The sequence below is a fragment of the Hydrogenoanaerobacterium sp. genome (genome assembly GCF_032017025.1).
In the GTDB taxonomy this organism is placed as follows: domain Bacteria; phylum Bacillota; class Clostridia; order Oscillospirales; family Ruminococcaceae; genus Hydrogenoanaerobacterium.
In genome coordinates this window covers 57,459-102,212 of the sequence record NZ_DALZQO010000009.1, presented here as the reverse complement: position 1 = coordinate 102,212, position 44,754 = coordinate 57,459, and the positions used below count along the sequence as shown (strand labels likewise).

Here is a 44,754-nt window from a genome sequence, read left to right as displayed (position 1 = left end):
AGAAAGTGCCGCATCAGAGCCCGGGCGGAAATAAATATATTCGCTGTCAAGCCCGTTGTACTTTACCTTTTTGTTCATGATATCGTCGATTTCCCAACCCGGAATCGCACCATAAATGCGCCCCTTGCCCGGGTTTTCATCATCCGGAAAAAGGTGCGGATATTTTTTAAGATCCTGCACGGTTTTGAGGTCGGGCGCTACCGGCTCAATACCGCGTTCGGGGTCGCCCTCTATTACATAACGCGGCACATAAAAGCCCTGCTTGTTATCGCCAAAGTTTGTGCCTAGCTCCTGAAATAGCCCTGCATCGAGGTCTGCGCCATAGGTGGAGATATTATCCGTCCACTCCTCCATATGCACATCTACCTCACCCTTTTTCACCGCCTCATGCATAATAGGCGTAGAGCCTGGCACCTCTCTCCAGGTGTAGCCAAATGCCGACTCAGCTACAAGCCCCGCAACCGCATTGTGGAACTTGATGCTGTCCCAGCCCACATCGGCAAAAACAATCTCGCGTGACTGTTTACCGCAACCCACAAAGCCCACACACAGCGAAACTGCGAGTACCAGTATAAGAACAATCGATAGTATTCGTTTCATACAATCCCTCCCATGGAAAATTGAAGTTTTGTCTACCGGAAAATTTATGACAACCCAATCATAACATATGGGTTGTCACTAGGTCAACCATAGATATTCTAAAAAATGCTTCCCTTTTTTCATAATTTTTTTATAATTTTTCTAAATTTTGCAGAATAACTTATAAAAATTATGCTAAAAAGCATGATTTCGGTCAGATTTTTTCTATGCATTTTAAACGCTGTTAAAATTTGGAATCGTTATTCTACAAGATTCCTGTTGGTTTCCCTCATGGCAGGGTGTATAATATAAGATAATACTTTATTCTATTATGACCAAATTTTACTCAATTTTTTCAACTTTACAGGAGTTTTAATTATGATTCGTGCAATTTTTGAAACCGTATTTGACGCAGCTTACTTTATAACAATTCTAACCCTCGGTATATCCATGCTCAGTGGTTGCCGCGGCGTGCGCCAGTACAAGCTGTTTGGTTGGATGGCAATTTTACTGGGCTTAGGTGATGCGTTTCACCTTGTGCCGCGTGCCTATGCACTGCTAACCACAGGGCTGGAAGCCAACGCTGTCGCGCTGGGTATTGGTAAACTGATTACGTCGGTTACAATGACAATATTTTACGTAATGCTATACCACATTTGGCGTACGCGTTACCGCATAAAGGGTCAAAACGCGCTTACTCCAATCATCTATATACTTGCAGCAGTGCGCATCGCACTTTGTCTGTTGCCGCAGAACCAATGGACAAGCATGAATGCACCGGTGATGTGGGGAATTATCCGCAACGTACCATTTGCGCTGATGGGGTTGATTTTGATTGTTTTGTTTTACCGGCAGGCGCACAAGCACAGCGATTGGTCGTTTCGCTGGCTGTGGCTCGCAATTACCCTCTCGTTTGCTTTCTATATCCCCGTTGTACTTTGGGCCGATACGATTCCTCTCGTTGGCATGCTGATGATTCCCAAAACGCTCGCTTATGTCTGGGTGGTTTGGATGGGTTACAGCGATATGAAAAAAGAATTCCGTTAGCTTAGGCTTTGTTGCTTTCTAAACACAAAAACACCTCCTTAAAAAGGAGGTGTTTTTGTGTTTAGGGTTATTGTTTTGTATGAGAACCAACTTTCGTCGGCTTACTCCAGATTAAGCTTCTTTGTTAGAATAAAGTGTGTGATAAAATAGAATGCAGCACCAAAGATAAGATTGAGGATTGTACCGCCAATTAAAAAGAGATTCATCATATATCCCGGGCTAACCGTATTCATCCATGTAGGATTTATCATCATAGATAAAACCATAAAGACGCTTGCAACGGTTTGGCTTACAATATTGATACCGAGGTATGCACCGAAGGAAGCAAGCAGCTTATGGCTGTTGCAAAGCTGACCGAGCGCGATGGCCGCATAAACCTGCAAAATATTAACGAATAGGCCTACAAAGATGGTGATTGCCATTTCGGTAAGGAATAAGCCGGCATTGACACCAAGCTCTGTGTTCAACGCACGAACCGTCATTACAATTGCTTCGGGAATTGCTCTGATTAAATCGCCGTTTACCATTAAAATAAAGATGGAAATTAGCGTAATAACGCTGCTGAGTATTACCCACATAACCGATACCACTAGCTTATTGACAATGTTCATCCACGGCTTTACCGGTAGAGTAAACATTAAGTAGCCTTCATCGCCCAGCAAGTTTTTATAAAAGCGTTGAAACATTACGATTACAGTAATAATGAAGATTGCAATGATGATAAAGATGTACGCGGTAAGCGCAAGTGTTTTCGGAATGTCGCTGAAACGGCTCAACAGTGCATGATCTATACTGTTAAAGATACCAAACGAAAAAAACACTTTATTGATCAGTGCAAGAACAATCAAAGCCCCATACAAGGGAAGAAACATTCTCGAAGTTGCTTTAATTTCATATTTCATCAGTTTGCCTAGCATCTGAACACCTCCCTGAACAGTGAATCAACCGATTTGCCCTGTACCTCACGAATATCATCTACCGATTCAGTGAGTGCAATGTGGCCCTGATTGATAAACACCACATCGTCCAGCACCCGCTCAATATCAGCGATAAGGTGAGTAGAGATGATAACTGTTGCATTTTCGCTGTAGTTGCTGATGATTGTGTTTAAAATATAGTCACGCGCAGCCGGGTCGACACCGCCAATGGGTTCATCCAGCAGATACAGGTCGGCCTCGCGGCTCATTACCAGAATCAGCTGCACCTTCTCTTTGGTTCCCTTCGACATGGTCTTGAGCCTGTCATTCGCACTGATATTGAGTCTTCTCAGCATCTCCATAGCCTTGCCTGTGTTAAAATCCTCATAAAAGTCTGCGAAAAATTTCAGCATATCGCTTACCTTCATCCAATCTGCAAGGTAAGTACGCTCGGGCAGATAACTGACATGCTTTTTTGTTTCTACCCCCGGTGCAACCCCATTGATGAGAATCTCTCCGTCTGTAGGGGTAAGCAAACCGCTTGCAAGCTTGATCATTGTGGTTTTTCCGCTGCCATTTGGCCCAAGCAAACCTACAATTCTGCCGCGATGAATTGTGAGATCGACACCCGCAAGCGCGTTTTTGCCGCCATAGCGCTTAACAAGCGATTTACATTCTAAAATTGGTGTCATTGGGCATTTCCCTCCATTACATGTTCAATTAACCGCAGGGTCTCCTGTTTGGTAAACCCTAAGCTGCTCATCTTTTCCAAAAACTCATTGATCTGCATTTGCGCCAATAAATCTTTTAGATTGCTGATCATCTGCTCATCCTCCGTAATATATCTGCCGCTGGTTCGCTGTGTGTAAACAAGCCCTTTGCGCTCCAACTCAGCCAATGCTTTTTGCATGGTGTTTGGGTTTACCTCTGCCTGCGCTGCCAAATCGCGCACTGCGGGAAGCCGTTCGCCCGCTTGATATTGCCCCGATACAATTCGAAGCTCAATCTGCTCCACCAGTTGTGCATAGATGGGGCGGTCCGATTTTAAGTCCCAGTTCATATTTTCGCCTCCCTGTACCGTTGTACTAATCTGTTAATACAATAATACATTCATACAACTTCTTTGTCAATAGTTTTTTAATATTTTTCTTAACATCGGCGTAGGCGCTTAGTTTTATACACAAAAAGAAAACCATCCTTCAACACAGAAGGACGGCTCTTATCCAAACTCATATTACCGTTGACTCTTTTTTAAATTCTCTAATCAATGCCTGCAAAATTTCCTGCTGATGGTCAGTCAATCCGTCTATTTGAAGCATCTTTCGGTTTTCAAAGCCTAACAGGTAGTCTGTTGGCACCTCAAATAAAACAGCAAGATGTTTGAGTACCTCAAGTGAAGGAGTCTTAATATTATTTTCGTAACCACTGATTGCAGCTTTTGAAATACCCAGACGATTTGCAACCTGTATTTGCGTCATACGTTTCTGCTCACGCAACTCCCGCAGCCGATAACCAAAATCAAATACCACGTTTTTGCCTCCTTACTATAATAGTTTAATATATTGTAGTATCTTTTAAGCGTACTTAATTTATACTATAGTCCACTATATGTTGACTATGCACAATTGAAATGTTATAATTTTATCATTGTGCTAAAAACCATTATAGTTGAGAGGAGGGAACGAAATGAAAGGTATTATATTAGAGATGGTTTCTAAAGAAAACAATCTCTTCATCTCGGACCTTAGAGGTGCCGGTGTCGAACCCAGCGTGCTCAAATCTCTTCAAAATATTGAGTGGAGGCTATTCGATATAAGCGGGTGCAATTACACCCTCTCTTATATTTTTAACCAGCAGTTATCCTTTACAGATTACGATAAAGTGTACGATTTTATAAATAGTTTTCACTAAAAAAAGAGCTGATTCGCGAATCAGCTCTTTTTGTCTTTTTATAAAATATTCTTGTTAAACCATCAGCTCGCAAATTTGGTTCGAGAATGCAACGGGATCTTCAACAGGCATTCCCTCAATGAGCAGTGCCTGTGTATACAGTAGCTCGGCGTAGGTTTTCACCTTTTCCTTATCGCTCTCAAACAGCTTGGTAAGCGTGCTGAACACGGCATGATTGGCATTGATTTCAAGCACGCGTTCTGCTTTTACCTTTTGGTCACTTGGCATTGCATTGAGAACCTTCTCCATCTCAAGCGACAGAGCACCCTCACTGGCAAGGCAGACAGGGTGGGTTTTCAGGCGCTGCGACAGGCAAACCGCCTTTACCTTGTCGCCCAGTGCCTCCTGCATCAGAGCAAGCAGGTCTTTGTTCTCTTCCGTCTGCTTTTTCGCAGCCTCTTTTTCTTCCTCGCTTTCAAGGTTAAGGTCACTGCTTGCCGCCGATTTAAACTCTTTACCATCGTATTCGCGCATCATAGTCAGTGCAAATTCGTCAACGTCATCGGTGAGGTACAATACCTCGTAGCCCTTATCCTTGAGCAGCTCAATTTGGGGCAGGTGATCGATGCGCTCAACGCTTTCGCCCGACGCATAGTAAATGTTCTTCTGCTCTTCTTTCATCCTGCCAATGTATTCGGCGATGGTGACCATCTTCTTTTCACTGGAGGAATAGAACAGCAGCAAATCCTTAAGCAGGTCTTTTTTTGCACCGTATTCGCTATATACACCGTATTTTAGCTGCAAGCCAAAATTCTTAAAAAATGCTTCGTATTTTTCACGCTCGCCACTGAGCATAGCAAGCAGCTCGCTCTTAATCTTCTTTTCCAGCCTGCCCTCAATAATTTTAAGCTGTCTGTCATGCTGCAGCATCTCACGCGAAATATTGAGGCTTAAATCCTGCGAGTCAACCAAGCCGCGTACAAAACTGAAGCAGTCGGGTAGCAAGTCGGCACACTTGTCCATAATCAGCACACCGCTGGCGTACAGCTGCAAGCCCTTTTCATAATCACGGGTGTAGTAGTTGTAGGGTGCGCGAGCCGGAATGAACATCAGGGCGTTGTAGGTGGCGCTGCCCTCGGTGCTGCTATGAATCACCTTAGCAGGGTCTTCAAAATCAAAAAATTTTTCTTTGTAAAAGTTGTTGTACTCCTCAGCAGTAATTTCGCTCTTGGTTTTCTTCCACAGCGGAACCATGCTGTTGAGGGTATCCACCTCGGTGTAGGTTTCAAATTCGTGTTCCTCTCCGCCCTCCTTGGGACGGCGTTTTTCCACTTCCATTTTAATGGGGTAGCGGATATAGTCGGAGTATTTGCGTACAATCTGCTGCAAGCGGTAAGGCTCGAGGAATTCGTCATAGTTCTCTTCCTCGGTGTTTGCTTTTACCGTCAAGATAATATCGGTTCCATGCCCCTCTTTTTTACAAGGCTCAATAGTGTAGCCCTCAACACCGTGCGATTCCCAGCAATAGGCTTCGTCGCTGCCGAACACCTTGCTGATGACCTTGACGCAGTCTGCCACCATAAAAGCGGAGTAAAAGCCTACACCAAATTGGCCGATGATGTCGATATCCTCTTTGTTTTCTTTCTCGGCGTTCTCCTTTTTAAATGCAAGCGAGCCGCTCTTGGCAATGGTGCCAAGGTTCTGCTCTAGCTCCTCACGGGCCATACCGCAGCCGTTATCGGTAAGTGTGATGGTGCGCGTGTCCTTGTCTACCGCAAGGTTGATGGCAAAATCATCGCGCGAAAGGCCGGTGCTGCCGTCGCTAAGCGATTTGTAATAGAGCTTGTCGATCGCATCGCTTGCATTGGAGATAAGCTCACGCAGAAAAATTTCGCGGTGGGTGTAAATCGAGTTAATCATCAAATCGAGCAGACGTTTTGACTCTGCTTTAAACTGTTTTGTAGCCATTTTTATTCCACCTTTGTTGTATTTTCTGGCACTCAATATGCCAGAGTGCTAATAATAATATAGTACAAACCCTTCCAAAAAGCAAGAGAGAATGATTCAATTTACAGTTTCTTTAAAATTGAACGTAAAATATTTAAAAAAGCAAGGGCAGAATTAGTCTGCCCTTGCTGCTGCTCATGCTGGTTACAGCATTTTATTGGTTCACTTTCTCAAGCCATTTAAGCTATCCTTCAATCAGTTTGCTCAACTCACCGGTGTGGTAAAGATATAGGCGGTGCAGAGGGCGGGTGCTCGCAACGTAAAGCAGCTTCCGGTCATCCTCTGTCTCATAGCTGTCGCGGTCTACACCATAAACAAATGCTGCGTCAAACTCTAGCCCTTTCGCCATATAAATGGGCAGGATATAGGTACCTGCACCGATTTCGCCCGTGTTTTCACCCACCAGACGAACATCGGTTTGAGAGGAAATACGGTGGTACAGCTCGCGCGCTTGCGTGAAGCTTTTGCAGAGAACTGCCATAGAGCCAAAGCCCTGCTCTGTGCATGCAGCAAGGTCGGTGAGCAGCTGCGCGTCCATTTCGTTTACAGCCTGTGCCGAGCGAATCTCCGGCTCCTGCTCGTGGCGATCAAAACTTACCTGCTGCGTGTCGCTGTCGATAAAGCGGCGGCTGAACGCGTTGATTTCGGTGGAGCAGCGGAAGCTTTTGTTCATGGTAGCGAGCGTGTTTTTGCGTTTGCAGAGGATATGCTGAATCTCCTCGTAGAGTGTAAGGTTCGCCTGTTTGGCTATGGTCTGGTTAACATCGCCCAATATGGTATAACGTGCATTGGGCAGCATCAGGCACAGCATCTGGTAATGGATGGGATAATAGTCCTGCGCTTCATCAATCACTACCTGCTTGATGTTACTGCTGGGTTTTGCTCCCGCCATCTTCAGCTGCAGGTAAAGCAGCGCCATTCCATCGGCATAGCTCACCGTCGGAGCGCATAGGCTTTTACCCATAAAATCGAGTATCTCATCTATATTTTGGGGCAGCGAAAGTTCACCTGCAATACGGTAAAACAGCGCCTTATCTGAAAGAAGTGCTTTGTAGACAGCCATAACATTTACGCGGGTAAAGGCGCGAATCTTGTGTGCCAACACCGTAGTTTCTTTAATCGAGAGGAGTCTTGCCCGCGCTTTTACTTCAAACTGGTGTTCCGGGTGTTCCAGAACAAATTTTTCAAGCTGCGCAAGGCGGGGCTTTTTTGCTTTGTGCAGCTGTTCAAACAGCTTCTCTTCTATTCTGCGCAGCCGCTTCGCAACCGGCATATTCACCCTGCCCTGCAGCAGCTCTTCACGCAGGGCCTGCCGCGTGGCTAAGCATTTTCCGCCATAGTGGATGTCGGGAATTTCAAGCAAGGTACGTTCGTAGTAGGTAATAAAGCGGTCGAGAATTTCACAGAATACAGCCGAAAGCTGAAACTCCATTGCCTCCTTACGCAAAGCCTGCTGTGTTTTATCGGTGTCTGTCATCAGCTGCTCCAGCGTGCTATTACGGCTGGTGAGTGTAATGTGTGCGCCAAAATAGTCCTCAAAGATATCCTCAAAGGTTTTGGTGGCGATGTTCTCCTCCCCGAGCTCCGGCAGCACCCCCGAGATGTATTTTCCAAACAGCGCATTCGGTGAAAGAATGATGATATTATTGGCAGATAAACCACCTGTCAGCCCCTGATACATCAGAAATGCGACACGATGCAGCGCAACCGAGGTTTTACCGCTGCCCGCTACACCCTGCACCATCAGTAGGTCGCTGTCCAGATCTCGGATGATGACATCCTGTTCACGCTGAATGGTCTCCACAATCGTTTTCATTTTGGGCGATGCATTTTTAGAAAGTACGCTGCGCAGCACGTCGTCCATTACATTAACGCTGGAATCAAAATAATAGTCCAGCTTGCCCTTTTTAATCTCATACTGGCGCTTGAGGTTCAGCTCACCCTTGATTTCGCCCAAAGGGGCACGGTAGCTCACCCTGCCCGGCTCACAGCGATAAAACAGGCTTGCAACCGGCGCGCGCCAGTCGTAAACATAGGCATCCAGGCCGTCGTCATCGGCAAGGCTGCCAATGCCGATATAGATTGGCTCGCGGTCATAGCCGTCCTCGGTAAAATCGATGCGTGCAAAGTACGGTGAATCGATCATATGCTCGTACATATGCAGGCGTTTCATCAGCATACGGTAGCTAATGGTTCGGGTTTCGATATTACCAAGCTCTTGATTCGCCTCGGTAAGCTTGTCAAAATCGTGCGAAAAATGCACGGTATTCTCATACATGTGCCGGTTTAATTCCACCAGCTTTTTCTTTTCGGTGATCGCTTCTTCCTGCTGTGCCACAAGGCGGGCCCGTGCAAGACCGGTCACCTTTTGCAGGTAAGCGCTCTCTATTTCAAATTCCTTGTCATAGGTTTGCAAGAAATCTTCCCCCTTTATGCGTATATCTTAATTTCTTATTATACCACATTTTCATCCGCATGCGGTAGTGCAAAGAAAAAAGCCCGCGCCCCGTAGGGCGCGAGCCGTTTGAACAGCCTCGTTATTTTTCGGCGACCGGTGCGGTGTAACGGCGAATCTCCATCGCGGTTGACTGCGGCGGAATGCTGAAGGTGGCAATGCCGTTGTAATAGATGTTGAGCTTGTCACCTGCTTTCAGTTCATCAAGGTTTAAATAGACCTGTGTTTCATCCGAGATGTGAAACACCGTCTCCATTCCCTCGCCCAGCGGCTTTAACAGCAGCGAGACTTTGTCGCTGCCTTCTTGGCGCATAACTTCAACCAGCTCGCCATTGAACACCGAGCGCTCTGCCGGCACCAGTAGGTTAACGGCAATCGCCTTTGCATACTGCTGCTTTTCGGTGGGCTCGCCACCATAGTAAACTTCGAGATATGCATTTTTCTCCAGCTTTTCACGCTCAAAGCTCAGCTTGGTATCTACTGTAATCGCCACAGGCAACGTGGATGGCGTAAAGCCAGTACCATCCACGCTTTTTAGTGTAAGCAATAAAATCTCAGAGCCTGACTCGGTCATGGCATCGATGGAAACTACCGTACCGCGGTACATTGCCGCATCGGCAACTATGAGCTTAGCGGTTTCTTCCTCAATGCTCTCGCTGGATGCTTCACTGCTCGCAGCCATACTTAAGTTATCGGGCTGCGACGATGCCGCTGACTCCTCAGCCTGTGATTGAGAGGGTGTGGTGGTACCACAGGCGGTAAAGGTGAGTGCCATCGCCACACAAAGCGCCACCGTACCGATTGCCAGAATAATTATTCGAAAAAACGTTGCGTTGTATTGATTCATTGAAATTCCCCTTTTCTGTTTTACCGTACAATATCCAACACCATAATAGTAACCCGAAAACAGGAAATTAATGCATTTGCCTGTAAATAATTATTTTTGCAAAGCGGTCATAAAAATTATGTCTTTATGCTCTAAACTTTTCGTTTCCCTTTATCAGCTCCATCATTTTTCATCCAATCTCGGTGCGAATAAAAATTTGTTGTGCGCACAACAAAAAATATGATATGATAAACCAAACTATGAACAAGGAGCCTTTTATTAAATGAACATGATTTGCAAACAACTCGACTATACCGCCTTCCCCATGCTAAAGCCCCTGTGGACAAAGCTGGTGGAAAACAACAGCAAAAACTCCACCTATTTTTCTGACCTGTATAAAATCTTTACCTTTGAGGTGCGCCAATCTTTTCTCGAAGAAAAAATAGCATCGGGCTGTGAGGTTGTGTTTTTTGTGCTGCTGCCCGAGGAGGGCGGAGAGCCTGCCGGATTTTGCGCGGTCAACTGCAACCGTGCACAAAGCGAAGGCGAGATTGAAATGCTGTATGTAGACGAAAGCCTGCGCGGCGGAGGTTACGGCAAGCTGCTGATGAACAAAGCGCTCGGTTTTTTGGATGAAAGCGGCATTGCCAACCAGAAACTATGCGTGGCATTCGGCAACAATAAGGCAGTCGGATTTTATCAAAAATTCGGGTTCTACCAGTTCACCACCGATATGCTTCGCAAATAAGCGCAATTACCAAACGAGGGCATCCACTGTAAGCGGATGCCCTCGTTTGCTTGTAAGCCTTATCACCGATCTACTCGGTTGCCGTTTTCTCTTTTTCCTCTGTTTTCTGTTGTTTCACAGCATCTAAAAAGCGTTTTGCCAACACACTGTAAAGGTTGTTTTTCATTACATAGTCGCGCCCGCGCTCACCCATAGCAGCACGCTCCGGCTCAGACATCTGTTTCATTGTTCCAATTGCCTTGGCAATCTGTTCACCGGTATTTTCCGGCACAATGATGCCGCAACGCGCAGCCTCCACCGGGTTTTCGGGTACATTCATAGCGCAGACAATGGGGCGCCCTGAATACATATAATCGTAAAGCTTGTTCATGCCCACGCCATAGCGGTATACCTCAAGCGGCAGCGCACCAATGTAAAGACAATCGGCAAGTGCCAGAATGCTCTGTACCTGGTTTTTTTCTACAGCGTCAAGGTACATAATGTTGCTGAGGTTATTCTGCTTGGCATAGCGTTTTAGCGGCGCCTTGTGCAGCCCGTTGCCAACCAGCATATACATGACGTCGCGGTCTGCATCTTTTGCCGATTCCACCAGCTCATCAAGCGCATTGGCGGGGGCAAATCCGCCGAGGTACATCACAATAAAATAGCCCTTATCGCGGTACCGAGCAATTAGGTCAATATGCCGCTGCGGCTGCTTTTTAGGGGCTTCCTGCTCCACAATGCCGTTGGGAATGTAGGTGAAATTACCGGTTTCAAAGCCCAGTTCTTTCATGTGCAAATCAACCTTCGGCAAAATAGAAATGACACAATCGGCGGTACGGTAGGCAAATTTCACTGCACGCCTGAGCGCCAGCATAATAGGGTGATAAGAGCTATAACCGTAAATTTCTATAAAGCTGTCGGGGTGCACATCGTGTACCTCGTATACCAGCTTAGCCTTCGTTATTGCGGCAATTTTACGGGCGGGGTAAATATCAAACGGATAGGTGGACGACGCAATTACAATATCGGGCTTATATTTTTCCGCCAGTAGCTGTACGTTGCGGTTTAAAGCCTGTACAAAACGATATACGTTTTTATAACGCTTGCGGTCATTTTCGGTATAGACGGGAGTTTTGATGAGCACAAAGCGCACCTGCTCAATCACTTTTTCATGAACAGACTCATGAATGGATGGATTTTTGCTGCGCAGATGCGAATAATCGGCTGCAACAATCGTAACATTGTGCCCCAGCTTGTTCCACTCCCGTGCAAGGTAATACGGGCGATACTCCATCCCCATTTCGGGGCTGCCCGCGTAATGATTGATTAACAGAATATTCAAACGCTTTCACCTGCCAGCTTTGCCAGATTTTTCATTGATAAGCGACGCGTAACCCTGCAGCAGCTTTTTACGCTCTTGTTCCCAGCAGTAGCGGGTTTCCACACCGCGCCTGCCGTTTTGACCCAGCTCCGTCGCCCGCTCGGGGGCATTGGTAAGGCTGAGCATTGCCTGCGCAATTTCATGGGTATCAGCGGGGTTTACAAATACCGCACAGTCGATTCCATCCAGCAAGGTACGCCAGTAGGGAAAATCTGACGCAATGGCCGGCAGCCCCGCTGCAAGATATTCCAGCAGCTTGATGGGCACCGATTGCACATAAGCAGGCGTTGGGTGCAGTGTTACCAGCCCCGCTGAGCAGCGGGACATCAGCTCGGCAACCTGTTCTCTGCCCAAAACACCGAGGTAAACGGTGTTTCTTCCGCCCATGCGCCGCACCTTATGCTGAAGATTTTGGGTTTCGAACCGCCCCGCCAGATATAACCGCACTCCTGCCAGAGACGCTGCCTGCACCATTTGCAGCAGCCCCCTGTTTTCTGCAAGCGCACCCACATAGCAAACCGCACGCTCGCGCGGCTGCTGTGCCAAAAGCGGGAATTCAGCGAGTATCGGGTAATTGTGCAGAGAGATTACGTGATTAGTTATGCCCATAAAACGCTGTGCTATGAGCTCGGTAGCACAAAAGATGAGATCAAACCGCCGCGCGGCATAATGCTCCACCCCTGCGGCTCCTCCTGCCGCACCGCCGCGCAGGTATTTCGGTATCCACTGCTTGCCGTGAATCTGCTTGGGCAGGTCTTCGTGTGCATCGTAAATTACCTGTATGCCGCGGCGTTTCAGCCACAGCCCCGCGGGCAGCAGCTCGGGGTCGTGCAGGTGGCAGATGTCGGGGTGCTGTGCCAACGCGGCACGGGCATACCGCAGCCACGAGCCCGCAATGCGCCCCACCCGGTTTTGCTCCACCGGTACCCGAATAAAACGGACACCGCTTTTGTCGCCGCTGTATTCATGGTTGAGCAGTGTAATGTCATAGCCCGCCTGCACAAGGGTAACCGCCTCCTTGTGAAAGATACGCACATCGTCATGCGGGTGCACGCTGGTACAAATCACAACCCGCTTCATCCGTTGAACAGCCCCTTTCTCTGTATGCGCTGATAGCGCAGATGCAGCAACATCAGTAGCGCGAACAGGTAGAAAAATTTATCGTACAGCAGCCCATAACGGTTGGAGACTAAACTGTTCAGCACCACAACCGCAAGCGCATTGCCGTAAAGCACCGCGGCAGTAAACGATTGAAACGCCAGCACTACACATGCCCATATCAGTGAACCTACCAGTAAAATGCCCAGCGCTGCCTTGATAAAGCCGCCGTTAAGCAAATCTGCCAACACAAAATTATGCGCCGAAAGCAGCCCCTTTTTGCCCTCGAGATGCTCATATTCTTTGGCAAGCTGTTCGTTTTCCACCTCGTCGTACAAAGCGATGTCGTAGGCAAAGCCTTTTCCGATTAGCTTTTCGGTGAAGGTATAGCTTTGGAATTCATTCCATGCAATGCCCCAAATTAGTTGGCGTTTTGTAAGCAAATTGCCCTCCGATACCGTTTCGTAGCGATCGGCGGCGCTGCCCTCGCCGGACCCACCGCTGCCGGATGGACCGTAGGAGCCATATTGATTATATTGCTTCTGCATATAGCCCTGCATCGCCATAGTGCCAAACCAAAACAGCGCTCCGGCCGCCACGGTTACCGCCATCATAGCAAGCAGCCCTTGCCAGCTTCTTTGGCGCAGTAAAAATACACACAACCAAAACGCTAAAATCAGCGGCAGCATTAAAAAGACGCGGCGCGAAGCGGAAAGATAGAGCACAATCAAGGTTACAGCGATATCTAACGTGAACAAAATGCATACAAGCGGGGTTCGTTCTGCGGTGATAAACAAATAAAACATACACAAAAAGCCAAGCAGCAGCGTGGTAGCAAATACATTGTAATCGCGCCGTAAGGTGAGGCGCAGGGTGTAGGGGATAGGAAAGATATGCAAAAGCAGGTAGTTCACCAGTGTAAACAGGGCGGTTACCCCTGCTGCCAGCCCAAGAGACCATAAAATAGAGCGCAGCTTTTGAATGCTATCCACATACACGAGCACACAGCCCGATAAAAACAGCATGAGTACAACCACCTTGTACTTTTCTATGCCAAGCTGCGGCATCGCCGAGTAGGCGATACCAAGCAGATCACAAACGAGGTATAGAAGCAAGAACACCGGCACCAGCCAGAAGCCACCGAAGCGCCCCGTAACGTCACGCAGAAAACCCGCTGCGTCAAGCCGCCCCCGGTCGATGAGCACAAGCATAAACAGCGCCGCGAGAACAATCAGCAGAATATCAAATATATAAAAGCTGTAGGTTGCCGCAAGCTCGAACAGCATTACAGCAAGCGTGCATTGCAATACAAAGCCAAACAGGCTTTCGCGGTCACGTAAAAATTGTGGCATCAGCATTTTCTCCTTCGTTTTACAAGTTTGGCCGCATACGTTAAAAAGATAAGATAACAGGCGGTGAGCAGAATGGTTTGTAAAATCAGGTATGCATTCAGTGTCAGCGGCTTGATGATATAGAATACCGCAGGCAGCACTGCGGCAATCAGCAGACTAGACTGCCATAGCATGGTGGGCATCTGGCGCCCCAGTACAATACCGGTAGAGCTGATAGGCGATACCAGAAAACGCACCGCAAAAAGTGGGATAAGGATGCGGAGCATAACGGCAGATTGTTCCCACTGCGCACCGAACACCAACCTTACCAAAGGTGATGCGATGATAAACAGCAGTGCAAACATCGGCAGAGAAACTGCTGCAAGTGCTGCGGTAACACGCCAAAACACCTTGCGCACATCCCCGCTGTTTTGATGAGTATCGGTAAGCTCTTTGGTAAATATCTGCCCGGTTGTGGTAGAAATCAGTGTGAGCGGAACCGCCAACACACGGTTGATGAGGGAGTAATACCCGAGCTGCTGTGCAGAATAGAACGCCGCGAGAAAAAAGCTGATACTGCTGAATGCCGCGGTATTGCATAGCGCACCGGGCAGCGTATATTTGGGAAAAGCATCGTAACGGCGCGCAACCGCCCTAAGGCTCAGTGCAGGCAGCTGGGTAGAATCCGGCTGCGCACTGCTTTGCTGAAAACCTTGTTTCGCTTGTGTATGATTACGGCAATGGGCGGCGACCTTTCGCCACATAAGCAGGCAGGCTACCCCATAAGCGATTGTTTGCCCCACAGTAAGTGCAAACGCACCCAGCCCTACGTAAAACAGCACAAGCTGGACGGCGACCATAGTCAGCGACTTAAAGATGTTGGCGGCAGTGATTCTGCGGTAACGCAGCAGGCGCGTATTGTAGTAGGTGAGTGCCGAGTGCATCCCCGTAAAAAATGAGCCGAGCGGCAGAAAATACAGCCAGCCGCTGCTTTGTACGCCAAATGTGGCTGATATATTCCCCGCAAACGGCAGCGCCAGTGCAATGGCAAGTGATAACACAATGCTGAGCGCAAAACAAAGCCGAAACAACGAAGCCGCTTCTTCATCCGTTCTTGCCGTAAGAATGGCAAAATCATATTTTAGGCATACAAGCTGTGACAAAATGTTTACCGCGCTGACAAACAGCGCATATTCGCCGAACTGTGCCGGTGTATACAGGCGGGCAAGCAATGGGGACGCCAATACCGGCAATGCCTGTGCCACTACCGAGCCGGAGAGCAGCACCCCGAAATTGCGCAGAAAGGAGCTTTTCGCCACGTTTTTCAGCAGTGACTTTGCGCGCTGCATCATGGCATACTCCCTTGTTCCCGCTGCTGTCCAAAGGTGGGCACCAGTGCGCGCACCGCGTCAAACAGGGGTTCTGCGCCCCCTTCTTGTTGCACCGCGTCATGCAAATGATTCAGCTGCCGGCGCAGCAGGTCTTCATCGGTTTGCACAGGCTTATTGATATAAATTTTGTCGCTGGCCGTTTTGTCGGTATCCTCCTCGGCAAGGCGCAGCTCTTCAAACAGTTTTTCGCCGGGGCGCATACCGGTAAACACAATTTGTATGTCGCGCTGCGGTATATACCCCGAAAGGCGTATCATATCACAGGCGAGGTCGTAAATCTTTACAGGTTCCCCCATATCGAGCACAAAAATTTCGCCGCCTTTTGCCATCGCCCCAGCCTCCAGCACAAGCTGCACCGCTTCGGGTATGGTCATAAAATAGCGGCGCATATCCGGGTGCGTAACGGTGACCGGCCCGCCGCGTTCAATCTGTGCCTTAAAGTGCGGCACCACACTGCCGCAGCTACCCAGAACATTGCCGAAACGTACCGCTGCAAAACGGGTGTCGCCCTGATGATCAAGCATTTGGATGCACAACTCTGCAATGCGCTTGGAGGCACCCATAATATTGGTTGGGTTTACTGCCTTATCGGTGGAGATCAGTGTAAAACGCCGCACACCGTTTTTCATTGCGGCTTTCGCAGTGCTCAAGGTGCCGAATACATTGTTTTTGATTGCCTCTTTTGGGTTCAGCTCCATCATAGGCACATGCTTGTGAGCGGCTGCATGAAACAGCAACTCGGGGCAGAACTCGGCCATCACTTCGTTCAGGCGGTCGTCATCGCGCACCGACCCTACGCATAGGCGATAGCGCGCCGGGTCAAAATTTTCGCGCAGCTCATTGTCCAAGGTGTACATGCCGTTTTCATGAATATCAAAGATAATAAGCAGCCGTGCTCCCATTGCAAGCACCTGTCGGCACAGCTCTGAACCGATAGAGCCGGCACCGCCTGTAATCATGACGCAGCGCCCGGTTACAAACTCACGCAGCAGCGACTGATTCAAATGTACGCTGTCGCGTCGGAGCAGGTCTTCGAGACAAATATCGTTGATGGCGGCGGTATCAAGCTTATTGTTCGCAAGGTCTTCAATGCTGCCGAACCGCTTTAAACGGCAATTCTGCTCGCGGCAGTCTTCCATCAGTTTAGACAGCAAATTGCGTGGAAAATGCTCAATGGCGAGGATTAGCTGCGTTGCGTGGGTGCGGCTGATAATTTCGGGGAGCTCCTGTGCTGTACCCAATACCCTTACATGCTGCACTTTCACTCCGCGCAGCTTGGGGTTATCATCCACAAATCCAACAACACGCATGCGTTCCTTAGGGTGGCTGATCAGCCGCTCGCACAAATAACGCCCCACTTCACCCGCACCATAGATAAGCACCCGCTCCATCGTACCACGGTCAATCAGCCCCTTGTAGCGTGCGCCAAAAAGCCGTACCAGCCGCACCGAAAGGCGTATGGCAAAGAGGAGCATCACCAGCAGCAGCGACTGTATTATCATTACCTCAAAGGGGATTCCAAGGCGGAGAAAGCGGTCGAGCAACAGCAGCAGGATTTCGGTGCCTGCCACTGCAAACAGCAGACGAACACTGTCTGCCACCGAAAACGCAGGCAGATAGCTACCACAGCCAAACAACAGCTCCAGCCCCATTAGAATAAGAAAGGTCGTGAGGATATATCGGTTTTGATTTTGCAGATAAAACTCGGGAATGTCACGCACAAACCCGAATTTGAGACGAAACCCAATCCAAACCGATAAGGCTGTCGCCACCAAATCAAATGCGGCTATGCGCAAAGTTAAAATCATACTACGCCGCTGCATCATCCTCGCTCCTTTCGTTTTAAAATGCAATTTACCTGTACTAGCATGTGAAAAATTCCCGAAGATATGCTTTTTTCAAAAAATTGCGTAAAAAAGTGAGCCTCTGAACCGTAGTAAACCAAAAAGAAAACATAAGAAATACACCCTCCGTTTGCAGCGGAAGGTGTATCATAAATTATAATAATCAGCTGAATTTTATGGCACATTTAGTCCTCGTTGATGAATGCGTCATGAATTGCATTGAGCGCTTTTTCGGAATCCTTAAGCTCAATGAGCACCGAAATTTTAATCTCACTGGTGGAGATCATCTGGATGTTGACACCCGCCTCAGAGAGTGCCTCAAACATTTTGGAGGCAACGCCGGGGTTACTTTGCATACCTGCGCCAACCACAGAAACTTTGGAGATATTATCATCGCATACAACAGCATGTGCGTTCAAATTTTCTTTAATCGCATCCAGAATTTCGATTGCGAGGTCTTTATGCGAACGAGAAGTTGTAAAGCTGATGTCTTTGGTACCGTCGCGGCCGATCGACTGAAGAATAATATCGACGTTGACCTTTTTCGCAGCCAGCTGAGAGAATATTTTAAACGCAACACCCGGTGTATCGGGTACGCCAATGATGGAAATACGAGCGACGTCATTATCACGCGCCACACCTTTGATTAACATTTTCTCCAATTTAATAACCTCCTTAATCTGTGTGCCGGGTTTTCTTTCCAGACTGGACAGTACCTCCATGGGTACTGAATATTTTTTAGCCATCTCCACCGAACGGTTATGCAGAACATTTGCGCCAAGCGACGCAAGCTCCAGCATCTCGTCATAAGTAATTTCATCCAGCTTTTGTGCATTCGGTACAATGCGCGGGTCGGCAGTGTAAACGCCGTCCACATCGGTATAAATTTGGCAATTGTCGGCATGCAGTGCAGCTGCAATCGCCACTGCGCTGGTATCTGAGCCGCCGCGGCCGAACGTTGTAATATCGTCGTAGCGGTTGATGCCCTGGAAACCCGCTACAATTACAATATTGCGCTTACCAATCTCGTTTTCGAGGCGCTCCTTGTTAATGCGGCGAATTCTTGCTCGGGTGTGGCTGGAATCGGTTAAAAAGCCTGCCTGCCAGCCGGTGAGAGATTTTACGGGAAAGCCCATTTTATCAATCGCCATTGCCAGCAGTGACATTGAAATCTGCTCGCCTGCAGACAGCAGCACGTCCATTTCACGCTGAGATGCATTGGTATTGATTTCCGCAGCCTTTTCGATTAAGTCGTCGGTGGTATCACCCTGTGCAGACACTACGGCGATTACGTCGTTGCCCTCTGCATAGGTATCGGTGATAATCTTTGCCACGTTAAAGATACGCTCGGCATTTGCAACCGATGTGCCGCCAAATTTCTGAACAATCAGAGCCATTGTCTTACCTCCTAAATCTTTGCGCGTATATGAAAAAACGAATCGCAATTAGCTTACTTTATTATATTACAATCAAAGCCGATGATTGACAATATTTTTCTTAAAAACGTCAGTTTCGGGGGGGACCTGTCTTAAGTATTAAGGAATGATTCTTGCCCCGACGTTATCGATGGAGAGTACATTTACCTTCCAGCCGGTAAAACCGTTCTGTTCCAAAAATTCGCGTACAATGCCTTCAAACTCAAAGTTGCCCGAGCTGATGATGGACATCAGCGTGCTGCCCGCGCCGCTGATGTAAGAAGCGTAGGCGCCATGCTTATAGCTCATTTCGAGCACGTCATGCGCACCGTTGATGAGCGAAAGCCGGTAAGGCTGATGCAGGCGGTCATCTGCTGCAATGCGCAGGTTTTGGTAGTTGCGTGAATACAGCGAAACAGACATCAGTGCCGCACGCGAAAGGTTAAACACGCCGTCTTTATGCGGAATTTCCTTGGGCAGCGCTTCACGTGCAAATTTAGTTTTCAGCTCAAAGTCGGGGATGATTGTGACAAAGCGCAAATCCTCCGCAATTTCTTGCTTTACGTAGTAAACCTTACCGTTTTCGAGCACCGCGGTAACTAAACCGCCAAGCAACGCAGGGGTGGAGTTGTCGGGGTGCCCCTCCATTGTCGCCGCAATGTTGACAAGGTCGCTCGTACGCAACGGGTTGCCAAGCATAGCGTTCGCACCCACCAAGCCACCTACAATACAAGCAGACGAACTGCCAAGGCCACGCGCCATAGGGATGTTATTGACCTGCTCAATGCGCACACCCTGAAGCGGTTTATCGCAAAGGTCGTAGATATATTTTACACATTTGTAAACGAGGTTGCTTTCATCGGTGGGTATTTTTACTCCGTCCTGTGCAACAATCTCGACCCTATCGTGCTCTTCTAAATTCACATAGTTGTACATCGAAACCGCAAGCCCCAAACTGTCAAAGCCAGCACCGATATTAGCACTGGTAGCGGGAATCTGTACCTTTATCATATAACAATAGCCCCTTTTTTGTGGAATGATTAATAGCCCAGCACTCTTACCTTGCCAAGCACCTGTAAGCCCTTCTCTGCAACCTGCTCAAGCTTTTGGCTCACCTCACGCTCGGTAAGAACCGGCGAAATAAACGCAAATTCATCGTCTATACCGCTGCGGTAGATAGGCTTTATCTCACCGAACAAATCGCCGATCACTTTGGTTGCTTTGTCAAAGTTGTCGTAGCCGATGCGTACATACATGCTCACTTCGGCATCCAAGTAATCGGTGACCGTATTATGGGCGGGGTTATCCTCCCAGCGCAGCGAGGTGCTGCTGTGCTCCGCCTTGGCCGCGTCTACAATGTCTGCCACTACAGCCGATGCGGTGGGTAGCTTGCCCGCACCCTTGCCATAAAACACCACATCACCCGTTGCATCGCCACGTACCAACACTGCGTTAAACACATCATCCACGCTCGAAAGCTGGCTGTCGCTGCTTACAAACGCAGGGCTAACCATAGCGGCTACCTTGCCATCGGGCAGACGTTTTGCCCGGCCGATCAATTTGATGACGCCGCCCCAGTTTTTGGCGTATTCCACGTCCTCAAGGGTAAGCTCGGTAATGCCCTCGGTGTAAACCTCGTCGGGGTACACATGCTTGCCAAAGGCAAGGGACGCCAAAATGCAGATTTTACGACAGGCATCGTGCCCTTCCACATCCGCGGCGGGGTTGCGCTCTGCGTAACCAAGCTTCTGAGCCAATGCAAGGGCATCTGTAAAGGACATCTGCTCGCGAATCATCTTCGTTAAAATAAAGTTGGTGGTACCGTTTAAAATACCGGCAATCTCGTCGATTTCATTCGCAACAAGGCAGGCATGCAGGGGACGGATGATGGGAATGCCACCGCCAACGCTTGCTTCAAAAAAGAAGTTGACATCATGCTCGTTTGCAACCTTCAGCAGCTCTGCGCCCTTTGCCGCAACCAGCTCTTTGTTCGAGGTGACAACACTTTTACCCGCCTCCAGGCAACGCTTCACGTACGTAAAGGCGGGGTCAAGCCCGCCCATAACCTCAACTACAATGCTGATTTCAGGATCATTGACAATCAGCTCAAAATCTTTGATAAATTTATCTGCATAAGGTAAATCCGAAAATTCACGCAGGTCCAGTACATACTTAATATCCATCTCTTTGTTTGCCTTGCGCTCCATACTTGCACGGTTTTTATAGAAAACTTCGAGCACACCTGAGCCAACCACACCGTGCCCCATAACTGCTATATTCAACATTACGTTATCCTCCAATTTAAGACAAAATAATAAAGGTGCCCTTGCGTTTTTGCAAAAGCTTTCTGGTTAACTGCCCGATAACAGCTTTGCATCCACTACACCGGTAAGCGCTCTGATTTGTAAAACCAGCTCCTGCTCCGTGCAGTTAATCGAGTTAATCTTTGCTGAAATTGATACATGCGCAACCGAGTCCACCGGAATGTTCTGATTGAGCGTTAATATATTCGCACCTGAGGTGTATAGCTGCGAAATCACCGAGGAGAGTACTCCCGGCTCATCGGCAAGTGTTGCATAGATCGTAACAATGTTATCACTCATTTTGCTGTTGTACTGTTGCACACAATCTTTGTATTTGTAAAAAGCACTGCGCGAAATACCTGCAAGCTTTGCCGCCTCGCTTGAGCTTTTCGCCTTACCCTGCGCAATCATTTTTTTGGCAAAAACAACCTTCAAAAAAACCTCCGGCAGTACATCCGTATCCACAAGAAGGAACTTTGGCTTATCCATTGTTTGTACACCTCCCAAGCACATTTGTATCGTTGTGATATACACTATAACATTCTATGCCGCATTGCACAATTTTGAATTCGGCTTATAATCCCAGATTCATCCTCATAATGGGGCATTTTCGAAAGATACATTGGATTTCCTTCTGTTCTCTTCCGTTTTCAAAATGTTATAAAGCTATCGTCTATTATTTGTTTACTTCTAGGCTAAATTTTGGTTAGATTCACACTAAAGTGCATCTCTGTAAGAAATAAAATTTTACTTGCCTGTTTTTGGGGTATCTATCGCTTCATAATTACGGCACCGATAGGAATATTATAATAATGTTCACTGAACAAATACAATTTTCAAATCGCATTTGCAAAAGTCCGTATTATGCGAACTTTCGGTGGCAAAACACATCTGTTCTGCAGGCATCGATAGAAAGCGGGGTGAGATTTTTGACACTGGACGGCAAGCTTAAATTTTTGGTGAATACGTTGTATACAATGGTTGTGCTGGCACTCACTTTTTTTGTATTAAAGTACTTAATTTGGTGGCTACTGCCGCTGGTGCTGGGCTTTCTCATTGCATTTGCACTAAAGCCTGTTGTGAACGCTGTGTACCGAATGTCCAGTGCTACGCGCCGTTTCTGCGCGATAATGGTACTGCTTTGCGCCTATACCGTACTGTTTGCACTGCTTTGGCTGGTGCTGCTGCGGCTGATAACCGGTTTGCGCGGGCTGTTTATTTCACTGCCACAAACCTATAATACCATTATTGCACCCAGCGTAACAAGCCTAAGCGCACAAATCTCTGCTCTGCTCGAACCGTTCTTTCCCGAGTTGGGCGCACAATTCGCAAACCTTTCCGATATGATTACCGAACAGCTAGGCAACTTCATCAGCGGTGTTTCCGACCGTCTTATCGAATCGATTGGCTCGATTGTAAAGGCAATCCCCGCATTTATGCTTACATTTTTATTTACGATTCTTTCGTCGTTTTTTATCTCAATGGATTATACCAACGTCGTAAGCTTTTTGGCACGATTGGTACCCAAACAGCACCGTAAAACGCTTTTCGCACTCAAAGATTTTCTTGTGACAACGGTGTTCAAATACGCGAAAGCATATTTGCTGCTGCTGCTCATCACATTTACAGAGGTTTGGGCGGGGCTGGGGCTGCTTCGTGTACCGGGCAGTATCTATTGGGCGGTGGGCATTGCGGTGGCAGACCTGCTGCCTGCCATCGGCACAGGGCTTATTCTTATCCCGTGGTCGGTGCTTTCCTTTGCACAGGGTGACAAATTTCTTGGCATTGGTCTGCTGGCATTGTACGGGGTCATCACCGTAGTACGCAACCTCATTGAGCCTAAAATTGTGGGGGATAACATCGGTCTCCCCCCACTTGTCATCATCACCTCTATGTTTTTCGGGCTTAAGCTGTTTGGCGCGGTAGGCATGTTTTTAGCACCAATCTTCGTTTTAATCTTAAAATTTTTAAACGACACCGGCAGGGTCCACCTGTGGGAAATTCCACCCAAACAAAAATAATCCCCTCTATCCAAACGGATAAAGGGGATTTTTTACGCTTAGCGAATCTCTTCGGACTCAATTGCACCGCTGTGGAGGGTGCAGTTGCCGGGAAGAGCGCTCTCTTTATACCAACCGTTTGCAGTTTTGGGGCAGGATGGCGTTGCAAGATCGCCCGATTCGGTGCAGTATGCCTTTTGAACTACACCGCCGCTGGTTGGGAACGCCTTGTTCGCCTGACCTTTGCTTACTTCTGACATAACACGCTGCCAAATTTGTGGCGGCGGATAGGGGCTGTATCTTGGAATGCCTGCGTTTTCTTTGTCGTAGCCAAACCACACGCCCGAGACATAATATGGCGTTCCGCCAACAAACCATTGGTCCTTATCCATACTGGAGGTACCGGTTTTACCCATGGTGGGGAGATTACTCAGCCTTGCATTAGAGCCTGTACCGCCGGTTACCACGCTTTGCAGTAGTTTGTTCATCACTTCGGCGGTGTCTTCAGAAATAACACGCCTCGGCACATCGTCTGCTTCCAAAAGAACGTTGCCTTGGTTATCCACCACCTTGGTGTAGGAATGCGGCTCATAATAGAGCCCTCCGTTGCCGAATATCTGGAACGCCGCTGTCATATCCAGTACCGAAATACCGCCGCTCATGCCGCCCAAAGCAAGCGGAGAATAGTCGATGTCGTGCTTTGGGTCGAGCGTATTGATATTCAGGTTATTTTTAAGGAAGTCAAACGACACCTGCGGGGTGAGCATATCCAACGTTTTGACGGCAATGGTATTAACCGAGTTCTGAATCGCTCTGTCGATTGTGAGCATACCGTCGTATCTGTTGTAATAGTTAGTAGGCCACGGAGTACCCGCTACCACCTTTTTCTCAACAATATTTCCATCCTCGTCCTCTTCTTCCACAGTTTTTATCACATCGGAAGCGCGAACAAGCTGCCCATTGACGAGATAGCCGAACGGGCTGTCGTCGGTTAGGTAAGACCAATGTATTAGATCAAGGTCGAGTGCAGGGGCATAAACCGAAATCGGCTTGATCGATGAACCTGTCTGGCGTACGCCGTCGGTGGCAAGGTTAAAGGTACGGTCACCGGTTTTTTCACCCCTGCCGCCCGCAATACCCTTGATGTTGCCTTGATAATCCATAATTACCATGGCAGACTGCGGCTGCTTGTCGCCAAGGCTGTTGCCGTATGCCTTTCCGCCATTGGTGATGTAATAGCCGGTTACTTTTTGAAAAATGGATTTCTGCGGGTCGTAGTTGATTTCGTTAGTAATAAATCTTTCATCGAGAATATTCTGAACTTTCTCATCAACTGTGGTGTAGATGGAGAGACCGCCGTTGTACACTAGGTCCCACGCTGCCTGTTTTTCATAGCCAAGCTGGGTGCACATATCGCTGATGACTTCTTCAATTACATAATCGACGAAATAAGTGTAAATATCGGAACGGGTTTGTTGCGCCGTGCTGGATTTGATGACAAGCTCTTGATTTTTGGCAGCCTCATATTTTGCTTCGAGCGCTTTTTTCTCGGCCGCATACTCACTTTGGCTAATTCTTCCGCCAACTACAGGGCCATACTCGGTTTTGGCCTTTCCGTCAAGCCTTGCTTTGAGCATGGTCAGCTCAATATCCAGCATATTGTCGAGCACATATTTACGCCTGACTCGGTTGTTTTCCTCATGGCCAAGCAGCTCATATTTGCTGGGGTTTTGCGTAATCGCAATAATAGCCGCACATTCGGCAGTATCCAATTCACCTACATCTTTATCAAAGAACAGGTTTGCAGCCGCCTGTACGCCATATACGTTGTTGCCCGTTGTGGCCGTATTCAGGTACGCTTCCATAATATCGTCCTTGGAATACTCTTTCTCAAGTGCCAATGCACGAAAGATTTCCTTAAGCTTACGGTCGATACGCACCTGCTTGTCGCCCGAAATGTTTTTGATCAGCTGCTGCGTTATGGTTGAACCGCCCGTTGTTTCACCGCCCACAACCATGTTGAGAAACGCCTTAAAGGTCATCTTCCAGTCAACACCTTGATGTGTCTGAAAGCGTTTGTCCTCGGCTGCCATTACGGCAAGCTGCATCTCCTTTGGAACTTTATCAAAATCTACCCAAATTCGGTTTTCGTTGCCTTTTATCACCTGTAGCGGGTAATCTTCACCCGTTTCGGCGTTTTGTGCATATAATGTGGTTGTGTAGTTCAGTTCCAGGTTACGCAGATCAAATTCGGTCTGGTCATCGAGAAAGTTTACAATGTACACCGTCATCACCGATGCCACAATAGAACCTGTGATTACCATAATCAAAAAAATGGTGACAAACGTTTTTCCAATGATGGAAAGCGTGCCTTTTACTCCCTGCATTACCGACATACTTTGCGGCTTTTTGCGGGGAGGACGATTTGTATTGTTTTGGCTGCCCGCTGCATTTCTGTTGCCCTGTGCATTTGGATTCACAGGACGCCGCGGACGTTCCGGCAAATTGTTATTAGAACCCATAGGTTTTTTCGCCCCCTTGTATTCTCTAGTATTATACCATATTCCAAAACTTAAATGTTAATTTTTTTAAAAGGAATTGGCTGTCAAAATTTTTTCATACAGCACATTTCGCAATAAATTGATATTAAGATAAATTTTTTGTTGTTTGCATAGCTTTTTTGTTTTTCGCCCAGAATAGGGTTAAAATAAGTTTTATCAGAAAGGTAGGGACGCTTTGATGCGCACAGGATTACCTGTCACCATGCTATCTCTTGTTGCCGCTGTGGCACTAAGCTTTGCCCTTGTAAAGTGGTCGACGCCCAATCAGCCCGTCCCCATGAATCAGGAGGCCCAAGCAGTGCCGATTGAAAACTCTGCCGACTACGAATATTTACTAAAAGATTACCGCGGCAGGCTTGCTGTTTTTCACCGTGGTGCTACCGACCCAGACCTGATATTCGATGTGTATATTCAAAGTCTGCCCGATTTTGACCGCGGGCAACTTAAAAATGGCGTTGCAGCAAAAGATTATTCCGAGCTGGTGGCATTAATTGAAGATTATACAAGCTAGCGGGTTGAAAAACACCGGCCTTTTCTGTACAATAGCATTATAGCTTTTTTGGTAGTAAACCGGAAAAGTAAGCATTGGCAATTGCTGTAGCATACAGAAAGGAGCATCACCTATGAAGTTTCATTTTGCACACAACAATCTGAACGTTTTAGATTTGGAGAAATCTCTTGCTTTTTACAAAGAAGCGCTCGGGTTGCATGAGGCACGGCGTAAAAACGCGGAGGACGGTAGTTTTATTCTGGTTTATCTCACAGATGAGAATGAGAACTATCAGCTTGAGCTGACATGGCTGCGTGACCGTCAGGACCCGTACAACCTGGGAGACAATGAAATTCACCTCGCGTTCACCACCAATGATATGGAAGCGGCACATGCAAAACACAAAGAGATGGATTGCATCTGCTTTGAGAACCCCGCTATGGGCATCTACTTTATTTCCGACCCCGACGGCTATTGGCTGGAGGTAGTCCCCCAAAGAGATTGATATGTTTACAAAAGAGGCGCTGAGGCGCCTCTTTTTTTATTGCTTTTTCGGCTGAGAATAACAATATGGCTGAAAAATTTACCTCCGTCTTTTTTACTTACCGTTTTCATATAGTTTTATAAAGTGCTATAGAATGCCTGCTGAACAAATTAAAAATACAACAGCAGCGAGAGATCGACGGTATTTTTGATTTGTTCAAGTGCAAGGGTTTTTATGTAAAAGCATAGAGCCCCTTGTACCTTGGATTTGGGACAGTGGTTTCAAATCCAAGCAGGAGATGAATCAATATAGAGGAGGCGGCGGCTTGGATTTTTTATTGAGAATCAACCAACGTATTAACGGTGTGGTATGGGGCCCCGCCATGCTTATTCTTCTGATTGGTACGGGCGTATACTTTTCGCTTTGTACGGGTTTTTTCCAGTTTACTCATTTCCGGTGCATGCTTCGCGTGACGCTTGGGGGTATCTTCAGTAGAAGAAGGGACAAAAGCCGTAAGGGAATCTCTCCGCTTCAGGCGGTTTCCACCGCACTTGCTGGCACCATGGGTGTGGGAAATATCACAGGGGTTGCAACCGCAATCTCTCTGGGCGGGGCAGGGGCAATTTTTTGGATGTGGGTCAGCGCACTGTTCGGTATGATGACGAAATACGCCGAGGTTGTGCTTGCTGTAAAATTCCGGGGTACCGATAAAAACGGGGCGCATTACGGCGGCCCCATGCTGTATTTAAGCAAAGGGTTGCACGCACCTGTTTTGGCTTGGGTGTTTTCACTGCTGTGCGTTACCGCAAGCTTTGGCATTGGCAACATGACGCAGGCAAACGCAATTTCAGGCGCAATGCTGGCAAGCTTTTCAATTCCGGTATGGGTATCGGGCGTTGCAGCAGCTGCTGTCGTAGGGCTGATTGTAGTCGGCGGGCTGCGCCGCATCGCAACTATCACCGAGCTTACCATTCCGCTCATGTCCGTGCTTTACATCCTGTTTGCACTCATCGTAATCGGTAAAAATATTATGGCGGTGCCCGACGCGCTCTCTCAAATTGTACAAGGTGCATTTAACACGCGCTCTGCTCTGGGCGGCTGCGGCGGCTACAGCATTGCCAGGGCCATGCATTACGGCTTTGCGCGCGGGGTGTTCTCGAACGAGGCCGGGCTTGGTAGCGCACCCATTGCACATGCTGCCGCCGATACCGACAGCCCCGTTCAGCAGGGCATGTGGGGTATGTTTGAAGTGTTTGCCGATACCTTGGTGTGCTGCACGCTTACCGCTCTGGTGCTGCTCACCACGGGTGTGCTTGAACTGCCACTGGAGGGCGGTGCTATGACCTCCGCGGCGTTCTCGCATTCGCTGGGCAGCCTTGGGGGCGTATTTGTATCAGTTTCGCTGGTGTTCTTCGCAATTTCGTCAATGCTGGGCTGGTGCTATTACGGCGAAGCAAGCTTGCGCCACCTTACAGGCGGCAGCCCGCTTGCAGCATGGGTGTACCGTTACCTGTTCATTTTGCTCATCCCCGTGGGGGCAGTCACACAGCTGGAGACTGTATGGAGCATTTCAGATACCTTAAACGGACTGATGGCAGTGCCCAACCTAATCGGTATTCTGGGGCTTTCCGGCGTGGTTTTTACCCTGACACGCGATTATATTAAAAAGGAGCATCGCTAAAATCTGTTCACAAATTTATGCTATGATGGCCTTATTCTAACAACGGAGAGGTCATTATGAAAAAAACTGCAACTGTTTTTTGCTATGGCTTTAGTGCGATTGTATTGCTTTTTGCGCTGATTCCATCCATGATTTATGGCATCTGGAACCTTTCTGTAGCGATGATGCTGCTGGTTTCGATTGTGGTAAGCTGCTATGCGCGGTTCTATCGAAGTATACCGCCCAAATGGCGCAGAGCCATCCATCTGCTTTTTGCACTTGGCGGTACGGCTGTGGCAGCTCTACTTACAATGATGCTTCATGCCGCTTATTTTTCCTTGCCCAATGCAGCTGACCCGCCTCAGACTGTGCTGGTGCTGGGGGCTAAAATTCACGAGGATCAACCCAGCCTCATGCTGAGCCGGCGGCTGATGGTTGCCGCCGATTACCTGCAACACAACCCCAATGCTGTTGCAGTGGTCTCGGGCGGGCTGGGAGAGGGGCAAACCTATACCGAAAGCGCGGTAATGAGGCAGTATCTGATAGACCGCGGCATTGCACCGGAGCGCATCTTTGAGGAAAATGCCTCTACTAATACGGGCGAGAACCTCGCCCTGTGTGCCGAGGTGATTGTACAAAACAACCTTGATACCGACGTTGTCATCTGCACCGACGGTTTTCATCAGCTGCGAGCCGCCATCTTCGCGCGGCGGAGCGGTCTTTCACCTTCGGCAATCTCCTCCAAAACACCGTGGGGGCTGCTGCCAATGTACTATGTACGGGAATGGGCAGGGCTTGCAAAAGCAGTTATCTTGGGGACATAGGGAAAACGCATCGGCGCTCGTCAGCCCGATGCGTTTTTTGTTGTATCCGTATTCCCCTCGCTTTGTGCATTGTAATCGATATAACTGTATTTACGGTTGTAATAACCGGTTTCGCTGTCGCGCATCACGGTGCTGCGGTTGCGGGCGAGGAAATTCACCAGCTGGTACACATCCACCCAAATTTCACCGTTTCCGTCCTTCTGCGATTCATCAAAAATAAGCTGCAGCCCAAAGTGCAGGTGCGGCACTTTCATGCCGTTGACATTCTCCTTATCCGAGTAGCCGGTCATGCCGAGATACCCGATGACGTCTCCACCCTGCACCACATCTCCCTCCTTAAGCCCTGGTTGAAACGGCTTATCCTTACGAAGATGTGCGTAATAATAATAGCGCTCACTGTTAAAGCTACGGATACCAATGCGCCAGCCGCCGTAACGGTTCCAGCCCATCACCTCCACGGTACCCGACTCCACCGCAATAATCGGCGTGCCAACAGTCCCCATCAAATCGTTGCCTAGGTGCCGCCTGCGGTAGCCGAATGAGCGCGAATTTCCAAAGTCGTCGCTGTGCCCAAAGCCAAAGCCTTCTGCCACGGGTAAGTATGCCTTCAGCCCGTATTTTTCTACCCAACGCATGTTGCCGTTTTCATCGGGCAGCTCAATTGCATAGTCACCCACCATGCCGCCCACCACCGCGTCGTAGGTTTTGCAGAAATAATTATAATCCTTATACTTCGCAGCCATTTCGTCAAGGCTCTCTCCCGCGCGAACTCGTTCCAAGAGCTTATCCACATCGGCGCTTTTGTAGCTTTTCCAGTTGCCCCAGTAGGTTGCCGCGAGGTAGCCTAGAATGTGAGGCATATCGAGGCCAAGCCCCTCCTCATGTGCCTGCAGGGCCACTTTGTAGGCTTTATCCAGTGCAGACGCGGGTACATTGAACTCTGCCCATTTAATGAAATCTTGCTTCTCTTCCTTTGCCTCATCGGCGAACCCTACAACAGTTCTCACCCCCAGCGACAGCACCGAAACCGTAATGCACACCACCAGAAATACAATAACACTCGCATAAGTCTTCAGACGCAACCCCATCACCTGCAAATACATTTTTTAACAGTGTATGAAAAAGGGGGCGTGTGCTATGCATGCAGCTTCTTTTTTTACTCGGCTACTCTGCAGACAGATAGCCTTTGTCTTGCTTTGAGGCATAATAAGACCAATCGCATAATGATAGAATGCCTGCATTTATTATTAGATAACACAAAAGGCAGCCACAGAATATTCTGCGGCTGCCTTATTGAGCTTAACTTAGTTTTTTTGGTTGAATATTTTCATGATATCGAAGAAATCGGTATCGTCGTCCTCTTCCTCCACCTTTATCGGCTCGGGGGCGGGAGCAACTTCTTGCACGACAGGCCTTGCCTGTGTTGCGGTGGCACGGGAGTTTGCGACGGGCTCACTGGGGGCAGATTTGAACACATAGGGGATATCCATCATGTTCTCCTCAAAGCCTGTAGCAATAACGGTGACCTTCATCTCATCGCTTAAAGTCTCATCGTAGGCAACACCCCAGATGAGGTTTACATCAGGATGAGTCGCCTCGTGAATCATGGAGGATGCTACATCAATCTCTTCCAGATCAATATCGGGCGAAACCGTAAAGTTAACAATAACGCCATGTGCACCGTTGATGGAGGTTTCGAGCAGCGGGCTGGAAATCGCTGCCTGCGCTGCAAGCTTTGCCTTATCTTTACCCGAAGCGCGGCCGACGCCCATGTGGGCAAAGCCGGCATCTTTCATAATAGCGGTAACATCCGCAAAGTCAAGGTTGACCACACCGGTTACATTAATCAGATCAGAGATGCTCTGTACACCCTGGCGCACGACATCATCTGCCATTAAAAACGCATTTGCAAGGGAGATCTTCTGATCAGATACTGTTTTGAGTCGTTCATTGGGAATGACGACCAATGCATCCACCTGCTCTTTGAGCGCAGTAATACCCATTTCGGCCTGCTCGGCCCTGCGCTTGCCTTCAAAATTAAAGGGCTTCGTCACCACACCAACGGTGAGGATGTCCATTTCTTTTGCAATCTCAGCAATAACCGGCGCCGCACCTGTGCCGGTGCCGCCGCCCATACCTGCGGTGATAAACACCATGCTGGTGCCTTTTAGTGCTGCTGCAACCTCATCGCGGCTTTCTTCCGCCGCACGCTGACCTTTTTCGGGGTCGCCGCCGGCGCCCCTGCCCTTCGTGAGTTTCTCACCGATTTGTATCTTCTGCGCCGCCTGTGAGAAAATAAGCGCCTGATGATCGGTATTAACAGATACGAAGTCAACGCCCTGCATGCCGGACTGAATCATGCGGTTAACCGCATTGCCGCCACCGCCGCCTACTCCGAGTACTTTGATCGACACACAATTGTCGTATTCCATATCAATGCTGAAATTGTTAAACATCCAAGGTTTCCCCCTATACAATTTGTGGAGTATGTAAATTAATCAATAATTACAAATTTATATATATTTTACTCTATCATGTTTTCGCTTTCAATTCAATAGCATAGCACAACAAATCCGCAAATCCGGTAATATATTGGCGGTACAATACAAACTGTTGTAGTAAACTCTACCCAATCTCGGGCAGCCCCTGTGAATTTAGTTCCTGCTGGTCTTTACTGCTCTCGTCATCCTCCTCACTGCTTGCGTCAGATGCATCACCGGATGATGACGCATCTGTGCTGCTGTCCTGCTCAGAACTGCCGGAACTGCTTTCATCGGCACTCTCGTCTGATGTGCCCGGCTGCTCACTGCCGTTCTGCTGATAAAGATACTCTGCATACTCGTCCGCCGTCATGTCCTGTGCTTCCAAGTTGACACGGCGTACACGCACCCTACCAGGGTACGACGCATCTATTTTGCCCTCAAAATTATCAGCAAGCTTATCACTGATAACCTTTTGCACGCTTTGTATCTTATAGGCGAGCTGCGCCTCAGAACCAAACTCAATCACAATTTTACCGTTGTACCCGACAACCAAATTAAACTTATCACTCAAATCCAGGTAGTGCACTTGAGTAAAATCGGTTTCATCTGCTGCCTTAAGAAACGCACTCATAATAGATAGCTGTGACGACAGGTTGCCCACCGCCTGCTCGGCGGTTCGCTGCATTTCTTTTCTGGTCTGCCGCTCCTCTGTGGTATCGCCTTCTTTTGCTTTCCCCAGGGCAGCCGCATCCTTACGCATCTTTACCAGCATATCATCAATGGTATTACCCTCATTCAGTGTCAACGCGTTCAGCCCTTTGATAACCGGCAACCCCGGTGTAAGCTCAGTTACCCCGGTTTCGAGTGCTCTTCCCGATGCGGAAATTAATATGTAGGTTTCTCCCTGCTGAATTGCACCTGCCGGTTCGGCTTCGATTACCTGTATGGTTACGGTATCGGGCAGCCCGAATTTTAGACGTACCGACTCAAAATAGCTGTATTCCTTTACAAGGCTATTTGAAATCCCCGAGCGATCGAGCCGAAACATATTGACCCCTTGCACAATTCCAGATGTCTCGATGACCTCTTGCTTACCGTAGCGGCTCAGCCCGACTACCTCGATATTGATCACCTTGAAAAAGACAGTGAATATCAGCACAACACCGATGGTGAGCATAAAAATGAGCACCATAATATAAAGCAGCGCGTTGTTGCCGCGACGCTTGCGTTTGTGGCGCTTAGAATTTTGTGCCCTGCTTTGTTGCTGTGCCGCATAAACATCACTCCGCTGGCGCGGTGCATTTTGCGGGTAACTACCGCTCTGCTGCCGCTTTCGCTGTCCTTTTGTTTTTCTTCGCCTTGTCTCCTGCATAATAGAATATCTCCAATTTATACTTCTGGCTGCGACTAATCTCCGCAGAAAGCTCTCGTAATTTTTGCACCAAGTGCATTCAGCTGTTGTTCGAACTGTTCGTAGCCGCGGTCGATATAATGAACATTGGCTACCTCGGAAGCTCCCTCTGCCGCGAGTGCTGCCAGTACCAGTGCCGCCCCGCCTCGCAGGTCGGTTGCGCTGACCTCGGCGCTGTGCAGCGAGCGAATGCCCTCTACAATAGCCACTCTGCCCTCCACCTTGATATGTGCACCCATACGCTGCAGCTCAATTGCATGCTTATAGCGGTTTTCAAAGATATTTTCCACAAACACCGTTGTACCCTGTGCAATACTCATCATTGCCATCAAAGGCGCCTGCGCGTCTGTCGGAAAACCCGGATAAGGCATGGTACGAATAAGATTCACCGGCAAAAGCCGCTTGTCGCATGAGAGGCTTACTGCATTATTGTAACGCCGCACGATACAGCCTGCCTCTTCAAATATGGGTAAAATGGATTCCAGATGTCGGCAGTCTATCCCCAAAAGCTGAACATTTCCGCCGGTCATCGCTGCGCCTGCAAGATAGGTTGTTGCAACAATGCGGTCTGGAATAATACTGTACTCACAGGGCTGCATCACCTCTACGCCCTCAATGGTAATTGTCCCCTCACCTGCGCCGGATATCTTAGCTCCGCATCGGTTTAGGTAACCTGCAAGGTCAACAATCTCCGGCTCACGCGCCGCGTTGGTAATCACAGTTGTTCCCTTCGCTTTTACAGCTGCAAGAATTACATTCTCGGTGGCACCTACACTGGGGAAGGAAAGCAGTATGTTTGCTCCATGGAACCCCCCGTCTATACTGCAATTGAGGTAACCATGGTCTTCCTCAATTTGCATACCCATCTGCTGCAAAGCAGAAAGGTGCAGGTCGATAGGGCGCTGCCCAATTTCACACCCGCCCGGAAAACTAAGCCTACATGCCCCGCAACGCGAAGCAATTGCGCCCAAAAAAATAATGGAAGAACGCATTTCACGCATCAAGCGGTCGGGTACTTCACTTCGGGCGATTGCCGTGGTATCCACTGTCACCGTGCCGCCTTCACGGCGACATTTGCAGCCAAGATACTTTAGAATTTTAAGTGCATATTCCGTGTCCAAAAGATCGGGGCAGTTGTGAAGCACTGATTCACCTGTACAAATCAGCGTAGCCGCCAATATCGGCAAACTGCTGTTCTTTGCCCCTTGAACCCGTATATCACCGGTGAGCCGGCTGCCACCCTGAATCAAATATTTCTGCATATCGTCTACCTCGCTTTAAGATTAGCTGAGCTTCGCTATAAACCATCTTATGCAGGCAGAAAAAATATGTGAAAACGCTACTTCTAAGCAAGTATATCATAAAAAAGTGGGTAAATCACTTCCAATAATTTACTTTTTGAGTAAAGTGATAATTTCGTTATAGATGCGTTCATTCGAATCTAAAATTGCAATTTTCGAGGCATTTCTTCCAAGCTGTGTCAATCGGTCACGATCGGCAATCATTTTTTTCACGGTATCAATCAGCACCTCACCTGTGAGGTCTTTTTCCTCAATGACACAGGCGGCATCTGCACTTTGCAGCACCATAGCGTTGTAGTACTGGTGGTTGGCTGCTACATTGGGTGATGGAATTAAGATAGATGCCCTGCCCGCCGCCTGCAGCTCGCTGAGCGTAATTGCACCCGCACGAGAGATGACGAGATCGGCAGCCGCTAAGCAGACCGGCATGTCCGATATGTATTCGCGAATGTCGAGATTGGGGTATTCCCTATAATTTTTAATTCCCTGCCTTGCCAGCAACTCGGGCAGCAGGTCAACACCGTATTTTCCGGTGGCATGGATGTGATAGATCTCGCCCGTTTTGCAGTGCCATGCCATAAGCTGGGCAATCGATTCGTTAATGGCACGCGCCCCGTTGCTGCCGCCAAAAGAGAGCAGACATACACGGTCACCAACGCCCATCTTTTTTCGAGCTTCCTCTCTTCCTGCAAAAATAATATCCTGTCGCACCGGGTTACCGGTAACGACATATTCACAATTGGGGTTGAGGTACTGCTCTGCATCGGGTACCGCAAGCAAAATTTTATCGACATGGCGGCTGAGTAGCTTGGTGGTAACCCCGGGGAACGCATTTTGCTCGTGCGTGATGGTTTTGTAGTGCAGCCTTGCAGCCTCGCGCACCACAGGCCCGCTGACGTAGCCGCCTGTTCCCATCACCACATCGGGTTTGAAGTCTTCGATAATCTTTTTGGCGCGTGAGGAAGCAGTGGTGAGGTACAGCACTGCTTTTATATTATTTTGGATGTTGTACCAGTTGAGCTGGCGTTGAAACCCCTTGACATGGATTGGGGCGAAATCAAAACCCGCCTCGCGTACCAGCCGTGCCTCCATGCCGGTGGGATTACCCGCAAACAAAATTGCTGCTTCCGGGCGTTTTTGGCGGATTAACTGCGCAACTGCAATAGCAGGGTTGATGTGCCCCGCTGTGCCGCCGCAGGCAAACAGTATTCTCATAACATTACTCCTTTTCTAATGCCGCGCGGCGTGAAACCGAGAGCACCACGCCCATCTGCGCAAGCAGCATGGTAAGCGAGGTGCCGCCGTACGAAAAAAACGGCAGACTGATACCGGTATTGGGGATAGTATTGGTAACCACCGCGATATTGAGCAGGGCCTGCAAACCCACCTGTACGGTAAGCCCCACCGCGAGCATGGAACCAAACTTATCGCGCGCCTTCATTGCAATCACAAATCCGCGCCATACCAGCAGTGCAAACAAAATGATAATAATCGCCGCACCCACAAAACCAAGCTCTTCACACACAATTGCAAAGATAAAGTCATTTTGCGGCTCAGGGATATACAGATATTTTTGACGGGAGTTGCCAAGCCCCAGCCCCATCAGCCCACCGGACGCTATGGCGTAGAGCGACTGAATGGTTTGGTAACCCTTGCCGCGCGGGTCGAGAAACGGATTGAGCCAATGCTCGACACGTGACGCAGCGTATTCGATAACACCCGGTATCATAACAACAATACCGAGCACCACCACACCGCCGATGATGGCAACCGCAAACCATTTCAGGTCTGTGCCTCCAATAAACATCATAATTGCACCAATGGACAGAATCAAGATTGTACCGGAGAGATGCGGTTCTAAAATCATAAGCCCCGCAACCATGGCAAGGATGGTAACAAACGGTACAATACCGTACTTAAAGGTCTTCATTCTGTCTTGGTTCGCCATAATCAGTTTAGCGAATACCACAACCACCGCAAATTTAGCAATTTCCGACGGCTGGACACTGCCGCCACCCGGCAGCCAAATCCAACGCCTTGCACCGTTGCTCGCTGGCATGAACAGCACAATTACCAGTAGCAGCAGCGTAAAAACAAAAATAGGAATTGCAAGCTTATTGAACCAGCGGTAGTCGAAAAGTGCAGCAGCGATTAAGCCAACAATACCCAACGCTACCCACACCAACTGTTTTTTCACATAAAAGAAGCTGTCATCATTGTGGTAATAAGCGTTTGCGTAGCTTGCTGAAAACAACATGATTAAACCAAAAGTGACAAGCAGTAAAACCAACACCAAAAAGGTGATGTCAATACTGCCCTTTGCCGCTTTTGGTTTCGCCACGGCACTTTCGCGCATTTTCCTGGCTCTGCCCATGTTTCTGCCATCTGCTCTCGCCTGATCCACAATATCATCCTCTCTACTATTCTAAGCTGTGCATCAAGGGCCGGCGTCCGCCTTGCTCCGCCCTCCGTTTAACAAAAGAGGGCGGAGCGCATCGATCTTTCAAGATTACAGTCTGTTCACCGCCAAAACGGAAAGAATACAGCCAACCGCCGCCACGAGCGAAAACAATGCCACAATACGAACCTCGCTGAAGCCGGACATCTCGAAGTGGTGGTGGATCGGGCTCATTTTAAAGATGCGCTTGCCGGTAAGCTTAAAGCTTGCCACCTGCAGCACCACCGAGCCCGCTTCGCAAATATATACAATGCCAATGGGGATTAGAAACGCGGGCAGCCCCACACCATAGCCCATGGCAACCACAAGGCCGCCAAGAAACATGGAACCGGTATCGCCCATAAACACCTTGGCAGGGTAGAAATTCCACACCAGATAGCCAATCATAGCGCCCGCCACCGCAGTGGCAAGAATACTCATTTCATAGAAAGCCAGCATTCCCGTAATAATCATAAAGCAGGCGGAGACCACAAAGGTTACGGACGAAGCAAGCCCGTCAATGCCGTCGGTGAGGTTCACCGCGTTTACCATAAAAATGATAAATAGCATCATAACCGGGTAATACAGAAAACCGAGATCAAGCTGACCGAAAAACGGCAAAGCAATGACGGTGGAGGTATCTCCCCTTACATACAGTGTTGCCAGATATGCTGCTGAAATAAGCGTCTGCATGATAATTTTTTGCAGAGCGGTAAGCCCCAGATTGCGTTTACGCACTACCTTGATGTAATCGTCGATAAAGCCCATAAAGCCAAATGCAAGTGCCATAACAAGCCCTGCCATAAGCCGAATGATATTCATTTCGCTTGTCTGCAAGGCGATATTTTCGCTTTGAAAGTTATAGACGATATAACCCACAGTTACTGCCACCAAGATGCCTATGATGAACAATACACCGCCCATGGTGGGTGTGCCCTGTTTGTTTTTGTGCCACGTGGGGCCGATTTCATTGATGGGCTGGCCATACTTTACCTTGTGCAGAAAGGGTACAAACCAGATCCCCAGAATCGCTGTAACGGCAAATGCAACCACCGCCGTAAGTACAATTACCAATGCATTCATGTTATTTTCTACGCTCCTCATATACTGTCTGAATAACGTCCTCGAGCTTCATGCCACGGCTCGCCTTGAACCACAGAACGTCGCCCTTTTTTGCGTTTGCAATTAAATGACCCGACAGCTTGCGTTTGCTGTCGAAATATTTTGCGTCAGCGACGCCGCCATCCTCGGCTCCTATAATGGTATGCTTCGACATCTCGCCGTATGCGTATACGGCGTCAATACCAAGCTTACCCGCAAGTACACCCACATTGTAGTGCGCCTTACTGGAAATAGCACCCAGCTCCAGCATATCTGCTGCAATCAGAATTCGTCTGCCCGTGCAGCTTCTATCCTTCAGCGTGTTCAGCGCAGCCACAAACGAGTCGGGGCTGGCGTTGTAGCAATCCTCCACAATGGTAATCCCCCGGCAATCCACAATTTTTTGGCGCATACCGGTGGGCGAAAAACCTGCCAGCGCTTTTGCAGCCGCTTCGGGCAGCACGCCCATGAGCACACCCGCGGTAAACCCCGCCAGAGCATTGAGAACATTGTGTTTGCCAATCGTAGGAATCTCTGCCGGAATGCGCCTGCCGCCGTACACAATCGTAAAGCTGGTTGCGCTGTCGGTACCGGCAATGTTTTCGGCACGTACGGCACAATCGGGGTTTTCAATGCCGAAATACACTACATTGAAACGCGGATTGCGGTAGCTTGCCAGCAGGTCATCATCACCGTTTAAGATAAGCGGTGCACCCGCCTTAAGCCCTGCTGCAATTTCGGTTTTAGCGCGGTAGATTCCCTCTCGGCTGCCGAGCCTTAAAATGTGGGACAAGCCGATGTTTGTGATAATTGCGGCATCCGGCTGGGCGCAGAGCGATAGCTCCTCGATTTCGCCGAAGCCCGACATGCCCATCTCCACCACAGCCGCCTCGTGGCTGCTTTCAATGCCAAGTAACGTCTTAGGTACACCAATTTGGTTATTGAGGTTGCCCTCGGTTTTAATCGTTTTATAACCCGCAGAAAGTACCGCCGCCGTCATATCGCGCGTGGTGGTTTTACCCACGCTGCCCGTTACCGCCACAATCTTTGCGGAAAGTTGGTTGCGATAAAGTAAGGCAATGCGGCGCAGCGCCTTTTCGGTGCTGCCAACGTAGAGCACTCTGTCCTTGGGATAGTCGCCTTTCATTTCTGCCACTGCGTACTGCGCACCCTGCAGCAACGCGCTGCCAATGTAATTATGCCCGTCAAAGTTTTCGCCGCGCAGTGCAATAAATAGGCAGCCCGGGCGAATATCGCGGGAATCGGTTGTGATATAACTGATTTCTCCAAACAGTTTCTTATCCGCACAGATGACCTCACAGATGGCAGACAGCGACAATTTTATATCCATTGGGGTATCCTCCCAGAATTTTAGTTTTGCTTTTCTTTTAACAGTCTCAGCACAATCTCTTTTTCATCAAAGCAGATGGTACCAAAATCAAGTACCTGATAGTCTTCATGCCCCTTGCCGCAAAGCAGGAGCACATCGCCCGCTTTGGCAAAATCAAGCGCCCATTCAATTGCCTCGTAGCGGTCGGGAAAGATTTCATACGGGGTTTTATGTTCGAGCAGACCCGGTTTTGCATCCTCGATGATCTGTAGTGGGTCTTCATCGCGCGGGTTATCGGAGGTGAGTATGACAAAATCAGAAAGACGCGATACAATCTCCGCCATTTTGGGGCGCTTGGTACGGTCGCGGTTGCCGGCGCAGCCGAACAGCGTAATTACTCTGCCCTTGGCAAATTCCTTCACGGTGGCGATTACCTTCTCCAGCCCATCAGGGGTATGCGCGTAGTCGCGAATTACGGTGTAATCGGTGTGGGTATCCAGCACCTCGGTTCTGCCCACAACACCCGTACAGCTGCATAAGCCTATGATCATATGATCGAACGAAATACCCGCAGCAAGCGATGCAACCCCCGCCGCTAGCGCATTAGAGACTGAATACTTGCCCGGCATGCAGAAGTTCACCCTGCCAATCAGGCTGTCTCCCACCAATGCAAAGCGGGTACCGGTTGCCGAAGACGTCATGTTTTTCGACGTAAAATTAGCGCTGTCGCTTTCGGTAGAAAAGGTAAGTGTTTTGCATTTAATTTCATTTAACAGCCGTATGCCGTATGGGTCATCTATATTGATGACCGCGGTATCACACATTGTGAACAGCCGTTTTTTTGCCTCGTAGTAGTTCTCCATGGTGCCGTGGTAGTCCAGATGATCCTGTGTCAGGTTCGTAAAAACGCCCGCAGTGAAATGGCAGCCGGCCAGACGGTGCTGGTCAAGCGCGTGAGAGGAAACCTCCATCACCACATATTCGCAACCGGCCTGCAGCATGCGTGAAAACAATACATGCAGCTCCGCGGGGTCGGGGGTGGTGTGTGTTGCCGGCACATCCATATCGCCTATTTCATTGTGAATGGTGCCAATCAGCCCAACCTGCTTGCCTGCGCTTTCCAGCACATGCTTTATCAAATATGTTATTGTGGTTTTGCCGTTCGTGCCTGTAATTCCAATCAGCTTCATTTTATGCGAAGGGTTGCCGTAAAAGTTGCCGCACATTATGGCGTAGGCCTCACGCGTATTGGGTACCAGAATCTGATTTTCGAGCCCCAAATCGCGCTCGCACACCACCACCGCGGCACCTGCATCCAGCGCTTGCTGTACTACTGTGTGCCCGTCAAACTTCAGCCCCTTGATGCATACAAATACCGCCCCCGGTATTACCTCACGATTATCGCAGGTAACCTTAGAGATTTCACAATCCTTTATTTTATTGTCATATTCGATCTCTTTTAAAAGCTCATAAAGCTTCATATAGTTACCCCCTCTGCGGGTATTCCCCGCTGTCAAACCGCACAATGCTTTTTGTATACAAAAAGCATTGTGCTTAAATTACAGATACATTTTATATGTTTCGTCGATTTAGTCAGAAGTATCACTGCTGATAAACTGTACCGTTACCACCGTACCGGGCTCTACTTGAGCACCCACAAGCTCACTTTGCTTTGTAGCGGTATTTACACCTTCGGTAGCACCGGTGAGCTTAATGTTAAGCCCTACGTCGGTAAGGGCAACATTCGCCTGTTGTGCCGTCATACCAACTACGTTTGGTACCGTTACAAGTTTGCTTAGGCTTGAAGTGTCGGTGTAAAGCAGTACCTTGCTTCCTTTGGGTACCGAGGTCATAGCACGCGGAGTTTGCTTGATTACAGTTGTTCCGGTGCCTATAATCTCATAATCCAGTCCCATCGGACGCAGGCTGCCTTGTGCATCGAGCGTGCCTTTGCCTACAACATCGGGAACCTTGATGTCTATTTTTGCAAGCTCTTTGTCGGTGTACTGCGGCTCTACGCCGAGATACGGCAGGGTTTCGCCCAGAATTGCACCCACTACCGGTGCTGCAATAACCGAACCAAACGGATTGTGCATATACGGCTCGTCAAGCATCAGCAGACATGCAACCTGCGGGTCGTTTGCCGGTGCAAAACCAAGGAACGAGGAGATTCGCTTATCGACTGCACCCTCTTCGTTGGTCTTATCCAGCTTTTCGGAGGTACCGGTTTTGCCGCCGATACGGTAGCCCGGTATGTAAGCATTTTTACCGGAGCCCTCGGACACAACGTACTCTGCCATCAGGGCGACGGTATTGCTGGTTTCGGCTGAAATTACCTGACGTTTGACCTTAGGCTCAATATTTTCAATGATATTTCCATCCGAGTCGATGACTTGTTTGACAAGGTGCGGCTGCATTAGGTTACCGCCGTTTACTACTGCCGAAATTGCCGTAATCAATTGGATGGGTGTGACCTTAAAAGTCTGACCGAATGATTCGGATGCGAGGTAAACGTTGGGCAGCTTGGTGCCCATCAGCCCAATTTCATGGTACAGCCCTGCGTTGCCCGCCTCGCCCGGCAGGTCAATTCCCGTTTTATCCTGCAGGCCAAACGCCTGACGGTACTTTATAAACTTCTCCACGCCAATCAGCTGACCGACTGTAATAAAACCGGGGTTGCAGGAGTTCATCATAATGTGGGTAAAATCCTGCGTGCCATGACCGGCATGCTTCCAGCAGCTGATGCGCTTGTTTGCAATTTGAATGGAACCCGAGCAGGTGTATGAGAAGGTTTTGGGGTTCACCACACCCTCATCCAACGCGGCTGCGGCGGTAATAAGCTTAAACACCGAGCCCGGCTCATACGGATCGGAAATCGCCTTGTTTCTCCACTGGTTGTATTGCATCTGCTCAAGCAGTGCGGCATAATAGTCCTCTCCGCTCTCCACCTTAGCCGTCAGTTCTTCGCGCTTATTCATATTTTCAATTTTATTAATCAGCTCTATGGCAGCTTCTTTGTCTCCGGCTTTCGCAAGCTCCAGCTTTTGCGCAATGTTCGGGTCGGCAATGGTGTAAGGGGCATTAGGGTCGAAGTCGTTCTCAGTCGCCATCGCCAAAATCTCTCCGGTTTTGACGTCCATTACGATGGCGGTAGCGCGAGCCTGCACGTTATGTTCTTTTACCGCTGTCTCCAGGTGTTTTTCGACAAAGTGCTGGATGCTTTCATCAATCGTAAGCACAATACTGTTGCCGTCGGTTGCATCATACATTTTTTCGTATTTAAACGGCATATCGGTGCCCCATGCGTTCTTCGCTGAAACTACACGCCCCGGGGTTCCACTGAGCACACTGTCGTATTTTGCTTCCAGCCCGTAAGCGCCATGATTCTCACTTCCGGTAAAACCCAGTACTGTCGATGCCAGACTGCCGTAAGGGTAGTAGCGCTTGTTGTCCTCCTCCAAACTAATGCATGTAATATTATTCTCGGACGCAAACTCCATTACTTTATCGGCGATGGGTCGTTCCACCCTGCGCTTTACTATTTCGTAGTAGGTGTTTCTGTGCGATTTTTCAATTATTTTTTCTCGGTCTACCTCCAGTATTTCAGAAAGACCGTCGGCGATGATATTGCGCAGCTCGTCGGCAGAACGCACCACATTGCCGTCTTTATCCTTTAATGTGCCGATGTCAGATGGCGAAAGCACCACTGTCCATACGGTTGCGCTTTGCGCAAGTGTTTTCATGTTACGGTCGTAGATTGCACCGCGCTTAGGGCTGATATCCGCCTCTCGCAGCTGCTGCTTTGCTGCATCGCGCTGATACTGCTTTGCGTCCACCACCTGAAGCGTGAACAGGCGTACCAGCAGCCCCAACGTACCCAGTACACACAACACCGTCATACAAATCATCATACGCCGTTTCATTTTTGAACTTGGTCCTGTGACCGCCATATCATATCCCCTTTCTGCTGTCGAATCCAGCAGGCTCCGCCCGACTTATGGCGAACTTTGTCCGCAAAAAAAGCAAAGAGTCAAGAATATAACATCCTTAACTCTTTTAGGATTTACTCCATACTTATTTTCCTACTTGTTAAGGTATTCCTTTATTTTGGCAACTACCTGCTCCACAAGGTTTCCATTCGCCAAATCTTGCTCCGCTACCTCAACCACGTCATCCGGCGCCAGATTAATGTATTCGATCTGGCTTCTGTCCATCTTTACAAGCCCCAGCGAATTCTCTGCACTGGTTTCAATGCTCTTGACCGACATCTTATTTTCCAGCGAAGCCTGTAGCCGCACATGCTCGCTTTCCAGCTCGGCTGCCTCGGCGGCAACCGTGTTAATTTGTGCACCAATCTCGGTGAGCACAACATTGTTGTAAATAAACAGTGAGGTGATCGCCACCACGATGATTGCCGTGAACAGCACTGCCACAGGGGAAAGACCAAACAAAAGGCTTGGGGTTGGGTAGTTGTTCTTGATGACCTTAATGGTGCGGCGTTCACTGCGTTCTTCAAACAGCGAAAGGTCGTAAGCCGCGGAGCTTGTGTTGTTTTGTGTTACAGCCATTTTGTTCGTCCTCCCTTTAATAGAAACAATTTAACATCTTTTTATAGAAATAGTTTAACAATCAAAGCTTTTCGATGACCCGAAGTCTTGCGCTTCTGCTGCGGCGGTTGATCTCCAGTTCACCGGCGGAAGGCTGGGTGGGCTTGCGCGGCGTTAGTTTGCCCTGCGGGGTTTTACCGCATATGCACACAGGAAAATCTGACGGGCAAACACACCCTTTGGTAAGTGCCGAGAATTTTTGTTTTACCATCCGGTCTTCCAGCGAATGAAAGGTGATGATGGCGAAACGCCCGCCTGCACTAAGCCGGTCAAACGCCGTATCAAGTGCAACCGAAAGGCTGTCAAATTCTCCGTTCACCGCAATGCGGATTGCCTGGAAGGTTTTTTTACCGGGGTTTCCCTCGCGCTTAACGGCGGCAGGAACCGATTTTTTAATAATCTCAAGCAGTTGCAGCGTGGTTTCAACAGGGGCCGCTTCTCTTTCCTTCACAATGTTCTGCGCGATTCTCCAAGCAAATTTTTCTTCGCCAAACTCGCGCAGTATTCGTGCGAGGTCATCGGCGGAATAGCTGTTGACAATATCATAAGCGCTGGTACCGCTCTGGCTCATACGCATATCCAGCTTTGCGTCCTGTAAATAGGAGAACCCTCGTTCGGCGGTATCGAGCTGATGGGAGGATACCCCAAGGTCTAAGAGAATGCCGTCAACCTTATCAATCCCTAAAGAATCGAGCACCTGCGGCATCTGTGCAAAATCACTTTGCACCACCTGTGCACAGGGGAACTCGCTCAGGCGTTCGGTTGCAATTCTAACAGCATCGGGGTCTTTATCCAAAGCAATCAACTTGCCCGTGGTAAGCTTTGCCGCAATGTGTGAGGAATGCCCTGCA

38 protein-coding genes are annotated in these 44,754 nt (G+C 48.7%); 8 read left to right on the top strand and 30 right to left on the bottom strand.

Going from position 1 to position 44,754, the window contains the following annotated elements; all coding sequences use genetic code 11:
* Positions 1 to 600, bottom strand: a 600-nt coding sequence (locus RTV33_RS07540) for a glycine betaine ABC transporter substrate-binding protein (RefSeq protein WP_312643078.1), incomplete at its 3' end; no start/stop codon positions are given.
* A 360-nt stretch (positions 601 to 960) separates the two neighbouring features.
* Here RTV33_RS07540 and RTV33_RS07535 point away from each other — a divergent pair.
* Positions 961 to 1,626 (top strand): hypothetical protein, encoded by a 666-nt coding sequence (locus RTV33_RS07535; protein ID WP_312643097.1) that lies wholly within the window; start codon positions 961 to 963, stop codon positions 1,624 to 1,626.
* Positions 1,627 to 1,727: 101 nt separating this feature from the next.
* On the opposite strand, the gene RTV33_RS07530 is transcribed toward RTV33_RS07535, so the two are convergent.
* The 4 genes from RTV33_RS07530 to RTV33_RS07515 all read right to left on the bottom strand — a co-directional run bounded on the left by RTV33_RS07530 (position 1,728) and on the right by RTV33_RS07515 (position 4,072).
* Positions 1,728 to 2,543 (bottom strand): hypothetical protein, encoded by an 816-nt coding sequence (locus RTV33_RS07530; protein ID WP_312643076.1) that lies wholly within the window; start codon positions 2,541 to 2,543, stop codon positions 1,728 to 1,730.
* Positions 2,537 to 3,235 (bottom strand): ABC transporter ATP-binding protein, encoded by a 699-nt coding sequence (locus RTV33_RS07525; RefSeq protein ID WP_312643074.1) that lies wholly within the window; start codon positions 3,233 to 3,235, stop codon positions 2,537 to 2,539. The genes RTV33_RS07530 and RTV33_RS07525 overlap by 7 nt, the downstream gene beginning before the upstream one ends.
* A complete protein-coding gene (locus RTV33_RS07520) occupies positions 3,232 to 3,603 on the bottom strand; it encodes a GntR family transcriptional regulator (protein ID WP_312643071.1) in 372 nt (123 codons plus the stop codon). The genes RTV33_RS07525 and RTV33_RS07520 overlap by 4 nt, the downstream gene beginning before the upstream one ends.
* A 169-nt stretch (positions 3,604 to 3,772) precedes the next feature.
* Positions 3,773 to 4,072: a helix-turn-helix transcriptional regulator gene (locus RTV33_RS07515; RefSeq protein WP_312643070.1), complete on the bottom strand. Its 300-nt coding sequence runs from the start codon at positions 4,070 to 4,072 to the stop codon at positions 3,773 to 3,775.
* Between the two features lie 157 nt (positions 4,073 to 4,229).
* Here RTV33_RS07515 and RTV33_RS07510 point away from each other — a divergent pair, with 157 nt between their 5' ends.
* Positions 4,230 to 4,454, top strand: coding sequence for a hypothetical protein (locus RTV33_RS07510; RefSeq protein ID WP_312643068.1), 225 nt, complete (start codon positions 4,230 to 4,232; stop codon positions 4,452 to 4,454).
* 54 nt (positions 4,455 to 4,508) lie between these two features.
* On the opposite strand, the gene htpG is transcribed toward RTV33_RS07510, so the two are convergent.
* The 3 genes from htpG to RTV33_RS07495 form a co-directional block, all read right to left on the bottom strand.
* Positions 4,509 to 6,401: a molecular chaperone HtpG gene (gene htpG / locus RTV33_RS07505; protein ID WP_312643066.1), complete on the bottom strand. Its 1,893-nt coding sequence runs from the start codon at positions 6,399 to 6,401 to the stop codon at positions 4,509 to 4,511.
* 223 nt (positions 6,402 to 6,624) lie between these two features.
* Complete coding sequence (locus RTV33_RS07500) at positions 6,625 to 8,856, bottom strand: ATP-binding domain-containing protein (RefSeq protein ID WP_312643064.1); 2,232 nt, start codon at positions 8,854 to 8,856, stop codon at positions 6,625 to 6,627.
* Positions 8,857 to 8,977: 121 nt separating this feature from the next.
* Complete coding sequence (locus RTV33_RS07495) at positions 8,978 to 9,742, bottom strand: hypothetical protein (RefSeq protein WP_312643062.1); 765 nt, start codon at positions 9,740 to 9,742, stop codon at positions 8,978 to 8,980.
* A gap of 262 nt (positions 9,743 to 10,004) precedes the next feature.
* On the opposite strand from RTV33_RS07495, the gene RTV33_RS07490 reads away from it, so the two are divergent.
* On the top strand, positions 10,005 to 10,469 hold the full coding sequence (locus RTV33_RS07490; RefSeq protein ID WP_312643060.1) for a GNAT family N-acetyltransferase: 465 nt from the start codon (positions 10,005 to 10,007) through the stop codon (positions 10,467 to 10,469).
* Between the two features lie 70 nt (positions 10,470 to 10,539).
* Here the strand turns inward: RTV33_RS07490 and RTV33_RS07485 are convergent, their stop codons facing one another.
* The 9 genes from RTV33_RS07485 to RTV33_RS07445 all read right to left on the bottom strand — a co-directional run bounded on the left by RTV33_RS07485 (position 10,540) and on the right by RTV33_RS07445 (position 21,703).
* A complete protein-coding gene (locus RTV33_RS07485; RefSeq protein WP_312643058.1) occupies positions 10,540 to 11,793 on the bottom strand; it encodes a glycosyltransferase family 4 protein in 1,254 nt (417 codons plus the stop codon).
* A 6-nt stretch (positions 11,794 to 11,799) separates the two neighbouring features.
* A complete protein-coding gene (locus RTV33_RS07480; protein WP_312643057.1) occupies positions 11,800 to 12,912 on the bottom strand; it encodes a glycosyltransferase family 4 protein in 1,113 nt (370 codons plus the stop codon).
* Complete coding sequence (locus tag RTV33_RS07475) at positions 12,909 to 14,282, bottom strand: O-antigen ligase family protein (protein WP_312643055.1); 1,374 nt, start codon at positions 14,280 to 14,282, stop codon at positions 12,909 to 12,911. The genes RTV33_RS07480 and RTV33_RS07475 overlap by 4 nt, the downstream gene beginning before the upstream one ends.
* Entirely contained in the window at positions 14,282 to 15,613 is a 1,332-nt protein-coding gene (locus RTV33_RS07470; RefSeq protein ID WP_312643053.1) for an oligosaccharide flippase family protein, read from the bottom strand. The genes RTV33_RS07475 and RTV33_RS07470 overlap by 1 nt, the downstream gene beginning before the upstream one ends.
* Positions 15,610 to 17,475, bottom strand: coding sequence for a nucleoside-diphosphate sugar epimerase/dehydratase (locus RTV33_RS07465; protein ID WP_312643051.1), 1,866 nt, complete (start codon positions 17,473 to 17,475; stop codon positions 15,610 to 15,612). The genes RTV33_RS07470 and RTV33_RS07465 overlap by 4 nt, the downstream gene beginning before the upstream one ends.
* 206 nt (positions 17,476 to 17,681) lie before the next feature.
* Positions 17,682 to 18,893 (bottom strand): aspartate kinase, encoded by a 1,212-nt coding sequence (locus RTV33_RS07460; RefSeq protein WP_312643049.1) that lies wholly within the window; start codon positions 18,891 to 18,893, stop codon positions 17,682 to 17,684.
* A gap of 138 nt (positions 18,894 to 19,031) precedes the next feature.
* Entirely contained in the window at positions 19,032 to 19,922 is an 891-nt protein-coding gene (thrB, locus tag RTV33_RS07455) for a homoserine kinase (protein WP_312643047.1), read from the bottom strand.
* A 29-nt stretch (positions 19,923 to 19,951) separates the two neighbouring features.
* The gene (locus tag RTV33_RS07450) at positions 19,952 to 21,196 is read right to left on the bottom strand and encodes a homoserine dehydrogenase (protein ID WP_312643045.1); all 1,245 of its coding nucleotides are present in this window, start codon (positions 21,194 to 21,196) and stop codon (positions 19,952 to 19,954) included.
* A 66-nt stretch (positions 21,197 to 21,262) separates the two neighbouring features.
* On the bottom strand, positions 21,263 to 21,703 hold the full coding sequence (locus RTV33_RS07445) for an ACT domain-containing protein (RefSeq protein ID WP_312643044.1): 441 nt from the start codon (positions 21,701 to 21,703) through the stop codon (positions 21,263 to 21,265).
* 440 nt (positions 21,704 to 22,143) lie between these two features.
* On the opposite strand from RTV33_RS07445, the gene ytvI reads away from it, so the two are divergent.
* On the top strand, positions 22,144 to 23,235 hold the full coding sequence (ytvI, locus tag RTV33_RS07440; protein ID WP_312643042.1) for a sporulation integral membrane protein YtvI: 1,092 nt from the start codon (positions 22,144 to 22,146) through the stop codon (positions 23,233 to 23,235).
* A 38-nt stretch (positions 23,236 to 23,273) separates the two neighbouring features.
* Here ytvI and RTV33_RS07435 read toward each other — a convergent pair whose 3' ends face one another.
* Positions 23,274 to 25,736 carry a transglycosylase domain-containing protein gene (locus tag RTV33_RS07435; protein ID WP_312643040.1) on the bottom strand — a complete coding sequence of 821 codons (2,463 nt, stop codon included), beginning with the start codon at positions 25,734 to 25,736 and terminating at the stop codon, positions 23,274 to 23,276.
* A gap of 217 nt (positions 25,737 to 25,953) precedes the next feature.
* On the opposite strand from RTV33_RS07435, the gene RTV33_RS07430 reads away from it, so the two are divergent.
* The 4 genes from RTV33_RS07430 to RTV33_RS07415 all read left to right on the top strand — a co-directional run bounded on the left by RTV33_RS07430 (position 25,954) and on the right by RTV33_RS07415 (position 29,233).
* The gene (locus tag RTV33_RS07430) at positions 25,954 to 26,286 is read left to right on the top strand and encodes a hypothetical protein (RefSeq protein ID WP_312643038.1); all 333 of its coding nucleotides are present in this window, start codon (positions 25,954 to 25,956) and stop codon (positions 26,284 to 26,286) included.
* A 112-nt stretch (positions 26,287 to 26,398) separates the two neighbouring features.
* On the top strand, positions 26,399 to 26,770 hold the full coding sequence (locus RTV33_RS07425) for a VOC family protein (RefSeq protein WP_312643036.1): 372 nt from the start codon (positions 26,399 to 26,401) through the stop codon (positions 26,768 to 26,770).
* A 304-nt stretch (positions 26,771 to 27,074) separates the two neighbouring features.
* Positions 27,075 to 28,430, top strand: coding sequence for a sodium:alanine symporter family protein (locus tag RTV33_RS07420; RefSeq protein ID WP_312643034.1), 1,356 nt, complete (start codon positions 27,075 to 27,077; stop codon positions 28,428 to 28,430).
* A gap of 56 nt (positions 28,431 to 28,486) precedes the next feature.
* Positions 28,487 to 29,233 (top strand): YdcF family protein, encoded by a 747-nt coding sequence (locus RTV33_RS07415; protein WP_312643032.1) that lies wholly within the window; start codon positions 28,487 to 28,489, stop codon positions 29,231 to 29,233.
* A 20-nt stretch (positions 29,234 to 29,253) separates the two neighbouring features.
* On the opposite strand, the gene RTV33_RS07410 is transcribed toward RTV33_RS07415, so the two are convergent.
* From RTV33_RS07410 to rsmH, 12 genes are all read right to left on the bottom strand, one after another.
* Positions 29,254 to 30,315: a M23 family metallopeptidase gene (locus RTV33_RS07410; RefSeq protein WP_312643030.1), complete on the bottom strand. Its 1,062-nt coding sequence runs from the start codon at positions 30,313 to 30,315 to the stop codon at positions 29,254 to 29,256.
* A 222-nt stretch (positions 30,316 to 30,537) separates the two neighbouring features.
* The gene (ftsZ, locus tag RTV33_RS07405; protein WP_312643028.1) at positions 30,538 to 31,689 is read right to left on the bottom strand and encodes a cell division protein FtsZ; all 1,152 of its coding nucleotides are present in this window, start codon (positions 31,687 to 31,689) and stop codon (positions 30,538 to 30,540) included.
* Positions 31,690 to 31,858: 169 nt separating this feature from the next.
* A complete protein-coding gene (locus tag RTV33_RS07400; RefSeq protein WP_312643026.1) occupies positions 31,859 to 33,088 on the bottom strand; it encodes an FtsQ-type POTRA domain-containing protein in 1,230 nt (409 codons plus the stop codon).
* A gap of 35 nt (positions 33,089 to 33,123) precedes the next feature.
* Positions 33,124 to 34,389: a UDP-N-acetylglucosamine 1-carboxyvinyltransferase gene (gene murA / locus RTV33_RS07395; protein WP_312643024.1), complete on the bottom strand. Its 1,266-nt coding sequence runs from the start codon at positions 34,387 to 34,389 to the stop codon at positions 33,124 to 33,126.
* Positions 34,390 to 34,518: 129 nt separating this feature from the next.
* On the bottom strand, positions 34,519 to 35,643 hold the full coding sequence (gene murG, locus RTV33_RS07390) for an undecaprenyldiphospho-muramoylpentapeptide beta-N-acetylglucosaminyltransferase (protein ID WP_312643022.1): 1,125 nt from the start codon (positions 35,641 to 35,643) through the stop codon (positions 34,519 to 34,521).
* Between the two features lie 4 nt (positions 35,644 to 35,647).
* Positions 35,648 to 36,832: a putative lipid II flippase FtsW gene (ftsW, locus tag RTV33_RS07385; protein ID WP_312643020.1), complete on the bottom strand. Its 1,185-nt coding sequence runs from the start codon at positions 36,830 to 36,832 to the stop codon at positions 35,648 to 35,650.
* A 105-nt stretch (positions 36,833 to 36,937) separates the two neighbouring features.
* The gene (gene mraY, locus RTV33_RS07380) at positions 36,938 to 37,948 is read right to left on the bottom strand and encodes a phospho-N-acetylmuramoyl-pentapeptide-transferase (protein WP_312643019.1); all 1,011 of its coding nucleotides are present in this window, start codon (positions 37,946 to 37,948) and stop codon (positions 36,938 to 36,940) included.
* 1 nt (position 37,949) lies between these two features.
* The gene (gene murF, locus RTV33_RS07375; protein ID WP_312643017.1) at positions 37,950 to 39,317 is read right to left on the bottom strand and encodes a UDP-N-acetylmuramoyl-tripeptide--D-alanyl-D-alanine ligase; all 1,368 of its coding nucleotides are present in this window, start codon (positions 39,315 to 39,317) and stop codon (positions 37,950 to 37,952) included.
* Between the two features lie 20 nt (positions 39,318 to 39,337).
* Positions 39,338 to 40,777 (bottom strand): UDP-N-acetylmuramoyl-L-alanyl-D-glutamate--2,6-diaminopimelate ligase, encoded by a 1,440-nt coding sequence (locus tag RTV33_RS07370; protein ID WP_312643015.1) that lies wholly within the window; start codon positions 40,775 to 40,777, stop codon positions 39,338 to 39,340.
* Between the two features lie 108 nt (positions 40,778 to 40,885).
* Positions 40,886 to 43,246 carry a penicillin-binding transpeptidase domain-containing protein gene (locus tag RTV33_RS07365; RefSeq protein ID WP_312643014.1) on the bottom strand — a complete coding sequence of 787 codons (2,361 nt, stop codon included), beginning with the start codon at positions 43,244 to 43,246 and terminating at the stop codon, positions 40,886 to 40,888.
* 132 nt (positions 43,247 to 43,378) lie between these two features.
* Positions 43,379 to 43,864 (bottom strand): hypothetical protein, encoded by a 486-nt coding sequence (locus RTV33_RS07360; protein ID WP_312643012.1) that lies wholly within the window; start codon positions 43,862 to 43,864, stop codon positions 43,379 to 43,381.
* 61 nt (positions 43,865 to 43,925) lie between these two features.
* On the bottom strand, positions 43,926 to 44,754 hold an 829-nt coding region (rsmH, locus tag RTV33_RS07355; RefSeq protein ID WP_312643010.1), incomplete at its 5' end, for a 16S rRNA (cytosine(1402)-N(4))-methyltransferase RsmH.

Coding starts and splice junctions, on each gene's coding strand:
- RTV33_RS07425 (WP_312643036.1), top strand. CDS start 26,399: ATGAAGTTTCATTTTGCACACAACAATCTGAACGTTTTAGATTTGGAG.
- RTV33_RS07400 (WP_312643026.1), bottom strand. CDS start 33,088: ATGCAGGAGACAAGGCGAAGAAAAACAAAAGGACAGCGAAAGCGGCAG.
- RTV33_RS07360 (WP_312643012.1), bottom strand. CDS start 43,864: ATGGCTGTAACACAAAACAACACAAGCTCCGCGGCTTACGACCTTTCG.
- RTV33_RS07510 (WP_312643068.1), top strand. CDS start 4,230: ATGAAAGGTATTATATTAGAGATGGTTTCTAAAGAAAACAATCTCTTC.
- RTV33_RS07365 (WP_312643014.1), bottom strand. CDS start 43,246: ATGGCGGTCACAGGACCAAGTTCAAAAATGAAACGGCGTATGATGATT.
- RTV33_RS07415 (WP_312643032.1), top strand. CDS start 28,487: ATGAAAAAAACTGCAACTGTTTTTTGCTATGGCTTTAGTGCGATTGTA.
- RTV33_RS07445 (WP_312643044.1), bottom strand. CDS start 21,703: ATGGATAAGCCAAAGTTCCTTCTTGTGGATACGGATGTACTGCCGGAG.
- murG (WP_312643022.1), bottom strand. CDS start 35,643: ATGAGAATACTGTTTGCCTGCGGCGGCACAGCGGGGCACATCAACCCT.
- RTV33_RS07465 (WP_312643051.1), bottom strand. CDS start 17,475: ATGCAGCGGCGTAGTATGATTTTAACTTTGCGCATAGCCGCATTTGAT.
- RTV33_RS07520 (WP_312643071.1), bottom strand. CDS start 3,603: ATGAACTGGGACTTAAAATCGGACCGCCCCATCTATGCACAACTGGTG.
- RTV33_RS07430 (WP_312643038.1), top strand. CDS start 25,954: ATGCGCACAGGATTACCTGTCACCATGCTATCTCTTGTTGCCGCTGTG.
- RTV33_RS07480 (WP_312643057.1), bottom strand. CDS start 12,912: ATGAAGCGGGTTGTGATTTGTACCAGCGTGCACCCGCATGACGATGTG.
- thrB (WP_312643047.1), bottom strand. CDS start 19,922: ATGATAAAGGTACAGATTCCCGCTACCAGTGCTAATATCGGTGCTGGC.
- RTV33_RS07470 (WP_312643053.1), bottom strand. CDS start 15,613: ATGATGCAGCGCGCAAAGTCACTGCTGAAAAACGTGGCGAAAAGCTCC.
- mraY (WP_312643019.1), bottom strand. CDS start 37,948: ATGAATGCATTGGTAATTGTACTTACGGCGGTGGTTGCATTTGCCGTT.
- RTV33_RS07450 (WP_312643045.1), bottom strand. CDS start 21,196: ATGTTGAATATAGCAGTTATGGGGCACGGTGTGGTTGGCTCAGGTGTG.
- RTV33_RS07475 (WP_312643055.1), bottom strand. CDS start 14,282: ATGCCACAATTTTTACGTGACCGCGAAAGCCTGTTTGGCTTTGTATTG.
- RTV33_RS07495 (WP_312643062.1), bottom strand. CDS start 9,742: ATGAATCAATACAACGCAACGTTTTTTCGAATAATTATTCTGGCAATC.
- murA (WP_312643024.1), bottom strand. CDS start 34,389: ATGCAGAAATATTTGATTCAGGGTGGCAGCCGGCTCACCGGTGATATA.
- RTV33_RS07460 (WP_312643049.1), bottom strand. CDS start 18,893: ATGGCTCTGATTGTTCAGAAATTTGGCGGCACATCGGTTGCAAATGCC.
- htpG (WP_312643066.1), bottom strand. CDS start 6,401: ATGGCTACAAAACAGTTTAAAGCAGAGTCAAAACGTCTGCTCGATTTG.
- RTV33_RS07530 (WP_312643076.1), bottom strand. CDS start 2,543: ATGCTAGGCAAACTGATGAAATATGAAATTAAAGCAACTTCGAGAATG.
- RTV33_RS07525 (WP_312643074.1), bottom strand. CDS start 3,235: ATGACACCAATTTTAGAATGTAAATCGCTTGTTAAGCGCTATGGCGGC.
- RTV33_RS07370 (WP_312643015.1), bottom strand. CDS start 40,777: ATGAAGCTTTATGAGCTTTTAAAAGAGATCGAATATGACAATAAAATA.
- ftsZ (WP_312643028.1), bottom strand. CDS start 31,689: ATGTTTAACAATTTCAGCATTGATATGGAATACGACAATTGTGTGTCG.
- murF (WP_312643017.1), bottom strand. CDS start 39,317: ATGGATATAAAATTGTCGCTGTCTGCCATCTGTGAGGTCATCTGTGCG.
- RTV33_RS07435 (WP_312643040.1), bottom strand. CDS start 25,736: ATGGGTTCTAATAACAATTTGCCGGAACGTCCGCGGCGTCCTGTGAAT.
- RTV33_RS07490 (WP_312643060.1), top strand. CDS start 10,005: ATGAACATGATTTGCAAACAACTCGACTATACCGCCTTCCCCATGCTA.